Origin of the sequence: Veillonella sp. CAG:933 (assembly GCF_000431435.1) — a bacterium.
GTDB lineage: Bacteria > Bacillota > Negativicutes > Veillonellales > Veillonellaceae > Veillonella_A.
Genome location: NZ_HF986188.1, coordinates 61,630 through 108,627 on the forward strand (window position 1 = coordinate 61,630; position 46,998 = coordinate 108,627).

Annotated in this window: 51 protein-coding genes (1 of these 51 only partly in view); 48 read left to right on the plus strand and 3 right to left on the minus strand. The window is 43.5% G+C overall.

The genetic code is table 11. The features are described from left to right. From msbA to QZL64_RS05095, 33 genes are all read left to right on the plus strand, one after another. Positions 1 to 92, plus strand: partial view of a lipid A export permease/ATP-binding protein MsbA gene (msbA, locus tag QZL64_RS04935; protein ID WP_021840889.1) — the final stretch only. Its footprint begins 1,639 nt before the window's first position; the window shows 92 of its 1,731 coding nt (coding positions 1,640–1,731); its start codon lies beyond the left edge, outside the window; it ends in the stop codon at positions 90 to 92. Between the two features lie 2 nt (positions 93 to 94). Beyond that, on the plus strand, positions 95 to 1,399 hold the full coding sequence (locus QZL64_RS04940) for a 3-deoxy-D-manno-octulosonic acid transferase (protein ID WP_021840890.1): 1,305 nt from the start codon (positions 95 to 97) through the stop codon (positions 1,397 to 1,399). Positions 1,400 to 1,442: 43 nt separating this feature from the next. Continuing rightward, the gene (gene lpxK, locus QZL64_RS04945) at positions 1,443 to 2,573 is read left to right on the plus strand and encodes a tetraacyldisaccharide 4'-kinase (RefSeq protein ID WP_021840891.1); all 1,131 of its coding nucleotides are present in this window, start codon (positions 1,443 to 1,445) and stop codon (positions 2,571 to 2,573) included. Next, positions 2,570 to 3,301 (plus strand): 3-deoxy-manno-octulosonate cytidylyltransferase, encoded by a 732-nt coding sequence (gene kdsB / locus QZL64_RS04950; RefSeq protein ID WP_021840892.1) that lies wholly within the window; start codon positions 2,570 to 2,572, stop codon positions 3,299 to 3,301. The genes lpxK and kdsB overlap by 4 nt, the downstream gene beginning before the upstream one ends. Positions 3,302 to 3,366: 65 nt before the next feature. Then, positions 3,367 to 4,185: a 3-deoxy-8-phosphooctulonate synthase gene (gene kdsA / locus QZL64_RS04955; RefSeq protein ID WP_021840893.1), complete on the plus strand. Its 819-nt coding sequence runs from the start codon at positions 3,367 to 3,369 to the stop codon at positions 4,183 to 4,185. 33 nt (positions 4,186 to 4,218) lie between these two features. Continuing rightward, positions 4,219 to 5,190 carry a KpsF/GutQ family sugar-phosphate isomerase gene (locus QZL64_RS04960; RefSeq protein WP_021840894.1) on the plus strand — a complete coding sequence of 324 codons (972 nt, stop codon included), beginning with the start codon at positions 4,219 to 4,221 and terminating at the stop codon, positions 5,188 to 5,190. Beyond that, positions 5,190 to 5,711, plus strand: coding sequence for a KdsC family phosphatase (locus QZL64_RS04965; protein WP_021840895.1), 522 nt, complete (start codon positions 5,190 to 5,192; stop codon positions 5,709 to 5,711). Before QZL64_RS04960 ends, QZL64_RS04965 begins: the two co-directional genes overlap by 1 nt. Positions 5,712 to 5,731: 20 nt before the next feature. Next, positions 5,732 to 6,667: a lysophospholipid acyltransferase family protein gene (locus tag QZL64_RS04970; protein ID WP_021840896.1), complete on the plus strand. Its 936-nt coding sequence runs from the start codon at positions 5,732 to 5,734 to the stop codon at positions 6,665 to 6,667. Then, positions 6,654 to 7,193, plus strand: coding sequence for an LPS export ABC transporter periplasmic protein LptC (lptC, locus tag QZL64_RS04975; RefSeq protein WP_021840897.1), 540 nt, complete (start codon positions 6,654 to 6,656; stop codon positions 7,191 to 7,193). The genes QZL64_RS04970 and lptC overlap by 14 nt, the downstream gene beginning before the upstream one ends. A gap of 16 nt (positions 7,194 to 7,209) precedes the next feature. After that, complete coding sequence (locus tag QZL64_RS04980) at positions 7,210 to 7,923, plus strand: LptA/OstA family protein (protein ID WP_021840898.1); 714 nt, start codon at positions 7,210 to 7,212, stop codon at positions 7,921 to 7,923. 12 nt (positions 7,924 to 7,935) lie between these two features. After that, on the plus strand, positions 7,936 to 8,655 hold the full coding sequence (gene lptB / locus QZL64_RS04985) for an LPS export ABC transporter ATP-binding protein (RefSeq protein ID WP_021840899.1): 720 nt from the start codon (positions 7,936 to 7,938) through the stop codon (positions 8,653 to 8,655). A 19-nt stretch (positions 8,656 to 8,674) separates the two neighbouring features. Further along, positions 8,675 to 9,766: an LptF/LptG family permease gene (locus tag QZL64_RS04990; protein ID WP_021840900.1), complete on the plus strand. Its 1,092-nt coding sequence runs from the start codon at positions 8,675 to 8,677 to the stop codon at positions 9,764 to 9,766. Between the two features lie 313 nt (positions 9,767 to 10,079). Next, complete coding sequence (locus QZL64_RS04995) at positions 10,080 to 11,276, plus strand: DUF3084 domain-containing protein (protein WP_021840901.1); 1,197 nt, start codon at positions 10,080 to 10,082, stop codon at positions 11,274 to 11,276. A gap of 398 nt (positions 11,277 to 11,674) precedes the next feature. Next, on the plus strand, positions 11,675 to 12,148 hold the full coding sequence (locus tag QZL64_RS05000) for a hypothetical protein (protein WP_021840902.1): 474 nt from the start codon (positions 11,675 to 11,677) through the stop codon (positions 12,146 to 12,148). Between the two features lie 3 nt (positions 12,149 to 12,151). Next, the gene (locus QZL64_RS05005) at positions 12,152 to 13,024 is read left to right on the plus strand and encodes a YitT family protein (protein ID WP_021840903.1); all 873 of its coding nucleotides are present in this window, start codon (positions 12,152 to 12,154) and stop codon (positions 13,022 to 13,024) included. 142 nt (positions 13,025 to 13,166) lie between these two features. Continuing rightward, complete coding sequence (lepB, locus tag QZL64_RS05010; protein WP_021840904.1) at positions 13,167 to 13,763, plus strand: signal peptidase I; 597 nt, start codon at positions 13,167 to 13,169, stop codon at positions 13,761 to 13,763. Between the two features lie 167 nt (positions 13,764 to 13,930). Beyond that, positions 13,931 to 14,905 carry a glycosyltransferase family 2 protein gene (locus QZL64_RS05015; RefSeq protein ID WP_021840905.1) on the plus strand — a complete coding sequence of 325 codons (975 nt, stop codon included), beginning with the start codon at positions 13,931 to 13,933 and terminating at the stop codon, positions 14,903 to 14,905. 203 nt (positions 14,906 to 15,108) lie between these two features. Continuing rightward, positions 15,109 to 16,050: a C40 family peptidase gene (locus QZL64_RS05020; RefSeq protein ID WP_021840906.1), complete on the plus strand. Its 942-nt coding sequence runs from the start codon at positions 15,109 to 15,111 to the stop codon at positions 16,048 to 16,050. 111 nt (positions 16,051 to 16,161) lie between these two features. After that, the gene (locus QZL64_RS05025) at positions 16,162 to 16,872 is read left to right on the plus strand and encodes a metal ABC transporter ATP-binding protein (protein WP_021840907.1); all 711 of its coding nucleotides are present in this window, start codon (positions 16,162 to 16,164) and stop codon (positions 16,870 to 16,872) included. A gap of 1 nt (position 16,873) precedes the next feature. Then, entirely contained in the window at positions 16,874 to 17,680 is an 807-nt protein-coding gene (locus QZL64_RS05030; protein ID WP_021840908.1) for a metal ABC transporter permease, read from the plus strand. An 80-nt stretch (positions 17,681 to 17,760) separates the two neighbouring features. Continuing rightward, entirely contained in the window at positions 17,761 to 20,370 is a 2,610-nt protein-coding gene (gene alaS, locus QZL64_RS05035) for an alanine--tRNA ligase (RefSeq protein WP_021840909.1), read from the plus strand. Positions 20,371 to 20,450: 80 nt separating this feature from the next. Continuing rightward, positions 20,451 to 20,708, plus strand: coding sequence for an IreB family regulatory phosphoprotein (locus QZL64_RS05040; RefSeq protein WP_021840910.1), 258 nt, complete (start codon positions 20,451 to 20,453; stop codon positions 20,706 to 20,708). After that, complete coding sequence (gene ruvX, locus QZL64_RS05045; RefSeq protein ID WP_021840911.1) at positions 20,708 to 21,130, plus strand: Holliday junction resolvase RuvX; 423 nt, start codon at positions 20,708 to 20,710, stop codon at positions 21,128 to 21,130. Before QZL64_RS05040 ends, ruvX begins: the two co-directional genes overlap by 1 nt. 10 nt (positions 21,131 to 21,140) lie before the next feature. Beyond that, positions 21,141 to 21,434 carry a DUF1292 domain-containing protein gene (locus QZL64_RS05050; RefSeq protein WP_021840912.1) on the plus strand — a complete coding sequence of 98 codons (294 nt, stop codon included), beginning with the start codon at positions 21,141 to 21,143 and terminating at the stop codon, positions 21,432 to 21,434. Positions 21,435 to 21,529: 95 nt separating this feature from the next. After that, positions 21,530 to 22,537, plus strand: coding sequence for an endolytic transglycosylase MltG (gene mltG / locus QZL64_RS05055; protein WP_021840913.1), 1,008 nt, complete (start codon positions 21,530 to 21,532; stop codon positions 22,535 to 22,537). 11 nt (positions 22,538 to 22,548) lie between these two features. Then, positions 22,549 to 23,151: an O-methyltransferase gene (locus QZL64_RS05060; RefSeq protein WP_021840914.1), complete on the plus strand. Its 603-nt coding sequence runs from the start codon at positions 22,549 to 22,551 to the stop codon at positions 23,149 to 23,151. A 3-nt stretch (positions 23,152 to 23,154) separates the two neighbouring features. After that, positions 23,155 to 24,387: a peptidase U32 family protein gene (locus QZL64_RS05065; RefSeq protein ID WP_021840915.1), complete on the plus strand. Its 1,233-nt coding sequence runs from the start codon at positions 23,155 to 23,157 to the stop codon at positions 24,385 to 24,387. After that, positions 24,387 to 24,599: a DUF4911 domain-containing protein gene (locus QZL64_RS05070; protein WP_021840916.1), complete on the plus strand. Its 213-nt coding sequence runs from the start codon at positions 24,387 to 24,389 to the stop codon at positions 24,597 to 24,599. Before QZL64_RS05065 ends, QZL64_RS05070 begins: the two co-directional genes overlap by 1 nt. 523 nt (positions 24,600 to 25,122) lie before the next feature. Continuing rightward, complete coding sequence (gene thrS, locus QZL64_RS05075) at positions 25,123 to 27,033, plus strand: threonine--tRNA ligase (protein ID WP_021840917.1); 1,911 nt, start codon at positions 25,123 to 25,125, stop codon at positions 27,031 to 27,033. A 739-nt stretch (positions 27,034 to 27,772) separates the two neighbouring features. Next, positions 27,773 to 28,315: a hypothetical protein gene (locus QZL64_RS05080; protein ID WP_021840919.1), complete on the plus strand. Its 543-nt coding sequence runs from the start codon at positions 27,773 to 27,775 to the stop codon at positions 28,313 to 28,315. A gap of 107 nt (positions 28,316 to 28,422) precedes the next feature. Then, complete coding sequence (locus QZL64_RS05085) at positions 28,423 to 29,403, plus strand: DUF805 domain-containing protein (protein WP_021840920.1); 981 nt, start codon at positions 28,423 to 28,425, stop codon at positions 29,401 to 29,403. 141 nt (positions 29,404 to 29,544) lie between these two features. Next, a complete protein-coding gene (locus tag QZL64_RS05090) occupies positions 29,545 to 30,171 on the plus strand; it encodes a hypothetical protein (protein WP_021840921.1) in 627 nt (208 codons plus the stop codon). 322 nt (positions 30,172 to 30,493) lie between these two features. Then, positions 30,494 to 31,843, plus strand: coding sequence for an amino acid permease (locus QZL64_RS05095; RefSeq protein ID WP_021840922.1), 1,350 nt, complete (start codon positions 30,494 to 30,496; stop codon positions 31,841 to 31,843). 177 nt (positions 31,844 to 32,020) lie between these two features. Here QZL64_RS05095 and QZL64_RS05100 read toward each other — a convergent pair whose 3' ends face one another. The 3 genes from QZL64_RS05100 to QZL64_RS05110 all read right to left on the minus strand — a co-directional run bounded on the left by QZL64_RS05100 (position 32,021) and on the right by QZL64_RS05110 (position 34,165). Continuing rightward, positions 32,021 to 32,296: a thioredoxin gene (locus QZL64_RS05100; RefSeq protein ID WP_021840923.1), complete on the minus strand. Its 276-nt coding sequence runs from the start codon at positions 32,294 to 32,296 to the stop codon at positions 32,021 to 32,023. 208 nt (positions 32,297 to 32,504) lie between these two features. Continuing rightward, positions 32,505 to 33,395, minus strand: coding sequence for a LysR family transcriptional regulator (locus tag QZL64_RS05105; RefSeq protein WP_021840924.1), 891 nt, complete (start codon positions 33,393 to 33,395; stop codon positions 32,505 to 32,507). Positions 33,396 to 33,532: 137 nt separating this feature from the next. Continuing rightward, positions 33,533 to 34,165 carry a YigZ family protein gene (locus QZL64_RS05110; protein ID WP_021840925.1) on the minus strand — a complete coding sequence of 211 codons (633 nt, stop codon included), beginning with the start codon at positions 34,163 to 34,165 and terminating at the stop codon, positions 33,533 to 33,535. A 312-nt stretch (positions 34,166 to 34,477) separates the two neighbouring features. Here QZL64_RS05110 and QZL64_RS05115 point away from each other — a divergent pair, with 312 nt between their 5' ends. The 15 genes from QZL64_RS05115 to QZL64_RS05185 all read left to right on the plus strand — a co-directional run. Continuing rightward, positions 34,478 to 34,747 (plus strand): metal-sensitive transcriptional regulator, encoded by a 270-nt coding sequence (locus QZL64_RS05115; RefSeq protein ID WP_021840926.1) that lies wholly within the window; start codon positions 34,478 to 34,480, stop codon positions 34,745 to 34,747. A 118-nt stretch (positions 34,748 to 34,865) separates the two neighbouring features. Beyond that, entirely contained in the window at positions 34,866 to 37,034 is a 2,169-nt protein-coding gene (locus QZL64_RS05120; protein WP_021840927.1) for a heavy metal translocating P-type ATPase, read from the plus strand. 567 nt (positions 37,035 to 37,601) lie between these two features. Then, the gene (locus tag QZL64_RS05125) at positions 37,602 to 37,952 is read left to right on the plus strand and encodes a putative DNA-binding protein (protein ID WP_021840928.1); all 351 of its coding nucleotides are present in this window, start codon (positions 37,602 to 37,604) and stop codon (positions 37,950 to 37,952) included. 1 nt (position 37,953) lies between these two features. After that, positions 37,954 to 39,312: a signal recognition particle protein gene (ffh, locus tag QZL64_RS05130; RefSeq protein ID WP_021840929.1), complete on the plus strand. Its 1,359-nt coding sequence runs from the start codon at positions 37,954 to 37,956 to the stop codon at positions 39,310 to 39,312. A 36-nt stretch (positions 39,313 to 39,348) separates the two neighbouring features. Continuing rightward, positions 39,349 to 39,612: a 30S ribosomal protein S16 gene (gene rpsP / locus QZL64_RS05135; RefSeq protein WP_021840930.1), complete on the plus strand. Its 264-nt coding sequence runs from the start codon at positions 39,349 to 39,351 to the stop codon at positions 39,610 to 39,612. Between the two features lie 21 nt (positions 39,613 to 39,633). Then, positions 39,634 to 39,861: a KH domain-containing protein gene (locus QZL64_RS05140; protein WP_006556455.1), complete on the plus strand. Its 228-nt coding sequence runs from the start codon at positions 39,634 to 39,636 to the stop codon at positions 39,859 to 39,861. 13 nt (positions 39,862 to 39,874) lie between these two features. Then, positions 39,875 to 40,282: a YlqD family protein gene (locus QZL64_RS05145; protein ID WP_021840931.1), complete on the plus strand. Its 408-nt coding sequence runs from the start codon at positions 39,875 to 39,877 to the stop codon at positions 40,280 to 40,282. Continuing rightward, positions 40,282 to 40,779: a ribosome maturation factor RimM gene (gene rimM / locus QZL64_RS05150; RefSeq protein ID WP_021840932.1), complete on the plus strand. Its 498-nt coding sequence runs from the start codon at positions 40,282 to 40,284 to the stop codon at positions 40,777 to 40,779. Before QZL64_RS05145 ends, rimM begins: the two co-directional genes overlap by 1 nt. A 57-nt stretch (positions 40,780 to 40,836) precedes the next feature. After that, complete coding sequence (gene trmD, locus QZL64_RS05155; RefSeq protein ID WP_021840933.1) at positions 40,837 to 41,631, plus strand: tRNA (guanosine(37)-N1)-methyltransferase TrmD; 795 nt, start codon at positions 40,837 to 40,839, stop codon at positions 41,629 to 41,631. Positions 41,632 to 41,775: 144 nt separating this feature from the next. Continuing rightward, positions 41,776 to 42,501 carry a gamma-glutamyl-gamma-aminobutyrate hydrolase family protein gene (locus tag QZL64_RS05160; RefSeq protein WP_021840934.1) on the plus strand — a complete coding sequence of 242 codons (726 nt, stop codon included), beginning with the start codon at positions 41,776 to 41,778 and terminating at the stop codon, positions 42,499 to 42,501. Positions 42,502 to 42,665: 164 nt separating this feature from the next. Next, positions 42,666 to 43,166, plus strand: coding sequence for a crossover junction endodeoxyribonuclease RuvC (ruvC, locus tag QZL64_RS05165; protein WP_021840935.1), 501 nt, complete (start codon positions 42,666 to 42,668; stop codon positions 43,164 to 43,166). Between the two features lie 22 nt (positions 43,167 to 43,188). After that, complete coding sequence (gene ruvA / locus QZL64_RS05170) at positions 43,189 to 43,797, plus strand: Holliday junction branch migration protein RuvA (RefSeq protein WP_021840936.1); 609 nt, start codon at positions 43,189 to 43,191, stop codon at positions 43,795 to 43,797. Between the two features lie 2 nt (positions 43,798 to 43,799). Further along, entirely contained in the window at positions 43,800 to 44,849 is a 1,050-nt protein-coding gene (gene ruvB, locus QZL64_RS05175; RefSeq protein ID WP_021840937.1) for a Holliday junction branch migration DNA helicase RuvB, read from the plus strand. Further along, on the plus strand, positions 44,846 to 46,369 hold the full coding sequence (locus tag QZL64_RS05180) for a SpoIID/LytB domain-containing protein (protein WP_021840938.1): 1,524 nt from the start codon (positions 44,846 to 44,848) through the stop codon (positions 46,367 to 46,369). The genes ruvB and QZL64_RS05180 overlap by 4 nt, the downstream gene beginning before the upstream one ends. 100 nt (positions 46,370 to 46,469) lie before the next feature. After that, the coding region (locus QZL64_RS05185) for an S-adenosylmethionine:tRNA ribosyltransferase-isomerase (protein WP_296309333.1) at positions 46,470 to 46,998 on the plus strand (529 nt) is incomplete at its 3' end.

Consider the following 46,998-nt stretch of genomic DNA (forward strand, 5'->3'; position numbering starts at 1 on the left):
TTGAAGAAGTGGGAACCCATGAAGAGCTCCTCGCTCAAAATGGTCTCTATCAACATTTATATTCCGTGCAATTTGCAAGTAAAGGACATTAAGGATGTATTGGGTATACAACGTATTACTAATTATATATTGGATTGGTTTGATACCGGTCATCCTCTATCGACTGGCGTTTGAAGAAGGTTTCTATGAGCGTATTCGGCAGAGTGCCGGTTTTATGCCCGATTCATTGATGCGCAAAATCGAAGGCCGTCGTGCTATTTGGGTGCATGCCGCATCGGTAGGTGAAATTGTGGCAACCAGTCCCATTGTAAAAGATATTAAAAAGAAATTTCCGGAAGCAGTCGTAGTCGTATCGGTGGTTACCGCCACCGGCCATGCTATGGCACATCGCATCATTCCGGAAGCGGAAGGGATTATTTTCTTTCCGCTGGATTTGCCGTTTTTGACGCGTCGTATTTTGGATATCATTAAACCGATTACGATTTTACTCGTAGAAACGGAAATCTGGCCGAACTTCTTGCGCATTGCGGAAGATGAAAAAATTCCGGTTATGATGGTAAACGGTCGCATCAGCGATCGCAGTATGAAGCGGTACTGGATGATTCGTTCCTTTACGAAAGAAATGCTGGCGTCCATTCAATACTTCTGCATGCAGTCTAAATTGGATGCGGAATATATCGAATATCTCGGCGCCGCCAAAGATCGCATTACCGTAACCGGTAATACGAAGTACGACCAGACATATGCTCAGGTGACAGACGAAGAGAAAAAGAACCTCCAAGATGAATTCGGCTTTGGCCGTAACCATCCGATTATCGTAGCCGGCAGTACGCATCGCGGTGAGGAAGATGCTGTTTTGACGGCCTTTAATGAGATTTTAAAGGTATATCCGGAAGCTCGTTTACTCATTGCGCCTCGTGAAATTATGCGCGGCAATGACGTCAAAAGTTTAGCTGAAAAGTATGGTCTCAAGGCGATGTGTCGCAGTGTCATGACCGGACCGGTTCATGAGAAAACGCCGGTGGTGGTACTCGATACAATCGGTGAATTGGGCAGGCTTTACAGCTTAGGTGATATTATATTTGTAGGCGGTTCCTTAGTTCGCACCGGGGGTCATAACATTTTAGAACCGGCGGCTCACGGCAAACCGATTTTGGTAGGGCCGCATATGTTTAACTTTAAAGAAATTTACTCACTCTTAAGCTCAAGAGATGCATGTCTTATGGTTAAAGATGGCAAAGAATTGACCGATACGATGCTCGAACTTTGCCGCCATAAGGAACGTCGCGAAGCGATGGGGCGGAACTGTTTGGAGATTGTTTATGAAAACCGCGGTGCCACCCAGCGCAATACGGAAGAGTTACGTAAATTATTTGAAAACTATCACATCATTCCGTAACTTGGACTAAATTGTAAAGTTACGGCAAAGGAGGTAAGAGCTCATGAAAGGGGAACAACTGTTTAAAAAGTTGGTGAGCGGTCGGGCAAAAGGGCCGTTGGCAGACGTTGCCAGAGGCGGCCTCGGTTTGTTAAGTATGGTATATGCGCAAGGGGCGACCTATCGCAATCAGAAATTTGATAAGCTCCAAGGCGTTACCAGGGCTAGCGTGCCGGTAATCAGCGTTGGCAATATTACGGCCGGCGGTACCGGTAAGACACCGATGGTGCGCTATATTTGCCAATATTTAGAATCGCTTAATATGGCACCGGCTGTACTGAGTCGAGGCTATCGGGCCGAGGATAATCAGGATACAATCATTGTATCGCGCTGCGGTCGCTTGGAAGTTACCCCTGCCGTGAGTGGTGATGAAGCTTGGCTCTTAGGTAAAGGGCTGGGACATACCAGTGTGGTTATCGGTCGTGAGCGTGCAGCGTCTGCCCAAGTAGCGACAGCAACGCTCGGTAGTGATATACTTGTATTAGATGATGGTTTTCAGCATCGCAAGTTGGCTCGTGATTTAGATATCGTGCTCATTGATGCGGCTAATCCGTTCGGCTATGACCACGTATTACCGCGCGGTCTTTTACGGGAACCGTTGGACGGTTTGCGTCGTGCCGATGTATTCGTTTTGACTAAGACGGATCAGGTACCGGCAGATATTCTATTCGGTATTAAACATCGCCTCGGGCAGTTGGCACCGAACATTCCGATTGTTGAAACCATTCATAAGCCGTTGGGCATGCAAACTTTGGATTCTTGGGAGCGCAATGAAGAAGCGCAAGCTTCACTCGTAGTGTCTCACAAGTTTTTAACGGTGAGCGGTATCGGTCGGCCCGAATCATTTCAGCACACTGTAAACAGTCTTGGCTATGAAGTCATTGACAGTTTGGAATTTGGCGATCATCATGAATATACTACCGATGATGTGGTTAAAATGTGGTGTACCGCTTTTGCCAAAGGTGCTACAGCCATTGTGACGACCGAAAAAGATGCGGTTAAATTAAGTCAAATGCAAGCCGTACATGATTTGAAGATACCTGTATATGTAATCCCTATCGGTATTGAATTTATCAAAGGGGAAGAAGAGTTTAAGGCCTGTATTAAAGGCGTAGGAAAGAAGGATACTTTATGAAAATAGCTTGTGTCATTCCCGCACGATATGCGTCGACCCGTTTACCCGGTAAGCCATTGGCGGATATTGCGGGCAAACCGATGATTCAGCGCGTCTATGAGCAAGTATCGAAGGCTGCAGTGCCTGATGAAGTCATTGTGGCTACGGACGATCAGCGTGTATTTGATGCTGTTGCGGGCTTTGGCGGCACGGCTATTATGACGAAGGCCAATCATTTGACCGGTACCGATCGCTTGGCGGAAGTGGCTGAAGCGAGACCCGATATTGATGTAATTATCAATGTTCAGGGCGATGAACCTTTGATTGCGCCGGATTTAATCGATAGTTTGGGAGATTTATTCCGTCATGACGGTGAGCTTAAAATGGCGACCGTAGGCGCTCCTTTAGGGGAAGCAGAATATAATGAGCCGTCAGCCGTAAAGGTTATTTGTAATTTAAAAGGCCAGGCTATGTATTTTTCCCGCTCGTTGATTCCTTACCCGCGCAATGCGTTTGTGAATGCACCGTTAAAGCATATCGGCATTTATGCGTATACCCGAGATTTTCTCCTGGAATTCGCGAAGATGGAGCCAACGCCTGCAGAACTTACAGAGTCATTGGAGCAACTGCGTGCTTTAGAAAATGGCATTGCTATTCAAGTTATAAAAACCGAGGCTCGTTTTATCGGTGTCGATACGCCGGAAGATTTGGCTGCTGTTAATGAAATTTTTAAAAAACAGGGCTTGTAAGAGCAAATATATCGGTTTTTCCATAAAAATTTTAAATTTGAAGTGTATTATATAAGGAGATATTCATGAAAGAAGTTAAAGTAGGCAACTTAACCCTTGGTGGTGGTAAAGGTCTTTTCCTAATGGCCGGTCCTTGTGTAATTGAAGATCCGGAACGCACGCTCAATATTGGTCGTCGTGCCAAAGAAATCTGTGAACGCGTAGGCATTCCTTATATCTTTAAGGCTTCCTTCGATAAAGCCAATCGTTCCAGCTTTAATTCTTTCCGCGGACCCGGTCTTGTAGAAGGTCTTAAAATTTTAGCTCATATTAAAAAAGAATTACAGGTTCCGGTTATCAGCGATATCCATTCCATTGAACAGATTGAACCGGCCGCTGAAGTACTCGACGTATTGCAGATTCCGGCGTTCTTATGCCGTCAGACCGATCTCGTATACGGCGCTGCCAAAACCGGCAAAGCAATCAGCATTAAAAAAGGTCAGTTCTTGGCGCCTAAGGATATGAGCAATGTTGTTAAAAAAGTAGAAGAAGCAGGTAATCCTAACTTGTTCTTAACGGAACGCGGTGCCAGCTTTGGTTACAATAACTTGGTAGTGGATATGCGCTCCTTCCCAATCATGCGCAGCTTCGGTTATCCGGTAGTTTTCGATGCTACGCACAGCGTGCAGTTACCGGGCGGTGCGGGCACCAGTTCCTCCGGTCAGCGTGAGTTCGTGCCTAACTTGGCGAGAGCCGCTGCCGGCGCCGGCGTTGACGGTTTCTTCATGGAAGTTCATGATAATCCGGAAGAGGCTTTGTCCGATGGCCCTAACATGGTTCGTTTGGACGATTTGGAAGCAATGTTACGTGATTTAGTAGCCATTGACAAAATTGTTAAAGGCTAATTGAAGAATACGAATAGAGGGGATGGAACATCCATGAACGTTTTGGAGCAAGCGGCTCAAGTGCTTCATGAAGAAGCTCAAGCCATTGAAAAATTAATCACAACTTTAGACGGTAATTTCATCGATGCGGTGAATATGATTTTAAATTCCCATGGTCGCGTGGTTTGTACGGGTATGGGTAAATCCGGTCACATTGCCCGTAAAGTAGCGGCTACTTTGGCCTCTACGGGCACGCCGGCGTTATTCTTACATCCCGGTGAAGGTGTGCACGGAGACCTTGGTATGGTTACGTCGGAAGACATCGTGCTGGCCTTTTCCAATAGCGGTGAAACCGGTGAAGTGATTAGTTTATTGCCTTCATTACGTCGTATCGGGGCGAAGTTAATCAGTGTAGTAGGGAAACATAATTCGACCTTAGCCAAGAATTCGGATATCGTATTGTTGGTTGAAGTAGAAAAAGAAGCTTGCCCTTTGGGGTTGGCACCGACTACCAGTACGACGGTAGCCCTCGCTTTAGGCGACGCCTTGGCGGTATGTTTGTTGGATCGTCATAAATTTACACCGGAAAACTTTGCCATTTTCCATCCGGGCGGATCTTTGGGACGCAAATTACTCTTAACGGTTGAAAATATTATGCACAGCGGTGAAGATAATCCGGTGGTTCATAAAGGGGCCAGTGTGCGCGATGCTTTATTCGTAATGACGGAAAAAGGTCTTGGCGCTACCAATGTGGTCGATGAAGAAGGTCACTTAATCGGTCTCGTTACGGACGGCGACATTCGACGTGGTCTCGATGCGGGCAGTAATTTCTTGGAATGGCCCGTAGAAGACATGATGACGGCCATGCCGCGCACGATTACGAAAGATAAACTGGCTGCCGAAGCACTCCATTTGATGGAAAAAAATCAACCGCGCCCAATCACGGTGTTGCCGGTAGTTAATGATAAGAAAGAATGTTTGGGAATTGTACATATTACAGACTTATTGCGTCGAGGTATTGTATAATGAAAGTGCGCTGTTTGATCTTAGATGTGGACGGCGTCATGACCGAAGGCGGTATCATTTATACCGCCACCGGTGATGAAATAAAAGTGTTCAATGCACAGGACGGACTGGGCCTTGCCTTAGCCCGTCGCGGCGGCTTGAAGTTGGCCGTTATTACGGGGCGCTACTCCAAGATGGTAGAGCGCCGCACTGAAGAATTAAAGTTCGATTTTGTTCGTATGGCCTGCCATAATAAGACGGCGGCCATTAAAGAACTGGCCGAAGGGTTAGGTATCTCTACGGCTGAAATGGCCTATATGGGCGATGATTTAAATGATTTGGGAGCTCTTACCACGGTAGGGTATCCCATGGCACCGGCTAACGGTGTAGCGGAAGTAAAAGCGATTGCTAAGTTTACGGCTTCTAAAGCGGGCGGTCATGGGGCCATTCGTGAAGCCATTGAGCATATTTTTAAAGAATCAGGTCGTTGGGACGAATTGGTTGAAGATTATAAGAATGAAATATATAGTCAAGGTCAATAGCGAAAGGAGGTACGTACGGTATGTCAAATGAATGGCAATATAAACTGTTAAAAGGCTTAAGCGCATTGACTTGTAAGTTGTCGTATCGCACGATACTTCGTATAGGGGCAGGCTTAGGCCCTTTATACTCGCTGTTTGCTAAAAAACAAATTAAACGTGGCATTTATAATGTCATGAAGGGCATGAATGTTTCAGAAAAAGAAGCGGAACAAATTCTCTGTGAATTATTTAAGAATTTGGGCCGTTCCGCACTGGAAATTTTATATATGCCAAACTTAACGAAGGAATTTATTGCCGAGCATGTAGAAATGCACGGTATGGAATATTTAGATAAAGCATTGGCCGAGAAACGAGGCGTTGTTATTTTGACGGCCCATGTAGGCAACTGGGAATGGATGGGCGCAGCGTTGGCTGCCAGCGGTTATCCGTCCACAACCATTGTTAAGAAACAGCCAAATGCACAAGTTACACGATTGCTTAATGAATATCGTGAAATGGTAGGGCTTGAAGTATTTGCTCGCGGCGGTTCCGAAATGATTCGTGCCGTAAAAGCGATGAAACAAAAGAAACTCTTAGGTTTCTTGGCGGACCAGGATGGTTATATTCAGGGATTACCGGTTGAATTTTTGGGACAGGAATCATCGGCTGTAACAGGTCCGGCAACCTTTGCCCAGAAATTTAAAGCCCCCGTAGTACCTGTATTTACGCACCGTAAGCCGGATGGGGTAGGCCATGTAGTGGAAATACTGCCGCCGCTTTACTATGAAGATACGGGGAATGAAGAAGAAGATATTTACCGCTTGACGGAAGCCACCGTACGGGTTACGGAAGATTTTATCAGACAGCATCCTACCGAATGGTTATGGTTCCAGCATCGTTGGAATACTAAACTAAATGAAATAGTGGATATTGAGGCAAAACTGAAGGTGAGGGACGCAGTTCATGCTAAAAAATAAGAAGACGATTTTAGTCATAGCCATCGTACTTGCACTGGTAGGGGTGTTTATCTGGATATTACTAAGCGGTGAGGCGGAAACGAAAACGGATCCGACGCAACCGACGGGGAATCTAGTGACATTTGACGGATCGACCATCACAGAAGAACAAAACGGTAAAACTGCTTGGTCCGTTTCGGCGGAACAGATTAAAGTGAATCCGAAGACTAAGGAGATTTACCTGACAAATATGAAGGGAACATTTTATGATGGTGATAAAACACTCGTTGTAACGGCACCGCGCGGTTACATGTCGGGGGACCATAATAAAATGCAATTGGCCGGTGGTGTAAAGGGTACTAATGGTGCCGATGTGGAACTTACTACCGAATCTATTTCCTTTGATAATAAAACGAAGAAATTGACTTCTGAAACACCGTTTACATTCTCTAACAGCGATGCTGTAGTGACCGGTGATCAATTGGAAGCCGATACGGTATTGAATAAAGTCATGGCCAAGGGTCATGCTAAATTAGTTAAGAAGTGATGGGAGGATTTGACAGATGAAATTGTCAAAAATAATGGCGGTTACTGCACTTGTGGCAGGCCTTGCGGTACCGGTTTGGGCGGCTCAGTCCAATTTGTCCATTACCGCCGATACCTTGGAATATGACGGTAACAGCGGTATTGCCAGAGCCAATGGCAATGTGGTAATTATCAATGAAGACAAGACGATGACCGGTAAAACCGGCTGGTATAATACAAAAACACAGGAAGCTGATTTGTCCGGCGGTGTCAGCATGATTGGTTCGGATACATCCTTATCCGCGCAGACGCTTCACAGTACCAATAATGAACAGCTTCAGGCAACCGGTAATGTTCGTTTGCAAAAAGAAAATAAACAAGTTTTCGGTGATACCGTAACATACAATACTAAAACGGAATACGGTACATCCCGCGGCAATGCTAAACTCGTTATGGATGATGCCGTATTGACCGGTGATTATGTACAAGGATGGCTCAATGAAATTCGTGCCACTGCACAAGGAAATGTAACCTTGCACAGTGCTAAGCACAATTTGGATGCCAGTGCAGATAATGCCGTGTACACCCAGACGCCCGGTCAGGATGATGGGGTAGCGTATTTAACCGGTAATGCTCACGCCGTACAAAACGGTAATGTGCTTAATGCGCCGGAATTAAAATTAGAAATGAAAGATAATTCGGTACAAACTGTAGGTGGACGTAGTACGTTGATCATCACGCCGCAGCAGTAAGGAGTAACTTGAATGTTTATTGAAACCCGAGATTTAGTAAAAACATATAAAGGGCGCAATGTTGTAGATGGTGTCAGTGTTCGTGTCGAAGAAGGCGAAGTGGTGGGCTTATTGGGGCCTAACGGGGCCGGTAAGACAACCACCTTCTACATGATTGTTGGCATTGAAAAACCAAATAGCGGTACAATTACTATCGGTGAGAAAGACATTACCAGAATGCCTATGTATAAAAGAGCCGATCAGGGCATCGGTTACTTGCCGCAGGAAGCTTCTGTATTTCGGTCACTCTCCGTGGAAGACAATATCCGCGCCATGTTGGAAACAACGACTAAATCGAAGGCGGAGATTGAGGAAACGGTAGAAGCGTTATTGCAGGAATTCCATATTGAACATGTGCGCCAACGCACGGGGATGCAATTATCCGGGGGTGAACGACGCCGTGTGGAAATTGCCCGTTGTATCGCCTTGGCACCGCGGTTTATTTTGTTGGATGAACCGTTTGCCGGGGTCGATCCTATTGCCGTAGCCGACATTCAATCTATCATTCGCCATCTAAAAGCACGCGGTATCGGCGTCTTAATTACGGACCATAATGTGCGTGAAACTTTAGGTATCGTTGACCGTGCTTATATTTTGAGCAATGGTAAAATCCTCTTGGAAGGTTCCGCTGATGAAGTGGCCAACAGTCCGGTGGCTCGTAAGCATTATTTAGGCGATAGTTTTAATATGTAGGGGCTGGTGATATACAAACATGCGAATATTAGATAAATATATTTTAAAAAGTTTTATAGGCCCCTTTCTTTTCGGTATTTTTGCCTTTACCAGTATTTTCGTAGGGACCGGTACTTTATTCCGTATCGCTCAATATATTACGGAATACGGGGCGTCCTTATGGTCGGTAACCAGGGCCTTTATTTTAGCCTTGCCGAGCATTGTGGTACTTACATTCCCGATGGCCGTACTTTTGGCATCGCTGTTGGCTTTTGGCCGTTTGAGCGGTACCAGTGAGATTATCGTAATGCGTGTCGGCGGCATGAGTTTCTTGCGCTTGGCCATGCCGGTGTATATTGCGGCATTCTTCATTTCTATCGGCGCTATTGCGTTCAATGAATATGTAGTACCGGCCGCTAACCATGCGTATCAAAACATTATTCGTAATGAAATTAAGAAGCAGGCGGAGCCGCCGGCTCAGGAGCATATTGTTTTGAAAACTATGGAAGGGGACAATATCAGTACCCTCATGTATGCGAAGCGTTATGATTCGACAACCAAACTCATTAACGGTGTTACGGCTCAGCTTTTTACCAATGGCGAAGTAACCCAGATTGAACATGCCGATACGGCAACCTGGAACGGTACGTATTGGGTAATGCACAACGGTGTTATCTATGACTTGGCGGCCGACGGCAATGGTGTAGAACGTACGATGCGATTTAAAGACCAGATATTGCCAATCGCTAAAGATCCGGACCAGATTTCACAGGAACAACGCGATCCTGACGAAATGACGATTAAAGAACTGCGTCAACAAATTAAGGCCTTAAATGCGAGCTATGTAACGGCTACCAAGTGGGAAATGGAAATGTATCAACGTTTTACCATTCCTATTGCCAGCTTCGTATTTGCCTTGGTAGGGGCGCCGTTGGGCCTTCAAAAACAGCGTTCCAGCTCGTCCATCGGGTTTGGTCTCAGCGTCATCATTATCTTCGTGTATTACGGGGTAATGACCTTTACCGGTGCGCTTGGTAAAGGGGGAGCGCTGCCACCGCTTGTAGCGGCTGCTATCCCTGATACTTTGGGGATTATCGCCGGTTTGTGGTTGAACTGGAAAGTATCTAAATAAAAGAAAAACGAAAACAGAAGGCATCTATTACAATAGATTCAGAAAGTTTTCCAATAAAATGTTGGATATAGATATAATGACCTTGGTATTTGTTTTGCCAAGGTCATTTTTTTCATGAAGTTTACTTTTTCTTTTCTTGAAAATAGAGTACAATAGAAACGGAAACTATATATTTCAGTTTTCAATTAGCAGAGTTAATAAGACGATAAAAAACCTCGCGCCTTGGCATAAAGGTTTATTATAAGTCTCTCGCATAAATGTTTTAGTGATAAATTGGTAAATTTGATTATAAGAGGAAAGGAGTGCGCTCGACATGTTGGTCGGTTTAAATATTATTTTAATTATTGCTATCATGGGCGGCGCCATTGCTTTCATTGGCGATAAATTAGGTACTAAAATCGGTAAGCGACGTATGTCCATTTTTGGCCTCAGGCCTAAACATACATCCATTATTATGACAATTGTTACGGGGATTTTAATTTCCGCCTTTACCTTAGGGGTGCTGGCCATTGCGTCGGAAAATGTTCGTATCGCTCTTTTTGGTATGGAGCAGTTGCGAGCTGAAATGGATCAGTTGAATAGCGATGTAGCGGCTAAGAATCAAGAGTTGGAAGCGGGCAAAAAAGAATTAAGCGAAAAGACTGTCGCTTTAAATACGATGCGTAAAGATGTGCAAGCAACACAGGAGGAATTGGAGGAAGCTCGCGCTGCTCGTAATGCTATGAGTGAAGAGCTTGTTTCCGTTCAAGAAGCGTACCGTCAGGCTGATGCACGCTTGGCTCAATCGGCCAAAGATATTCAAACATTGGAAAATACCAGAACCGAATTGGAACAACATATTGAAGATTTACGGGTAACTACGAAACGGTTGGAAGAAGGGATTACCCATGTTCGTGAAGGCACCGTGCTTTTCCGTGTCGGTGAAGTATTAAGTGGGGCCTTGGTTCGTCCGGGCTTAACCGAAGATGAAAGCACCAAGGCGATTACGAGCATTTTGAATGACACCAACGGTTTGATTTTACGCCGTCTCGGAATTGATGAAAACCGTGCCGCTATTTATGTAAGTCGCAACAATTTGGAAGAAGTAGCCAAACAGGTGGCCAGCGCTACGGAACCGATGACGATTCGCGTGACCGCAGCGGCCAATATTATTTACGGCGAAGCCGCTTTGGCTGAAATTCATGCGTATCCGTATCAGAAAATATACGATAAGGGCGATGTAATTTGGTCCGCTGAAGTTGAAGGGGGCGACAATGCGCAGTTTGCCGTATTATCTTTCTTAAAAGACGTGAATGCCCAGGCAAAGTCTAAAGGCATTTTGCCGGATCCGATTTCCGGCGACGTAGGCTCTTTACCGGGTGATGAATTATTTGATACCATTCGTCAATTGAGCCGCTTGAGTGGTCCTGTTCGCATCAGAGCTATTGTAAATGAAGATACTTATACGACCGGTCCGGTTCAGATTGAATTGCGCCTTGATCCGGTGCGCACCAATACTTCTGGATCGTAAGTTTTAGCGTGATGATTTAATATCGATGAAATAGTCATGACGATTAAATTGCGGTAATTTGAGATTCAATGATTTTAATTATGTGAAAAAAGCATAGGTTATATAAGATTTAGTAACTAAGCCTTGTTACTTATATGGTATAATAAAACATATCGAAAAGATTCGTTTGAAAAGCAAATTGTAAATTCACCTGTTGCAGCTATGTTTGTAGGGCATGTAGGCTGAGTATTGCTTATAAACTGAGGTATCGATTTGATTACTATGCCGGAACAGATAGAATGCTGCCGATAGCTTAGCTACCGACAGCATTTTTTGTGAAAATTTTTAGGTAATAGGGTAGGGATATGTTCGATGGTTGTGCCGAATAGTTGGCACGAGTATAGTAAAGGAGGCTGGGGATGCAATTAGACACAGATGCTTTGTATAAAGCGGCTAATGTAGACGCCAAGGCGCCTTTACTGTTGGCGGTGGATCCGGGACGCGAGAAAAGTGGCGTTGCGGTCATGACGAAAGCAACCGCTACATTGGTATATAAAGCAATTGTTCCGACTGCGGAGCTTGAAACATCACTCACATCCGTTCTTACACAGTTTAAAGCGATTAATGAATTAATTTGCGGTAATGGGACGAATCATAAATTTGTATTTCACATATTGGAAACCTTAGGCAAAACACAAGATTTACCGGTAGCACTCGCTGAAGAAGCACATACTACGGAAGTGGCGCGTAAACGTTATTTTGAGTTTCATCCGCCTACCGGTTTGAAACGATTGGTGCCGAAAGGCATGCTGTATCCACCGGTGTCGGTTGATGATTTTACGGCGTGGATAATCGGTGAACAATATATTTTGGGCAAGAAAGAAAGGGGATAGACAATGGCAGCAGCTAAACGTTCACAAAAATTAACATGGAAGGATCATGCAATTCGTTACTTTTGGATGATTGTAGGGTCTTTGATTTATACCTTCGGTTTGGATGTATTTCTCGTACCGAACAGCATCATCGACGGTGGTGTAGTCGGTATTTCTTTGATGGCAACGGAACTTACGGGCATATCTTTCAGTGTTTTCGTAGTTATTCTTAATTTACCGTTCCTCTATATAGGCTATCGCCTTATCGGGCGCAGTTTTACCATTGCCACCTTATTCTCGGTAATGTGCATTTCTGTTTTTTCCGTATTCATGCATGATGTACCACCGGTGACCATCGACCCGTTCCTGGCTTCGATTTTTGGCGGGATTATCCTTGGTCTGGGTGTTGGCATGATTATTCGTAACGGCGGTTCTTTGGATGGCAGTGAAATTGTGGCTATTATTTTTGACAAAAAGAGCAGCTTCTCCGTTGGCGAAATCGTTATGTTTTTAAACTTATTCATTTTGGGGGCAGCAGGCTTCGTATATAGCTGGAACAGTGCTATGTATTCCCTTATTGCGTACTTTATTGCGTATAAGATGATTGATATTACCATCACCGGTCTTGAAGAATCCAAGGGCGTTATGATTATTACGGATTATCCGGATGAAATCAGTGAAGTGCTTACGAAACGACTCGGTCGTGGCGTAACCGTTCTTTTTGGTGAAGGTGGCTATTCAAAACAACCGAAAAAAGTGCTATACTCAGTAGTGACGCGTTTGGAAATCACCAAGTTGAAAGACGTGGTATATGAAAATGACGAAAATGCGTTTATTACTATTTCTGACGTGCATGATGTATTTGGCGGTCAGTTCGGGAAGAAGACGATTCACTAAATAGCAGCACGGTTCTTTGAAGAAAGGAGTCCGGTTTTAGCAACAATGGTTGAGTCTTGGTAAGAAACTTTCAACATAGAGGTTGACAGTTTTAAGCAATATGGCTTGACAGTAGGGTGTTGTAACGAAGCCGGAAGGTTGTATGGCAGAAGAAAAGTCAATTGGAAAACAGATTATACATGAAATCGGTGAGTGGTTATATGCGATTATTATTGCCCTCGCTATTGCGATTGTAGTTCATTTGTTCTTGGGGCAGATTACTCGTGTATCCGGTGAATCCATGGAAGATACACTGCATAACGGTGATTTTCTGGTTGTATCTAAATTAGATCATATTCAAGGCAATATGGCGCAATACGGCGATATTGTTATCATCGACAGCCGTGTTAATCGTGATCGTACCTGGAAAGATGATGTGGCTGATGTTGTATCGAACTACGTTTCTATTTTCAGTAAAGATGCGGAACGCCATGATGCTTGGGTAAAACGTGTGATTGGCTTGCCGGGCGATACGTTAGAGTTTAAAGATGGCCATGTATGGCGCAATGGCAAGGAATTGGAAGAACCATATACGAAAGAACCGACTATGCAATATAGCCAAACGGCACCGGTCGTTGTACCGGAAGGTCATGTCTTCGTAATGGGGGATAATCGCAATCATTCCAGCGACAGCCGCTTTATCGGCCCTGTGCCTATTAAAAATGTAATCGGTCATGTGGTATATGATTTAAGCTTTTAATTTGAATTGAAAGTTTAACGTGGAGTCGATTACATAACAGATTTTGCAGAAAGTCAGTTGAACTCTGCTTCGGCGGGGTTCAACTTTTTATTTTAAACTTTGTTTATTTGCCAAGGGCCTTGAAATTTAGTAAAATAAAGTCGCAATTAAGGAAACGGAGGCGGCCTATGTTATTGTCAGTAGTAGTGCCCGTATATAATGAAGAGGCAAATATAAAAAAATTCTACAGCTCGGTCAAAAAAGTGCTGAACACGCTACCTTACGACCAGGAAATTATCTTCGTCGATGATGGTTCGTCCGATGATTCGGCGACTATGCTCAGCCATATTGCGGCTGAGGATAAAGATGTTAAGGTGTTGTTGTTGGCCCGTAATTTCGGCCATCAATTGGCGCTGACCTGCGGACTTGATTATTCCACCGGTGATGCGGTCATTACTATGGATGGTGATATGCAGCATCCGCCGGAATTGATTCCGGAATTAGTTCGACTTTGGGAAGAAGGCCACGATGTAGTGCGCACCATTCGTGATTCCACGGAAGATGCGGGCTGGGCTAAATCTTTCACATCAAAATATTATTACAAATTAATGAACATAATGGCCAATGTGCCAATCGTAGAAGGGGGCTCCGATTTCCGTTTGATGAATCGTCGCGCCTTGGATACCTTGCTGCGTTTCCGTGAGCACGGTCGCTTTTTGCGTGGCATCGTTGGTGCTATCGGTTATAATCAAGCGGAAATCCACTTTGTGGCGCCACCGCGTTTTGCCGGCAAATCCAAGTTCAGTGTGCGCAAAATGTTGCACTTTGCCTTGGACGGCATTGCGGCTTTCTCAAAAGTACCGCTAAGGGCCGCTTTTTATATCGGTCTGATTTGCGGCTTATTGAGCTTGCTCATGATTTTGCATATTCTATATGTGCATTTCTTCACCGACTCCGCTGTGAGCGGCTGGGCTACTTTGGGCGTTGCTATTTTCTTCTTAGGTGGTGTGCAACTCGTCGGTATCGGTATTATCGGTGAATATGTGGGACGTGTGTTTGAAGAAGTTAAGCACCGACCGTTATATTGGATACGCGGCGGTTATAATATTGACGAAGCCAATCAATCGCAAGGGCATAATAATGCACCAAAACGAGGTTTATAATACAGTAAGTGGAAGCGTATAATACAGTAAAATGAAGCTGATAATACGCCTAAGCGAAGTGTAATGAGTAAATAATATAGCTGTCTAAGGCTAGTTAATAGTCATCTGCAAACTATTTGTGGTATAATTATAAGAAGACAGTTTTGACGTAAGGAGAACCTGTTGAAGTATGGGTACTCAGAGACTAGTTTGAGGATAGTACTATGAAATCAATTAAAAGAAAAGTCGCCATCACAGCGGCAGTAATGTTAATGGTCAGCACGCAATTTGTCAGTGCGGCCGGGTATACGTATGGCGCTAAAGGCGGCGACATTTCGGCTATTCAGAAGAAGTTGATTGCAGCCGGATATAATGCACGACTCAATGGCGAGTATGATGCCAATACCAAATGGGCAGTACGCCTATATCAAAAAGATAACAATTTACCGGTGAACGGTGTTTTAGATGCTGTTACTTATAAGAAATTAATGGGTAAAGAGCTTGATGAACATGTGGTAGCCGGTTTGGGCCGTATGTCTGATGATAAGATTGCCGCTGAAATGGCGGCCGGTCGTAAAGCTACGGTTCAGAAAAAGACTGCAGCAGCAACCGATACAACGGCTGCCAAAACGACTAAAAAGACTAAGGTAAAAAATAACAAGTCAAATAAAAACGGCGATGCGAAAGTACAAGCGGTAGCCAAGAAAAATACCGCTACGATAAAGTCAAAGACACCGACAAACGGTATTCTCGATCCAATCGCTCCGGACTTTATTTTTACTAAAACCGGTAAAGTATCAAAGTCTATCAGTGAAATTATTACTGAAGCGGAACGTTATCGCGGTGTGCCGTATGTATTCGGCGGCGCTACCCCGCAGGGCTTTGACTGCTCCGGCTATGTGCGCTATGTATTTGCCAAATCAGGGATTGATTTGCCGCGCAGTGCGGATGAACAATATTTGGTAGGCCAGAAAATCGGGAAGCATAATTTGCAGCCCGGTGATTTAGTGTTTTTCCAAACCTATGAAGAGGGCGTATCCCATTCGGGGATTTATATCGGCGACGGTAAATTTATCAGTGCCACTTCCAGTAGTGGCGTAGCCATAGCCAGTGTTAATGACAGTTATTGGGGCGAGCGTTATATCGGTGCCAAACGCGTAATGTAAATGAACAACATTACATTATGTGAATGCGAAATATTGCATTATGTCAAATTAAGATATTTTGAAGAGGAGGCCCATGCCTCCTCTTTTAGCCTATAAAGTGAGGTTTTGCGGATGGGAGAAATTACTGTCGCTAAGGTACAGTTTAATTATGAGCAGGACACAGTAATCAGTGAAGTGTCGCTGACGATTCCGGAAGGGGATTTTACGGTTATCGTAGGTCCTAACGGGGCGGGGAAGACAACCTTTTTACGCCTCATTGCGGGGCTTTTAAAACCGGCAAGCGGTCAAATTACGATTGACGGTTATTCGGTAAGCGAGGCACAACAAAAAGGTCTCCTTCATTTGGTGCCGCAGATTTATAACAAAAATGCCGCTCAGTTTCCGGCTACTTGCGGTGAAATTGTGGAGTTGGGTTTACGTATTCGCGGTATGGGCCGCGCGGAACGGAAGGCCAAAGCTCATGAAGCCTTGGCTCAAGTGGGGATGGCTGAATTTACCCATCGCCGCATCGGTGATTTGAGCGGTGGCCAACAGCAGCGCGTCATGATTGCTCAGGCCTTGGCGCGAAATCCGAAATACTTGCTTTTGGATGAACCGACCAGCGGTATTGATTTTCAAGTGAGTGCTCATATTTTTCAGCTCTTGCGCAGTTTATGTGACAAGGGTATGACGATTATTATGGTTACCCATGATATTGAGGATGCCTGTAAGGAAGCTGACCAGGTAATTTGTATCGACCGTCACGTTTGTTATAACGGCGACAGCCAAGGATTTTTGAAAAGCCATAAGAATACGCCGCTCGCATGGCATATAGGAGGTTAACGTGGATATATTTACCTATGAATTTATGCAACGAGCCTTTATGGCCGGTTTAATTGTAGCCTTAATGTGTCCTTTAATCGGCACCTTTATCGTTATTAAACGACAATCGCTCTTAAGTGAAGGGCTCGGCCACGTAGCCTTTGCGGGCGTTACAGGGGCTTCGTTATTATCCATTTATCCGCCTTTGGGCGCCGCTATATTAACAGTGCTTACGGCTATCGGTATTGAGTTGGTGCGCCGTCGTCAGAACCAATATACCGACATGATTTTGGCCTTATTCTTTTACACCGGCTTGGCCTTGGCCGTAATCTTTGCGACTATGACTAAAATGCCGAGTACGGGCCTTTTGAACTTTCTGTTCGGCAGTATTTTGACCGTAACGGATACGGATATTATGACAATTGCCGGGGTGGCCGTCGTTGTGGCTCTGACCGTATATTTTATGTATTCGAAATTATTATTTACCGCTTTTGACGAACAGATTGCCGTGACTGCGGGGATTGCCGTTGGGCGCATCAATATGCTCTTCGCTATTTTGACCGCCTTAGTAGTGGTTATGGGGATGACCATTGTCGGGATTTTGCTTATCGGGGCACTCATGATTGTACCGGTAGCGGCTGCCCATTTATGGCGTCGTGGTTTTGGCCAAACGCTCATAATCAGTGAAATTTATTCATTAGCCAGCGTCAGCCTTGGACTTTTGGGGGCTTTTGAATATGATTTGGCACCGGGCGGGACCATCGTGCTGGTGGCAATTCTGGGCTACGTCTTAACTTTTGCCGTTACGGTGGCGCGCGACCGAAAATAGGCATAACTAAAAAATAGACAAACATAGACAATAAGGCTTATAATAAAGAGAATTCATATTTATTTAGGAGGCTGAAACTCATGAAGGGTAATGAGCTGCGTCAGGTTTATTTAAAATTTTTTGAAAGCAAACAACATTTAATCTTAGACAGTTTTTCCTTAATTCCGGAAAACGATCCTTCGTTGTTATTAATCGGCGCCGGCATGGCACCGTTAAAACCGTTCTTTACGGGTAAATTGGTACCGCCTCGTACGCGTGTCACCACATGCCAGAAATGTATTCGTACCGGCGATATTGAAAACGTAGGCCGCACGGCGCGTCATCATACTTTTTTTGAAATGCTCGGCAACTTCTCGTTTGGCGATTATTTCAAAAAAGACGCCATTCATTGGGCTTGGGAATTTTTGACCGAAGTTATTAAACTCGACAAAAATCGTTTATATGTAACCGTATATCCTGATGATCAGGAAGCTTACGATATTTGGCATAAAGAAGTAGGTATGCCGGAAGACCACATTACCCGCTTGGAAGATAACTTCTGGGAAATCGGGGAAGGTCCTTGCGGTCCGGACAGCGAAATTTTCTACGACCTCGGCGAATCTCGCGGTTGCGGTGAACCGGATTGTGCACCGGGCTGTGATTGCGATCGTTATCTTGAAATTTGGAACCTCGTGTTCACTCAATTTAACCGTACCGCTGACGGTGAATATGTACCGCTTGAAAAGAAAAATATTGATACCGGTGCCGGTCTCGAACGTTTGGCATCCGTATTACAGAATAAAGAAAGCAACTTTGAAACGGATTTAATTTTCCCAATCATTGAAAAAGCGGCTGAAATGGCTAAGGTAACCTATCACACCGACGCCAATACGGACGTATCCCTCAAAGTTATCGGCGACCATGCGCGCGCCATTACCGTACTCATCAGCGACGGCGTTTTACCGTCCAATGAAGGTCGCGGTTATGTATTGCGCCGTATTTTGCGCCGTGCCGTACGTCACGGTCGTTTACTCGGTATCGAAGGTCGTTTCTTGACCGATTTGGTGGACGTGGTTATCGACATTTTAGGCTCCGGCGTACCGGGTCTTATTGAAAAACACGACTTCATCAAACGCGTTGTAGCCAATGAAGAAGATCGTTTCAACCAGACTTTGGCACAAGGCCTCGATATGCTCGGTGCTTTGATTAACGAATTAAAAGAAGCTAAAGCTACGGAAGTTCCCGGTGCCGAAGTATTCAAATTATATGACACGTACGGATTCCCTTGGGAACTTACGGAAGAAATTGCCGGCGAAGCAGGCCTTACCATCGATATGGCCGGTTTTGAAAGTGCTATGGCGGAACAGCGTGCTCGTGCCCGTGCGGCTCGTGAAGACGTAGATGCCAAAGTGGCTACTCCGGACATTACCTTCCTTCGCGATGAAAAGTTGACCGATGATGAATCCGCTACTTCCTCTGAAGTCCTTATGCTTGGTGAAGGCGCTACTCGCCTTGACAGTGCGTCGGACGGCATGGAAGTCACTCTCATCGTACGCACTACGCCGTTCCACGCTGAAGGGGGCGGTCAGTTAGGCGATACAGGCTTTATCGTAGGCCCTATGGGTAAAATGGAAGTTCATACGACCAAGAAATTACCGGAAGGCACAACCTACCATGTAGGTACCATTGTGGAAGGTAATTTGCAGGTAGGCGATACGGTTCAGTTCGAAGTGGACACCACTCGTCGCCTTGCCATGGCTCGTAACCACACGGCTACCCATTTATTGCATGCCGCTTTGAAACAAGTATTGGGCAATCACGTAAATCAGGCCGGTTCCTTAGTTATGCCGGATCGTTTGCGCTTTGACTTTACTCATTTCTCTCCGGTAACAGCTGAAGAATTGCAACAAATTACTGATTTGGTAAACGGTGAAATCTTAAAAGCCGTGAGCTTGAACATCCAAGAAATGTCCATGGACGAAGCTAAAAAATTAGGCGCTATGGCACTCTTCGGTGAAAAATATGGTGACCGCGTACGCGTAGTTACCGTACCTGATTTCAGTATCGAACTCTGCGGTGGTTCCCATGTTGTGAACACCGCTGTAATCGGCACATTCCGTATCTTGTCGGAAGGCGGTATCGGCTCCGGTGTACGTCGTATCGAAGCGGTAACCGGCGAAGCAGCGTTGCAGTTAGCTCAAAAAGAACAGGCTGAACTTCGCGAAGTGGCAACGCTTCTTAAAACGAAACCGGAAGATATCGTAGCCCGTGCACAGCAGCTCGTGGAAGAAACGAAGCAATTGGAACACGAATTGGCAGCAGCTCGTAAAGAATTGATGTCCGGCGGTCTTGATGCGGTATTGAACACCGCTTTTGATGCCGGTGAATTCAAAGCCGTAGTAGCCGATGTAAAAGCAGCCGATATGGATGAACTTCGCAGCACGGCCGATATGGTTCGCGATAAAATCGGTTCCGGTATCGTTTTATTGGGGATGGCTGGTGACGACAAAGTTAACTTTGTCTGCATGGCTACCAAAGATGCCGTTAAAGCCGGGTTCCACGCCGGTAACATCGTTAAAGCAACGGCTCAGGCAGCCGGCGGTAACGGCGGCGGACGCCCTGATATGGCACAAGCGGGCGGTAAAAATCCAAGTGCCTTACAAAATGCTTTAGAAAAAGGTAAAGAAACTATCCTTTCTATGGTAAAATAGAAGTATGCCAGATTAATAGTCTGTCGGTGAGGGCTTAGCCAATCGGTTAAGCCGAATCACTCTATAAAGGAGGCTTTAGCATGAGTGTATCAGATGAAACTATGATGTTTCAGAAAGTAAATGATGTTCCTTCCGCCAGTGAAGTGTTACGTGATGTATATCACGCTTTGCAGGAAAAGGGATATAACCCGGTGGAACAAATAGTAGGTTTTCTTATCTCCGGCGAGCCTACCTACATTACCAGCTACAACAATGCGCGCAGCATGATTCGTCGCTTGGATCGTGATGAGCTCATCGAAGAATTGGTTAATGAGTATGTAAAGGCTAAGAAACTATAATGCGAATTATGTCGTTGGATGTGGGCAGTCGTACTATCGGCGTCGCGTGTAGTGACGCTTTGTACATGACGGCTCAAGGTATCGAAACAATACGGCGCACTTCCTTAGAACGGGATTTCTCGCGATTACAGGAACTGATTACGGAGTATGAAGTAGAAGAAATCGTGGTGGGCATGCCCAAGAATATGAACGGCACTAAGGGCGATCGTGCGCTAAAAACGGAAGAGTTTGTCGCTAAAATGCAGGAAGTCATCGATGTACCTGTTAAGTTTTGGGATGAACGACTCTCTACCGTTATGGCCGAACGTTCCTTGATTGCGGCCGATGTGAGTCGTAAGAAACGCAAGGATGTTATTGATAAAATGGCGGCGGTTGTTATTTTACAAGGTTATTTAGACTGTCGTAGTAATTTAATCAAATAAGGAGGATACCATGGCAGATTTAGATTATGAAGGCGAAGTGACGGTTGTTACATTTACAGACGATGAAGGGCATGAAACGCATTACGAAGAAGATATGGTCATCAACTATGACGGTAAACGTTTTGCCGTATTAGTTTCATTGCCACCGGAAGACTGTGAACCGGGGTGCAAATGCCACGAAGAACCGGAAGCTATCATTTCCCGTATCGATACGGAAGATGGTGAAGACGTCTATGTAGATCCGACCGAAGAAGAATTCGAAGCGGTTCTTGCTATTTATGAAGACGATTTTGTTGAAGAATAATCGGGTATAGGTTAAAAGGGAAAGAGGGGCCACGCCCCTCTTTCGTATGTTTATAATCATTTTTGACAGCATGTTTCATAAGGAGTTTTTAATGTATGGATAGACGTGTGAAGTGGATTGGAATTGGCGTCATCGGCGTTGTTCTGATTCTTTGCATCGCCATGATTACTATGTATTTAAAACCGAATTCTGTGGCCGGTACGCCGCAGGATGTAGTATTTACTGTTGATAAAGATCAAACGGGCGCCGAAATCGGTGATATGCTTTATGAGAAAGGTATCATCAGTTCGCCAACTACCTTTCGTTTGGCACTTAGGTTGACCGGTTCTATGGATAAATTGCAGCAAGGGTACTATCAGATTCCTCAAAACGCCAGCTTGCGTCAGGTAATCGCCTTATTGCAAAAGGGTAAATTGCAAGAAATTAAAGTCATCATTCCGGAAGGCTATACGATTCAGCAAATTGCCGATGAATTAGAAAAAGACGGCCTGGGCCCGAAAGAAGCTTTTTTAGAAAAAGCCAAGACCTATGTACCGTATCAATATATGTACGGACCGGCGAAAGTCGACTACCGTGTTGAAGGCTTCTTATTCCCAAGTACCTATGAAATTCCCGTAGGCAACACGCCGGAAGAAATTTTAAAACGCATGGCCGGCGAAATGAATAAGCAATTGACGCCGGAAATTCGTGCTCAAATTGAAGCTAAGCATATGACGATTTTTGAATTCATCACCTTGGCCTCTTTGGTAGAAAAAGAAGCACTCTTTGATGAAGAACGTCCGATTATTGCGGCCGTATTCCTTAAACGTTTGCAAATCGGTATGCCCCTGCAATCCTGTGCCAGCATTCAGTATATTTTAGGTTACCCTAAGCCTCATATATCGATTGAAGATACAAAGTTACCGAGTCCGTATAATACGTACATGCACGTAGGCTTACCGCCGGGACCGATTGCCAATCCGGGCATGAAATCCATGGAAGCGGTACTCAATGCGTCAAGTACGGATTATCTCTTCTTTGTAGCGGATAAAGAAGGTCATCACCACTTTACTAAAACATACGAAGAACATATGAAAGTGGTAGAATCAATTTATGGGGAATAGTGGTGTGAGCTATGCAATTAAAGGAAATTTTGAATGAGCAACGCATTTATGCGATACTCAATAAAGTGCCGATTTTACGCGAATCGGAAGTCCATTTATTTGAAGAATTAATCGGTTTGTACGAGCCGTCGCGGGTTCTCGAAGTGGGGACCGCCATCGGTTATTCGACACTTCTTTTGGCAAAACATGCGGCTAAAGATGCGGAGATTGTGTCCATTGAATTGGACGAACAACGACATAATATGGCTAAGCAATATATCGGTCAGTCCGAGTACAAGGATAACATCACTTTGCATTTGGGAGATGCCAACGAAGTACTGACTAAGCTGGAAGGCACGTTTGACTTGGTATTTCTGGATGGGCCGAAAGGTCAATACGGTAAGCAACTGGAGCTCATAGAGTCTCATTTGGCGCCGGGGGCCGTTGTTTTGGCGGATAATGTCCTCTTCAGAGGCTATGTGCGGGGCGATAAGGAAGCACCGCACCGTTATAAAACGATTGTTAAACGATTACGTGAATATTTGGACATGGTTGAAGATAAATCGAAATTTAATACTACCATTTATCCTTTAGGTGATGGTATGAGCGTTAGTATATGGAAAGGTAATAAGTAATACATGAACAGACATATTGAAGTATTGTCGCCGGCCGGCAATATGGATAAATTAAAAATGGCCATTCGTTATGGCGCGGATGCTGTGTATTGTGCGGGCCAATCTTTTGGTTTGCGTGCCAGCAGCTCCAACTTCAGCAATGAAGAATTAAAAGAAGCAGTGGAATTTGTTCATAGTCATGGTAAAAAAATCTATGTAACTTGTAACATTATTCCCCACAATGAAGACTTGGTAGGCCTTGAAGACTACTTGAAATTCTTGGAATCCATCAAAGTAGATGCCATTATCGTAGCCGATTTGGGTATTTTCTTATTGGCAAAACGGGTGGCTCCTAATTTGGAACGCCATGTAAGTACACAGGCCAATACGACGAACTATTTGACTACCGAGTTTTGGAAAGAACAGGGCGCTACTCGTGTTGTGGTGGCTCGTGAAGTAAGTATTGCGGACATCAAGACTATGAAAGAAGCCGCTGACATTGAAATCGAAGCGTTCGTTCACGGTGCTATGTGTATTTCGTACTCCGGTCGTTGCCTCTTGAGTAACTATTTTACAACTCGCGATGCTAACCGCGGACAGTGTACGCAGGCTTGCCGTTGGAAATACTCCTTGGTGGAAGAAAACCGTCCCGGCGAATACTATCCGATTGAAGAAGACCAGCACGGTACTTATATTTTCAACTCCAAAGACCTTTGCTTATTGAAATATATCCCTGATTTGGTAGAAGCGGGCGTTGACAGTCTTAAAATCGAAGGCCGCATGAAGAGCGTTCACTATGCGGCGACGGTAACTAAAGTATATCGTGAAGCGGTGGATAGCTACTTGGCAGATCCTGAGCACTACGAAGTGAAACCGGAATGGATTGAAGAATTGGAAAAAATCTCTCACCGTCCGTATACGGAAGGTTTCTCCGTGGAAAAACCGGATGAAACGGCTCAGAACTACGGCCAGTCCAGCAATACGCAGACTCATGACTTCATCGGTCTTGTAGAAGGCTACAATGTGGAAGAAGGTTATGCATACTTAGAACAACGCAATAACTTCAAAGTGGGCGACGAAGTGGAATTTTGCCAACCTCATGGTGAACTCGTACATCATGTGATTACGAAGATGACCGATGAAGAGGGGAACGAAATCACCGTAGCGCCGCATCCGCAGATGAAAGTGCGTCTTTATATCGATACGCCGCTGGAAGAATATGCCATGATGCGTCGTCGCTGTAAGGTGAAAGCATAATGGAAGATTCCTATGTATATTTCAAAATTTCACCGAACCACACCAATTATGTAAATCGCATTTTGGAAGGCTATGAGTATTTGGGCGTCATGACGACCGTTAATCGCGCAGAAGGTCTTTGTATGGTACGAAGCACACCTGATACGGCACCGTTGGTGCGTGAAATTTTGAGCAGTTTACCTATTGAATTAGCTTTAGTAGATGCTATTTAAGCTTACCACTACTATAAAGTTTGTAGGTTCTATCGAGTCATATGACTAAAGTTATACAGTGAAAACTATAAAAGCTCCTATGGCCAACGGCTGTAGGGGCTTTTTAGAAGTATAAGCAATCAGAAAAATTTAATGGTGTAAAATTAAATTTTTGAAAATTATTATAAATTGTACACAATTAGTATTGACATTAACCCGGATATGGTGTAAAGTTAATACATCAAATGAAACAGGTAGAGCGAAGGATATGATATTTAATCCACTGTGTTCCAGAGAGAGACGGCTAGGCTGTGACCGTCTTACACAAGATCATCTATTACCCCCTTCAAACCGATTGGCTGAACTAAGTAAGCTAATCCGCGAGTATGCGTTATCGACAATAAAGTGAGTTATCCGAGTGGATGACTAACTAGGGTGGAACCACGAGACCTTCGTCCCTTGTCGGGATAGAGGTCTCTTTTTTATTATGCGTGCAGCTGTAGCGTGTCCCGCCGGTATAGCTGATTTCTTAGGAGGAATAACCATGAGTGAAGTAAAAATTATTTTACCTGACAACAGTGAACGCGCTTATGCAGCGGGCACTACTTTAGGCGAAGCTGTTAAACAACTGTCCAATAGCTTGGCTAAAAAAGTTTTGGCAGCCGACGTAGACGGTGAATTAACCGATTTGCGTGAAGAAGTAAAGGACGGCTCCAAAGTAAGCTTCTTGACTTTTAACGAACAGGGCGGTAAAGACACTTTGCGTCACAGCGCCTCTCATATTATGGCTCAGGCTATCAAACGCCTTTGGCCGGATGCTCAATTAGCCATCGGACCGGCTATTGAAAACGGTTTCTATTACGATATCGACATGGAACATGTATTGGTTCCTGAAGATTTGGCTAAAATCGAAGCGGAAATGCATAAAATCGTAAAAGCAAACTTCCCAATCGAAAAAGAAGTTCTTTCTCGCGATGAAGCGCTTAAATTCTTTAAAGAAAAACATGAAAACTATAAAGTGGAATTGATTGAAGATTTACCGGCTGACGCTGAGATTTCCACTTACCGTCAAGGCGAATTCGTTGACCTTTGTGCCGGTCCGCACGTAGCTTCTACCGGCAAAGTAAAAGCTTTCAAATTGCAGAGCTTGGCCGGTGCTTACTGGCGCGGCGACGAAAAGAACAAAATGCTCCAACGTATTTACGGTACTGCTTTTGAAAAGAAAGAAGAACTCGACGAATACTTACATCTTCTTGAAGAAGCAGCTCGTCGCGATCACCGTAAATTGGGCAAAGAATTGGGCTTATTCGTACTCAAAGAACAGGGCCCCGGCTTCCCATTCTTCTTACCGAAAGGTATGGCTCTTCGCAACGAATTGGAAAACTTCTGGCGTGAAGTTCACCATGATTTCGACTACGAAGAAATTCGTACCCCAATCATCTTGAACCGCCAACTTTGGGAACAATCCGGTCACTGGTTCCATTATCGTGAAAACATGTACACTACTGTAATTGATGATGAAGATTATGCAATCAAACCAATGAACTGCCCGGGCAGCATCTTGGTATATCAGAACGATTTGCATTCCTACCGTGATTTCCCAATGCGTATGGCTGAACTCGGTCTCGTTCATCGTCATGAATTATCCGGTGCGTTACACGGCTTGTTCCGCGTTCGCAGCTTTACTCAGGATGATGCCCATGTATTCATGTTGCCATCTCAGATTAAAGCTGAATTAATTAAAGTTATTGAATTGTTCGACCGCATTTACAGCCAATTCGGTTTAACTTATCGCGTAGAATTGAGTACTAAACCTGATAACGCAATGGGTGATGATGCTATTTGGGAATCTGCAACTAATGCACTTCGCGAAGCTATCGAAGAAAAACAAATCCCTTACCAGATTAACGAAGGTGACGGTGCGTTCTACGGTCCTAAATTAGACTTCCATATTCGCGACTCCATCGGTCGTACTTGGCAGTGCGGTACTATCCAGTTGGATATGAACTTGCCTGAACGTTTCCATATGGAATATGTCGGTGAAGACGGTCAGAAACATCAGCCTATCATGATTCACCGTGCTTGCTTCGGCTCCATGGAACGTTTCATCGGTATCCTCATCGAACACTATGCCGGTGCATTCCCAACTTGGTTGGCTCCGGTACAGGTTAAGATTTTACCTATCAGTGAAAAACACGTTGAATATGCTGAAAAATTACGTAAAGCCTTCAAGAAAGCTTATGTTCGTGTTGAACTTGATGATCGTAACGAAAAAATCGGTTACAAGATTCGTCAGGCTCAGATGGAAAAAGTACCTTACATGCTCGTAGTAGGGGATAAAGAAGAACAAGAAGGCACTGTAGCAGTTCGTAGCCGTGTTGAAGGTGAAAAAGGTTCCGTTAAATGGGAAGACTTCTTGGCTGATATCTTAGAAGAAGTAAAAGAACGTAAATAAGAGTTCTTTGATTAAGCGTTCCTAAAACGGCCGCACTAAAGTATGGTGCGATTTAATATTGTAGCATAACTGTGGCTAATCAAGTTTAAAATTTAAATAAAGAGCTTGCTCAACAATTAGTTAGCGATTAATAATTTCTTAGAAATGTATTCAATCGAAACCTTTTGGAGAGCAAGCTCTTTTTATATTTGTATTGCATATTTACAAATTGATTTCCTTCCGATATAATCATTTTAATAAATGATGAAACAAATGTGAACTGCATGCTGTTTTTTTAGTATGACTATATTCTTAAATCAATTAAGGAGTATTTGTATGAAACATGCTTATGTTATATTGACAGCAATGAACGAAAATAAATTGAAAGAGTATAGAATGAAGGTATTCTTACGTCTATTGCATAAGTTTATGTAGTGGACCGAGGAGGGCCTTCTTTTTTTGTTGCCCATACGATTTTTATGATTAAGAGCTTATTTGCTTTCAAATTATGGACTTAACCATAAACGCTATCGCGGCTGTGATAGCTCCATATCTATCCATAGTTAAAGAAGGAATCAATGTTGTGATTGTGAAAATTTTAATGAGCTGGGAGTAATTATGGAAAAGCTGATGTAGGTATTGCCGTAAGGAATGCAGTATTAAGGTCGATAGAGGTGAAGGTATTTATATAGATAGGGGTTAAATATGAAGCAATTCCAATTAATGAGGAGAATAACGAATAAGAGCGTGATAAGAAAAAATGAAAATAATAAAAGACTGGATTGAAAAAAATGCTCAAAAAGAGGCACCATCTATTAGAATTCTTTTTGCTTGTATCTGCTTTATAGTTGGTGGAGTCTTTTTTATAGTGTATTGCCTTATAGATATTTTATTTCGGGAAAATAGATATCCTGATAGAGATGAAATTATTGTAATTTCTGCTCTTAGTGTATCAGTAATAATTTGCTATATAGTGGTAAAAGTGCATATTCGAGTTTACAAGCAAATTGCTAATGAGACGATAGGACAATATGGACTTATAGAGTTGCCAAGATGGCGACAGTATATTGAATTTGTTCGTCGGGCTATGGATATACATCAAGAACCTCCAAATAGAGAAATGTACCCGAAGGAATATATAACTTTTATGTGGAAACGATGGCTAGCTCGCTGCATTTATGGTGTTTTTTCAGTTGGTACGATATCATTACTGGTATATCATTGGGAAGATATTGATGCAGAAATTATTAGTACAATTATTGGCTTAATTATGTGGGCTATTGCACTTAGACGGTGGTTGTAATTTACGGGCGATATAGTTTTATTGCTAGCGGCTAAAGATATACAATTATTGGTAGGTACTAATTCAGGGAAAACTGAAAAAATATTATGAAAGAGCGAAGGTTTAATATGATAAATTACCAACCTATAGACTGGGGCAATGAGTGGAAATTATTTGTCTATAATTTTAAAGTATTTTGGTCAGGGCTTAGGCGACCTTTATTAGGACAACGAATTAATAAGGATACTTATAGATTTTTAGTATTTTTTTCTTTTCTGTTATTACCATCGAGTATTATTTTTTTTATTCCCTTTACATATTTTGAAATATTAGCTAGAGGTGACAGTATTTATTGTATATATATTATACATATGATAGTTCGTGTATTTTTTCAGCCTCTACTGTTAGGTAGAAGATTACAAGATTGGGGTATACCTAAATCTATAGTCTTGCTAATTTTAAGTGGCTGTATCTGGGGAACCTATGAGATGGGATATACTATGACCTTTGATATCAATCATCCTTTTATTGATCTGTCCAGCACGAAAGAAACAATTCTTGACCTACCTCAATACGTGGATTGGATGAGTTGTTTAGTTTTAGTAGCTATTTTTATACCAGATAATAAAAAGTTCAATCGATTTGGAGACTTTCCTAAGCAAGGAGTTATATTTTTTAGGTGGCGATTCAATGAATGGAAAACGGTTATTTATATAAGTCCTTTAAAATTCATTCAAAGTGGATTACTATTTTTAAAAAAATCGTTGAATTTTAGTGGCCGCACTTCTGCTGAGGAATTAGGTGGATTTGGTGGCTTTATAATAGCAATTCAGTGGTTTGTATCTGCAATGTGGTATGGTGGACAGTATGCAAATACTAATACTTTCGTAACAGTTTGTGAATGGTTACACATAATTTTTTTTATTCCCTCGGTTAGCTTATTTACACGACGGCTACACGATTGTTACTGTAGTGCGTTTTGGATTCCCTTTATGTATATTCCCATTACCAATCTTTTTGTATATGCTGTTCTAATATTTGGGAAATCATGGAAAATAGAGGATTTTGAGCTTAACGAGAATACGCTTGTGGGAAATATGAAAAATTAGGATGGATTGTAAATTAAAAAATAGCGGCTTTATGATATTTAGACCAATTAGTCATTTCGATTCTAGTCTTGTAAAAGATATAAATACAACATCTTTTTTATCTCAAAAAATTCACTTTATTAGATAAAAGGAGTATTTTGAATGATATTTACATTTAAAGATATACTAACGCCTGATGAGATATTAAGGTTAAGGTTCCTTAATAAGAAAATTTTAGATAGAATCTATTATTTTGATTATGTAAAGATGATAAATGATGACAGAGTTTTTGCAAGATCTTTATTTTTAGAATGTGATAAAAATATAATTATTATAGGAGCAGAGGAAAGTTGGAGAGCCGACGGTGAGGATTTTCAACGATTAAGAGTTGATAATATTAGTGATATTGATAATGTAAAAGAATATGTAAAAACTTTTTTTCCGAATACCGTTTCTAGAAAAAAAGAATTAGCTTTAAAATGTATAGAAATGGAAGTTAGAATTGATCGTGTTATTTGGAATAGAGAGCACTTCAAATATAGAAATCAAGATAATTATTGGAAAAGAGAATGGGATAATATGATTGTACTTTTTCTTGAGAATAATAAACAAATAATATTAGAATGTGTAACTGATTGTTTAGCGCCATGCATAGTTCTTTACAATTATTCCGATTTAAATTCTTACTTAAAAAAATATAATGAGCTGGATAGGCTAATCGGTAATTGGAATCCGGAAGATACTTATACTGCTGATATATTAGAATATAATCGATGTTTGTTAGAATAATGTGGTCTTAAATAGTAATATGAACCGGAATCTTTATGGGATACAAATAGATACTATAATTTATTAGGAGGTAAGCATGAGGAAAACTTATTTTAATAATAGTATCTATATTAGGGTTATGTATAGCTACTCTTATTTTTGTATATTCAATAGTTTGGCTAGCATTTGATGAATTTTTTGAAAGACCTGACAATATTAGATATACTGCAGTGGCATCACAAACTTCATGTATATTGTATTTTTCATAATTCTCTATAGAAATGAAAGTTTTTTATTGATATAATATGAAAATATAAAATTTATAGGTAGAGGAGTGAGTCACTTGGAGAAAGAGCAAACCCTCAATAGGGGGCTTAAGAACCGCCATGTGCAGTTAATTGCCATCGGAGGTGCTATCGGGACGGGCCTGTTTTTAGGATCGGGTCATTCCATAGCCTTGACGGGGCCGGCTATTTTATTTGCCTACATCATTACCGGTATCATTTGTTTTTTGATGATGCGAGCCCTTGGAGAGTTACTCTTATCAAACACGGAGTATCATACTTTTATTGAATTCGTGCAAGACTATATGGGTGAAAAAACCGCCTTTGTTACCGGTTGGACGTATTGGTTCTGTTGGATCTCCGTAGCCATGGCCGATATTACGGCCGTAGGGATTTACGTTAAGTATTGGTTTCCGTCCATTGAAGCATGGATACCAAGTCTCGTAACGCTGATTATTTTACTGCTTATGAATCTTGTGACGGTAAAATTATTCGGTGAAATGGAGTTCTGGTTTGCCTGTATTAAAGTAGTAGCTATTATAGCGCTGATTGTGCTGGGGCTGTATTTTATTCTTACGGGTCAGCCTACTTCAGCCGGTGTTGCCAGCTTCAGTAATTTATGGAGTCACGGAGGCTGGTTTCCGAAAGGGATGGACGGGTTTATCCAATCCTTCCAAATGGTTGTGTTTGCCTTTGCCGGTATTGAGCTCGTAGGTCTAACGGCCGGTGAAACGGAAAATCCGGAGAAGGTTATTCCGAAATCTATTAACAGCATTCCGGTGCGCATCATTTTATTCTATGTAGGTGCGCTCGGTGTTATTATGAGTATTTTCCCGTGGGATTCCGTAAATCCCGATCGCAGCCCGTTTGTTGAGGTTTTCCTGGCCGTCGGTATCGTCGGGGCTGCATCCATGGTTAACTTTGTAGTACTCACATCGGCAGCATCGGCCTGCAATAGTGGCGTGTTCAGTACGAGTCGCTTGCTCTATTCGTTGGCCAAACGCAATCATGCACCGGGGATTCTTGAAATTTTGACGAGTAAACAGGTGCCGGCTAACGCTTTGTTTTTATCGGTACTCGTAATTTGCCTCGTTGTGGCCTTGCAATATGTGGTGGCGGAAGGGGTATTCGTTATTATTTCCAGTGTGTCCACGTTCTGTTTCCTCTATATTTGGGGGATTATCACTATTTGTCACATGAAGTTTATTCGCAAGCGTCCTGATTTGGCGGCGAAAAGCGTATTTAAAATGCCGTTATTCCCATTCTTGAACTACTTGGTATTGGCGTTCTTTGCCTTCGTTATTGTTACCTTGGCCTTTAATCCGGCCACGAGAGTTGCACTCTTTGTAACGCCGGTATGGTTCATCATGTTGCTTTTGATTTATCAGTTGAAAAAGGAAATTGCATAATATCTGAGCAAAGATGAATTGCGAAAACGAACTGGTGATATATAGCAGAGAAAATATAATCCGGAAAATATAATACGTTAAGATACTCTATAGGGGTATAAAAAAGAGTTCATTAGGTCATATGACCCGATGAACTCTTTAGGTTGCTTGCGTTATGCTGTTAGTTGCTTTTTAGAATTATAAAGCTTTGTCAAAAACAGCTTTAATTAAGCGTTTAGTTTCGTCGTAAGATTCGCCCGGTTGAGCTTCATACTGTTTATCCAAGTCGAACCAAAGATTTGGATAGTATTCGTACGGATGAGTTTTGAATAATTCGTGAGCATCCTGATCTTCTACCCAATTAATTTTAATATCTTTGTATTGTGGATTTTCAGCTTTTAATTCGTCGATGGCTTTGAATGCGTTTTTGCAATAAGGGCAACCATTTAAATGGAATCCTAAAATTTCTTTCATAGTTATCTGTCCTTTTCGTATTAATAATAGAAACAAAAAAGGGAGTGGTTATCGTACCACTACCCTTAGTGTATCACAAAATCATACAATATTCAATTTTATAAATATAGAAATATCAAGAATTATAGGATTTACAATTACATAATCTCTTGATAGAAATCTATAATTACATTATCCCTAAATAGTATCTTTTAATAGAGTCCTACGATTACATCGTTCCTTGGTAGAATTCCAAGAATTGCTTGCTTACCAAAGAAGGCGTATGGCCTTTGACTACGATAAAGCTCTTGTGAAAACCGGTGGACAACTCGGGTAACCGAATGCGCGACATTTTGCGACCATGTACTTTTTCTTGTGAATCCATGGGAATAATGGCGACCGATCGGCCAAGCTGCGCCCATTCGATGGCGGAGCTCTTGGTAGTCGTTACAGAGACAACGTTTAAGTTGTTAAAGAGGCGACTCGCACTTTGCATAAGCATGCGCACCGATCCGCCGGATAGGCTGAGGGGGCAACGGGCGATTTCCTCCCACGTGAGGCTGTCTTTTTCCTGACTGCTCCAGAATACGTCATTCCGAAATACGGCATAGAGTGACTCCGGCTGGGTAAAAAGAATATCGAAGCGGCTGGTGTCCACCATTTGGGAATTGCAAAGACCGATTTCGGTGCGTCCGTTTAATAATGATTCCGTAACATCGCTCATGAGACCTTCGTATATTTCGTAGTGCACGGAAGGATATTTTTGTGAAAAAGCATGTAAATATTGCTGTATCAGCCCCGTTGAGCGCGAGGCGGATGAGCTGATGCGGAGTGTCCCTTCCACCGCAGAGTTTAAGCGTTTTACATCTTCGTAGGTCGCCTCTTCAATCGCACATAATTGTTGGGCTTTTTCATAGAAAATGCGACCTGCTTCGGTGAGACGAAAATTAGCCCCTCGTTGACCGCGTTTTATATGCAGGAGGGGCGTACCGAATTCGGCTTCCAAATATTTAAGCTGTTTGCTCAGGGCCGGTTGTGTGATGTGTAAGATGTTGGCTGCCTGAGTCATATTGCCTGTTTGTACCAAGATAATGAAGTTGTAATAATATGATGTGTCCATGAGAATCCTCCCTTTGTTTTAGTCGGATTGTCATGACATGTAGTTTTGGGCGTACTACTTTACTATATGTTTACTTTATATTGTACTATGGTACGAGAGTTTTGTCAGTACCCCATGGGGTATAAACGAATCGCAGATTAATCGTTGTAGGGGAGGGCTACCATTTTTTCTTCCAACGGCTCCCACGTCTGTTGACCGTTAGTTAGGTTAGTCATGGTAGTTGCCAACGTATTTATATCAGCCGGATCCACATAGATTAAAAGGCGTACCTGTTCGGCAAATTCTGACTCGTAGTGATAGCCCTGCTCTTGTAAAAACCGTTCGATAGCGCCGTAATAGCTGTAATCGATGGTAAGGGCTACAATTTGGCGCGGTGCGTAGAGTGTTTTCGGTGCATCGTGAATGACTTCCGCCGCACTGTGGGAATAGGCTCTGATGAGTCCGCCGGCGCCCAGTTTGATACCGCCGAAATAGCGGGTGACTACAATTAAGGTATTGGTGATGCCCGTCTTTTTCAAAACTTCCAGCATCGGTTTACCCGCCGTGCCGGACGGTTCACCATTATCTGAGGAGCGTTGTTGTTCTTGGCCGGGGCCTAAGGCGTAAGCCGTACAATTATGCGTGGCGTCCCAAAACTCCTTGTTGATGCGGGCGATACCGGCCTGCGCTTCTTCTTCCGTTTCGCAGGGAATCGCGGTGGCGATAAAGCGGGATTTTTCTACAATATATTCAATACGATGCTCTTTGGCAACCGTAATATAGGATTTCATATATACCCCCCTGTAAAAATGTTTTTAATTTTGGATGATAGTATTTATCAAATCGGAAATTTTAAATGCGAATAATGGCCTAAAGACCATGTATAAAGCTAAGTATAGCTACTGTGTTTTATGTATTTTATGATACGTAATTTTTTACAATTGCACAATACCCCCTTGTTGACCTTTTGGGGGTGAAGGTATAACATAATATACAGATGAGATACCCCATAGGGGTATCGAGAAGGAGATGAAAATCCCCGATGCTTTTCGTTTTTACAGCAGTTTTAAGCTGTTGTTAAGATAGAGTAAGGAGGAAGTAAGATGCTTACAGATATGGAAACAGAGAAATTAACTCGTCGCCTGCGCCGTATCAAAGGTCAGGTAGAAGGCATCGAAAAGATGATTGACGATCATCGTTATTGTGTAGAAGTGTTACAGCAAATAGGTGCCGTAAGAGCGGCTTTATATCAAGTTGGCCTTCTAATGTTAGAAAGTCATTCTCGCTCATGCGTAGTGGATGCCATTAAAAGCGGCAAGGAAGATGATGCCATTACGGAATTGATGGGTGTTTATAAATCACTCCATAAGTAATAAATTCATTAATTGACACTAAGTTGTGTATCATTTATTGAAATAAACAATGCGTTATGATTCGTTTGAATTAGCGAAATTAATTGCAATACAGTAGAGTTAAAAGGATGTGTTATATATGAGTCAAAAAAGTAATGAATTCGACATCACCGGCATGCACTGTGCCGCCTGTGTCGGTCGTGTTGAAAAAGTCGTCAGTCGCATGGATGGCGTAGCTGATGTAAAGGTTAACCTCTTAACCCGTAAAGGCAGTGTTACCTATACGGATGACAGCAAGGTAACCCCTGATGACGTAATTAAAGCTATTACGGGTATCGGTTTTGGTGCTACCCTCGCTGAAGAAGGGGTTCAGAAACTTGAAAAAGTTAATTACAAACCTCAATTATATCGTATGATTATTGCTGCCGTTATGGCTATTCCGATGATGGTCAGCATGATGGGTAACCATTTATTCGGCTGGCCTATGTTGCCTCATTGGGTAGAATTGGTATTGGCTACGGTTGCTCAGTTCGGTCCGGGCCTCGTGTTCTACCAAGGTGCTTGGAGCGCTATTAAGAGCGGTTCCTTGACCATGGATGTATTGGTTGCGTTAGGTACTTCGGTAGCTTACTTATTTAGTATTTACAATATGTATGTAGGCAGCCACGACATGTATTTTGAAACGTCCGCATGGCTCATTACCTTCATCTTATTAGGTAAGGTCCTTGAAGAAGTAGCCAAAGGTCGTACGTCCGAAGCGCTTGAAAAATTGATGGGCTTAACACCAAGTATTTCTCACGTGCAGCGTGACGGTCAGTGGGTAGATATTCCAACTGCCGAAGTTCAGGTTGGCGATATTCTTCAAGTTCGTGCCGGTGAAAAAGTTCCGGTTGACGGTGTTGTGATTGAAGGTCAATCGGCGGTTAACGAATCCATGTTGACCGGGGAAAGTTTGCCGGTTGAAAAATCCGTAGACAGCAAGGTTATCGGTGCTACCGTTAACGAAACCGGTGTTTTCACCATGCGCGCCGAAAAAATCGGTTCCGACACTATGTTGTCGCAGATTATTAAAGTTGTAGAAGCTGCGCAAACCTCCAAAGCGTCCATTCAGCGTGTAGCCGATGTGGTTGCTGCTTATTTCGTACCGACCGTTATTGCCCTAGCCGTATTAACATCTCTCGTATGGTATTTCGGTTTTGATTCAACTTGGGGCGTAGCTCTCATGCACGGTACGGCCGTATTGGTTATCGCCTGTCCTTGTGCCTTAGGTTTAGCGACCCCAACCTCTATCATGGTAGGCTCCGGTTTGGGTGCTGAACACGGTATTTTGATTAAGAGTGCCGAATTCCTTGAACGAGCCGGCAAATTAAATGCCATCGTATTGGATAAAACCGGTACTATCACTAAAGGTACCTTGATGGTAAGTAAAACTGTTAACTTCGCCGGTGATGAAAAAGTAAACACCGGTATTATGACCGCTATCGAAAGTTTGACAACTCACCCAATCGCCAAAGCTATGGCAGCGTATGGTACTACTGAATTGGGTAACGGTGTATTACCGAATGTTACCGGTTTTAAAGAAGTGCCCGGTCATGGTCTTGAAGCTGTCGTAGCTAATCAGATGGTTCAATTAGGTCACAGCCGCTGGATGCAGTCCTTAGGGTATATGAATGAAACGATTGAAAAAGCCGTTCTCGCCGAAGAAGAACGAGGCGCTTCCGTATCGCTCTTAGCCGTTGGCGGTGAAATCAGAGCTTTATGGGCTGTAGAAGATGAAGTTCGTCCGGAAGTACCGGAAGTGATTAAGACATTACAGAACCGCGGCATTGAAGTTTGGATGCTTACCGGTGATAATCGTCGTACCGCTCAATACATAGCCGACAAAGTGGGGATTACCCATGTTATGGCGGAAGTGTTGCCTCAGGATAAAGCCGGTAAGATTGATGAATTGCGTAAATCCGGTAAAGTTGTGGGCATGGTTGGTGACGGTATCAATGACGCACCGGCCTTGACTTTGGCTGATATCGGTTTTGCCATCGGTAACGGTACGGATATTGCCGTTGAAGCGGCCGACATCGTACTTGTTCGTAATGATTTGAACACCTTGGTTCAGGCCGTAACCTTAAGCCGTAAGACAATGACGAATATTCGTCAGAACCTCTTCTGGGCGCTTATTTTTAACAGTCTAGGTATTCCATTGGCTGCCATCGGTATGTTAACACCAATCGTAGCCGGTACGGCCATGGCTTTCAGTTCCGTTACGGTTGTTACGAATGCGCTTCGCTTGAAACGAGCTAAACTTGACTGATAATCGGTAGCACTGATTTAGGCGGTTCAAAGTAAGGCGCAGTAAAAAGCAAAATTAAATAAGACAAGTTAAAGTGAATTCCGTAAATCGAGGTTAATCTTAATTAACCTCGATTTTTCATTATTGGTTAACTTTGTATTTTTGTATTCAGTTAACATAAAAGAAGATAACAAGTCTGAAACAACGGCATTTATCAATATAGATTAAGGTTCTACTTAATTAAAGACTTTATTACTTTTCGTAATAACAGATATAAAAAGAGGCAATTTTACTAAATGGAGAGGGAGGTATATACTATCTGTAGAGAACGAAGCTGGGGGACTGAAGCGAGCAGTTTTTCAGTCGATTTTCTAATCTCCGTATTAGCGAGCGCTGCAAACTGTACGCTAATAGAGATAAAAATTCAATATTCACTACCGAGAAAGAAAAGCACCACGATGAAGCGAGCATCGTGGTGTTTTTCTGTTTATTTCACTTGTTAAGGAAAAAACCTTGACAGGGCATATTAACTCTGTTAGAATAACGTGTAAAGTTTTTTAGCTTGACACCGTGAAGGAGTGAGTTGACATGGAAGAAAGAGTTTTGATTAGCTTGCTGTTAGACTTCTATGGCGCTCTTTTGACGGAGCGTCAGCGCCAATGTTTGGTTCTGCATCATGAAGATGACATGTCTTTGGCGGAGATTGCCGAGGAAATGGGCGTATCGCGCCAGGCTGTATATGACAATATGCAAAGGGCCAGACAATTATTGGAAATGTATGAAAGCAAGTTGCACTTGGTGGCTCAGTATGAAGAGCGAGAACGTTTGATGAGCGCCATGCGTAGTGAATTAGACAGATTGAAAGCAAGTGTGGGCCGGGATGAGTTCCGCACTTCCACCAATATATTATATCAATTAGTTGCACAGATGGAGGGGTAGGATGGCTTTTGAGAATTTAACCCAAAAACTGGAAGAGGCTTTGAAATCCCTAAAAGGTAAAGGCAAAATTGAAGAAGATGATCTGAAGCAAGCCCTGCGTCAAGTGCGCTTAGCCATGATTGAAGCGGACGTAAACTTAGGCGTTGTTAAAGATTTTATCAATAACATTAAAGAAAAAGCCATCGGCCAGGAAATCTACGGGAACTTGAATCCGGTACAGACGGTTATTAAAATCGTTAAAGACGAATTAACCGACCTGTTGGGTGGCGTACAGAGTGGGATTACCATTTCCTCCAAACCGCCGACAGTAATTATGCTGGTTGGTTTGCAAGGGGCCGGTAAAACGACAACGGCCGGTAAATTAGCCGTTTACTTACGTAAGAAAGGTAAGCATCCAATGTTGGTAGCTGCCGACGTATATCGTCCGGCCGCTATTAAGCAGTTGCAGGTGGTTGGTAAACAGATAGATATTCCCGTGTTTGCCGATGAAACGCCGGGTGCCAATCCTGTAAATATTGCTCGTGACGCCATCGCGGCGAGCACATCCATGCTTAAAGATGTAGTAATCATCGATACGGCCGGTCGTTTGGCCATTGACGAAGTCCTCATGACGGAATTAGTCAACATCAAACAGTCCGTACGACCTCATGAAATTCTCCTCGTTGTGGATGCCATGATCGGTCAGGATGCGGTACAGACGGCGAAGACGTTTAACGAGCGCCTCGGTATCGATGGCGTAGTTATGACTAAGCTTGATGGTGACGCCAAAGGCGGGGCCGCCTTATCCATTAAATCCGTAACCGGTCGCCCTATTAAATTTATGGGTACCAGTGAAAAGATGGATGGTCTCGAAGAATTCAGGCCGGAAGGCATGGCTTCTCGAATCCTCGACCTCGGTGACTTGGGGGCTTTGATTGATAGAACCAAGGAACTGGTAAATGAGGAAGAAGCGAAAGAATTGGCCGATAAAATGCGGCGTAACGAATTCACGCTTGATGATTTCTTGAAGCAAATGAACCAAGTTCGCAAAATGGGTAAATTCCAAGATTTATTGGGATTGATTCCCGGCATGGGCAAAGTTAAAGATCAATTAAAAGATATAGATTTAGATAGTAAAGAAATTCGTCGTATTGAAGCGATTATCCAATCGATGACGCCTCAAGAAAAGACGAATCCTAAAATATTGAACGGCTCTCGCCGTAAACGCATCGCTATGGGCTCCGGCACTCGTGTGCAGGATGTAAACCGTTTAATCAAGCAGTTTGAAGAAGCTCAGAAGATGATGAAAAAAATGGGATCTATGCGTAAAGGTAAAAAAGGTATGTTACCTAAACTGCCAAACTTACCGTTTATGGGTTGATCATAGAAGATATTCTTACAAGGAGGTGAAATATACATGTTAAAAATTCGTTTAACTCGCTTGGGCGCTAAAAAAGCTCCATTCTATCGTATCGTTGTAGCCGATTCCCGTGCTCCTCGTGAAGGTCGTCCGGTAGACACTATCGGTCAGTACGACGCTACTAAGTCCCCGGCTGTTATCAACATTGATGAAGAAAAAGCTTTGACTTGGTTAGGTAATGGTGCACAACCAACCGACACTGTTCGTTCCCTTTTCAAACAGCACGGTGTTATGCAGAAATTTGCTGATGCTAAGAAGTAATTCATAGAGAGGCATACTGTGATGAAAGAATTAATTACATTAATTGCGAAGTCATTGGTTAAGCAGCCTGAAGCCGTTTCTGTTACCGTGACCGTAAAAGGTGATGTGGAAGTCTATGAAGTTCACGTGGCACCGGAAGACATGGGTAAGGTTATTGGAAAGCAGGGCAGAATTGCTAAAGCAATCCGAGCTGTCGCAAAAGCAGCAGCTATTAAAGAAAACAAAAAAATATCCGTTGATATTGTCTAAAGGGTGAGAAAACATGGAAGAAATGACAGTACGTGTTCCTGTAGCTATCAAATCGAAAGTTACAGAAGGGCTCAAAGCTAAGCTTATTGCCGATCTTCAGCAGCGTTTGGATCTTGTTGAACAGGACTTACAGCAAATCGAATTCCAAGCTAAACGTTTACTCAGTGAACAAGCTAAAATCGATGCGCAAGGTCTTATTCAATTACGTCAGCAGATTGAAGAAGAAAAGCAAAAACGTTTAAACTTTAAGGCGGACGTAGCAGCCAAATTAAAGGATGCGGAAAAGCTTGAACTTGGTTCTGAAATTAGTCAGGGCACTATGGAACAGACCATTACGGTTAAAGTTGGGGATGACCTCGACGCTTTAATGGGTTCTGAAATTTTGCTCGAAGACGGCAAAATTGTCGCTTTCCGTAAATAATGGATCGGAATGAGCTGATTACCATAGGCGTTATTGTTGCCCCGCACGGTGTGCGGGGTGATCTTCGTATAATGCCGCAGACCGATTTTCCCGATCGGTTTTTGACGATGGATGCCTGCTACATTGATGGTAAAGAATACCACATCACATCCGCTCGTTATCATAAACAATTTATTTTGGCGACTTTTAAAGAAGTGCCGGATCGTAATGCTGCCGAATTGATGGCTCGCAAGGAAATTCAAGTTCCTCGCGACCAGTTGGTGGAATTGCCGGAAGGCCGTTACTACATTTTTGATATCATCGGTTTAACCGTGGAAGATACAAAGGGCCATGTACTGGGTACCGTGTCTGATGTATTGCAACCGGGCGCCAATGATGTGTATGTAGTCAAACAGGAAGGTCAGCCTGATTTATTATTACCTGTGTTGGAACATGTAATTTTAGATATTGATGTTGAAGGCGGTAAGATTATTGCCGATCCGCCGGAATGGATTTAATAGAGCAGCCGAGACTTAGGTGAAAGGCCTTTAGGCCGGAAAGGATAATGTGATACTATGAGAATTGACATTATTTCTTTATTCCCTGAGTTCTTTGCTGCTTTTTTTGACCATTCTATTATTAAGCGAGCTATGACTGCCGAGCGCCTTACTATGGAAGTAACGAATCCCCGTGATTTTGCTCACAATAAGCATAATCAAGTGGATGATACACCCTATGGGGGCGGGGCCGGGATGCTCATGATGGCGCCACCCATTTTTGAAGCTGTGGAGCATGTATTGGCAAAAACAGCGGAACAGGTTGATGCACCAGAATCAGCTGAAGCGAACGAACCTGCTCCAGAGCTGCGAAAACGGGTCATTTTCTTAGGTCCTACGGGCAGTACTTTTAATCAGGCCAAGGCACGAGAATTGGCGACTTACGACCAGTTGGTGCTTATTTGCGGTCATTATGAAGGCGTCGATTATCGCGTGGAAGAGCATTTAATCGATGAAACGATTTCCATCGGTGACTTTGTGCTTACCGGCGGTGAACTGCCGGCCATGGTTGTGGCTGATGCGGTTGCGCGCATGATTCCGGGCGTTCTGGGGGCTGCTTCGGGGGCGATTGAAGATTCCTTCTACAGGCCTATTTTGGAAGGGCCGCAGTACACCAAACCACCGGTTTTTCGAGACTGGGAGGTTCCGGAAGTATTGCGCAGCGGTCATCACAAAAACATAGCCACATGGCGCTTACAGCAGGCCTTATTGCGTACTCGCCGTTTGCGTCCGGATTTATTGGAACGCGAACTTACAGATGATGAAAAACGGGCCATTAAAGAATTGGAAAAACAAGGTCTATGGAAACCATAAACAGGTGGAAATTTCATAGGCCTTTTTTGTATAATGTATGTAATGATAGTTTGACGGACGGCAGGCTTTAAAGGCGCTTACAGCTAAGCCGACTTGATTTACCTGTTTGCCCGAAGTTTACGTTTTTAGAAATGAGGGACTGCTATGAAACCACGCATTGCAATTACGGCCGATACTTATATGGATGCTACGAACAGCACCAATTTACAACGAGCACCGTATGTATCTCGTGAGCTGGTAGAAGTGCTCAGTGCATTGGGATGTATTCCGTTTATTTTACCGGATGTACCGAATGCCATCGGCGAAGACTATTTTGAATTATATGATGGTCTTATTGTTCATGGCGGCCCCGATGTAGATCCTCATTTATTCGGTGAAGAACCGCGTCGTGAAATCGGTATGGTGAATTATAAACGGGATGTGTTTGAGCGTGAATTGATTCAGGCTACCGTTAAGGTGCGTAAACCTATCTTGGGTATCTGTAAAGGGGCACAAATCATCAACGTAGCATTAGGCGGTGATTTGTATCAGGACATCAAAACGCAGTGCCCGAATTCGTATATTAAGCATTCCCAAAAAGCGCCCGGCGGCTATCCTACTCACAGTATAACCGTGGCCAAGGACAGCTTTTTACATGCTGTGTTAGGGTTAAATACTTTGGTCAATTCCCGCCATCATCAGGCGATTCGTGAGGTTGCTCCTTCATTGAAAGTAACGGCTACCAGTCTCGACGGCATTGTGGAAGGCATTGAAAACAATGATGCGTCCGTAGTGGGCGTACAGTGGCATCCTGAAAATATGTGGCGTGAACACGAAGATATGTATGCTCTTTTTGAAGCGTTTGTGTCAAAAGTTAAGGAACGCATGTAATACAGGAAAACTTACTTCTAATCATAACGGACTTATTTTAATAATAGCGGGCTTGAACGATAGTGAAGATGACTCATAGACTGTGATTAATTCGCTAATCTGTTTGGTCTATAGTTCTATAGATGCTATAATAAAAAGATAAATAGTTTTAGAAGGAGATTATTATGCGAATTATAGGTATAGACCCGGGCACCGCTATTTGCGGTTATGGCATTATCGACGTGGACGGCAGTCGGTTGCAACCCGTTGCTTACGGCTGTATTACAACCACGCCGCAGGACACGGATGCCATGCGGCTTGAAATATTATTCAATGATTTAAGTGATATTTTGGAAGAATACCGGCCCGATAAATTTGGCGTAGAACAATTGTTTTTTAATCGCAATGTAACGACTGCCATTGCCGTAGGACAGGCGAGGGGCGTCATTTTGTTGGCCGCCAGCCAACGGCGCATCCCTATTTATGAGTATACGCCGCTACAGGTTAAGCAGGCCGTAGTAGGCTATGGTCGTGCAACTAAAGAGCAGGTTATTTATATGACTATGAATATGCTCGGAATTCGTGAGAAAATTAAGCCCGATGATACGGCCGATGCCTTGGCCATTGCCATTTGTACTGCTCACAGCTCCCATGGCGATGACTTACGGCGCCGTTTGCAGTTATAGATTTTGTAGGAGGCAGTAGTTCATGATAGGTTTTCTTCGTGGTATCATTAATCAGATTTTTCAAGGCTCCTGTTTTATTGATGTGCATGGTGTAGGTTATCGCGTATATATTTCCGGAACCACCCGCGATGCGTTAATAGAAGGACAAGAAGCATTATTATATACCCATATGAGTGTTCGCGAAGATGCGATTCAGCTCTATGGATTTGCTACACAAGACGAATATGATCTTTTTACTTTGCTGATTTCCGTATCCGGTATCGGGCCAAAAGTGGGGCTCGGTATTTTGTCCGGGCTGTCCGTGGATGGTATCAAAGTGGCCATTATGAATGGCGAATTGGGAACACTTACGAAGCTTCCCGGTATCGGTAAAAAATCGGCCGAGCGTTTGGTGCTCGAATTAAAAGATAAAATCGGTAAATTTACGACGGCACCGGCCCCTCAGGCGGCTCTTGATACGGCGGTACATGTTGCGCAAACCGGCATTGCCGGTGAGGCGGCGGACGCATTAATGGCCTTGGGCTATCGGGAATCGGAATTTGTTGATATACTCACTCAATTGGATAATGGTGAGCGAGATGTGGCGACATTGATACGCGACGTATTATCTGAATTGGGAAAGGGTAGGTAGTCATGAAAGAAGAAATACGTGTGGTTGACAGTCAAAGCCGCGTGGTGGGTAAAGAAGAACAAAGTGGCGACACTTGGCAGTTCTCTTTGCGACCGCGCTATTTGCACGAATACATCGGCCAAACGGATGTAAAAAATAATTTAAAAGTATATATTCAAGCGGCGAAAGAACGTAAAGAAGCGCTTGACCATGTTTTGCTATACGGACCGCCGGGGCTTGGAAAAACTACCTTGGCCGGCATTATTGCTAATGAAATGGGCGTAAACTTCCGCATTACATCCGGACCGGCCATTGAACGTTCCGGCGATTTGGCGGCGCTCCTCAGTAATTTACAGGACCATGATGTATTATTCATCGATGAAATACATCGTTTATCCCGTACGGTAGAAGAAGTGTTGTATTCTGCTATGGAAGATTATTCTTTGGATATTATAGTCGGGAAGGGACCGAGCGCTCGTTCGGTGCGCATCGATTTAAGACCGTTTACCTTAGTCGGCGCTACCACTAAGGCTGGTGCTCTTTCGGGACCGTTACGTGATCGTTTCGGTATTATCAATCATTTGGAATATTACAAGCAGGATGAGTTGGAATTCATCGTAAAACGGGCGGCGGAAGTATTGAATACAAAGATTACCGATACCGGAGCCGCTGAAATTGCCCGTCGTTCCCGGGGAACCCCGCGTATTGCGAACCGCTTGTTGAAGCGCGTCCGCGATGTGGCGCAAGTACTGGGTGACGGTGAAATTACCAATATCATTGCCGATGATGCCTTGCAGCGTTTAGACATTGACCAATTGGGACTCGATCGGGTAGACCGGGTAATTTTAAAAACAATTATTGAGAAATTTAACGGTGGCCCTGTCGGCATCGATACGATTGCGGCGGCTACCAGTGAAGAGCGCGATACCATCGAAGATGTGTATGAACCGTATTTGATGCAATTGGGCTTTTTGATTCGCACTAGTCGTGGGCGTATGGCGACGCAGTTGGCTTACGACCATTTGGGTATTACGAATCCGAATGTTAATGCATCTAGTCAGGGGGATTTATGAGATTGAGAGCAGTAAATCGTGTAATTTTGGCAGCCGTTTTAAGCTGTTTGATGACATCGGTTGTGCCCGTTTGGGGGGCCAGTGTGACGGTCACTAAAGAAGGGTCTGAGTCGACAACGACGACTACGACGATTAAAACACCGGTAAAAGAAACTAAATCGACGACAACGGTGGTAACGAAGGCGAATAAAGATACCCATACGGTAACTACGACGAAAACTACCACGATTACTACGAAGTCGGAAAGTAAGAGTGCTGCAAAAGCTACTGATACAAAAAACAGTGCTACCGCTTCAAACTCTAAGTTTACGAAAGTGCCGGCCTTTAATACGCCACAGCAAGCTAATATTCCGGCCATTCGCGTTTTATTGGCGATGCGCAGCAGTACTTGGCCCGTAGCCGGTAGCGGCCAGTTGGCAGTGTATACGAGTAATAAATCACCATTTGCCAAGTTTGCCGCTACGGACACAGTAACAATCGGCGTTAAAAATAATAAAGTGACGGTAAACGGCAAAACTGTAGACGGTTCTGCCTATATTAAATCGTGGCAAGGCAATGTAGAAGGCACTATTTTGCTGGATAGTAAACCGTATCGCGGCGCCATTAAAATTGTGCCCACTTCGTCAGGCGGCATGATGCTCATTAATGAAGTTTCTATTGAAGAGTATTTGTATGGCGTGGTACCGGCAGAAGTATCGCCAAGCTGGCCTCAAGAAGCTTTGAAAGCACAGGCCGTCGCAGCGCGCACCTATGCTTTATACAATATGAAACAAAGTGCTGCCAAAGCTTACGATGTGCAGCCGACCACGAATCATCAGGTCTATAACGGTCAGGCAGCGGAATTTAACAGCACTACGAAAGCCGTGGATGATACCAAAGGCATGGTGGTGCAGTATAAAGGACAGCCTATTGAAGCCTTGTTCCACTCCAATGCGGGTGGTTACACGGAAAACAGTGAAAACGTGTGGGGCAGTAATGTGCCGTATTTGCGCGGCGTTAAGGATTATGCCGATTACAAGCAAAGCGGCGACAGCTTTGCCTGGACCGTTAAACTTACGCGGGCCGAAATGGAAGCGAAGTTGCGTGTAGCCGGTAAAGATGTGGGCACCCTTAAAGAAATTAAACTCAGTACCTTGCGCCAGCGTCCTATGAAGTTTAAAGATCGCGGCGTGTCCGGTCGAGTTATGACGGCGGATTTTGTAGGTAATAAAAAGACGCTTACTTTGACGGGCGAGACGATTATGAAAATATTCGGCTTGAAATCCACCTTGTTTGATTTCTACGTAAACGTGAAAGTGCCGTCTACGGCGGATAGTTTTAAAAATCCAAAAGCTTATCACACGTTTAAAAAGGCAACTGATACCGTTTCGATTCGCGGTTATGGCTGGGGCCATGGTTTAGGCCTGTCCCAGTGGGGGGCAGCGGCTATGGCGGCGAAAGCACCTACGTCGGCTAAGGATTATTACAAAACGATTTTAACGCACTATTATACGGGTGTGACCATAGATAAAGCGTATTAATTTATCTCGCATAGGTATGCATAGCTAAGCCTGATAGATGGGAAATATGCGTAATCTCAAAAAACGTATTAACTACAGTTTGAAAGAAGGAAGTTTTACCATGAAGGTAACAGATTTTGATTATGAATTGCAGGAAGAACTGATTGCTCAGCATCCGGTGGAACCGCGTGATACATCGCGTCTTATGCTCCTTGATAAGGTGACCGGTGAAGTGGCTCACAAGGATCATTTTTATGACATCATTGATGAATTATCCGACAATGATGTGTTGGTCTTTAACGATACGAAGGTAATTCCCGCTCGTTTATACGGTCATCGCCGGGGCAGTGGCGGCAAAGTAGAAGTATTGCTCCTCACGCCTTGTGGTGAAAATAAATGGGAATGCTTGGTCAAACCGGGTAAAAAATGCCCGATTGGTCAGGAATTGGTATTCGATGACCGCTTGACCGGTAAAGTATTGGATAAAACAAGCTTTGGCGGTCGTATCATTGAATTTACGGCACAGGGTGTTTTCGACGATATCATTCAGGAAATCGGCGAAATGCCGTTGCCGCCATATATCCACGAAAAATTAGAAGATAAAGACCGTTATCAGACGGTGTATGCTCGTGAAAAAGGGTCGGCCGCCG

What these genes read in the sequence shown, in the direction of transcription:
- QZL64_RS05160 (WP_021840934.1), top strand. Translation starts at nt 41,776, where the DNA reads ATGAAACCACGCATTGCAATTACGGCCGATACTTATATGGATGCTACG.
- QZL64_RS05025 (WP_021840907.1), top strand. Translation starts at nt 16,162, where the DNA reads ATGGGAGAAATTACTGTCGCTAAGGTACAGTTTAATTATGAGCAGGAC.
- QZL64_RS05125 (WP_021840928.1), top strand. Translation starts at nt 37,602, where the DNA reads ATGGAAGAAAGAGTTTTGATTAGCTTGCTGTTAGACTTCTATGGCGCT.
- rimM (WP_021840932.1), top strand. Translation starts at nt 40,282, where the DNA reads ATGGATCGGAATGAGCTGATTACCATAGGCGTTATTGTTGCCCCGCAC.
- QZL64_RS05000 (WP_021840902.1), top strand. Translation starts at nt 11,675, where the DNA reads ATGCAATTAGACACAGATGCTTTGTATAAAGCGGCTAATGTAGACGCC.
- rpsP (WP_021840930.1), top strand. Translation starts at nt 39,349, where the DNA reads ATGTTAAAAATTCGTTTAACTCGCTTGGGCGCTAAAAAAGCTCCATTC.
- QZL64_RS04960 (WP_021840894.1), top strand. Translation starts at nt 4,219, where the DNA reads ATGAACGTTTTGGAGCAAGCGGCTCAAGTGCTTCATGAAGAAGCTCAA.
- QZL64_RS05080 (WP_021840919.1), top strand. Translation starts at nt 27,773, where the DNA reads ATGAAAATAATAAAAGACTGGATTGAAAAAAATGCTCAAAAAGAGGCA.
- QZL64_RS05085 (WP_021840920.1), top strand. Translation starts at nt 28,423, where the DNA reads ATGATAAATTACCAACCTATAGACTGGGGCAATGAGTGGAAATTATTT.
- QZL64_RS04980 (WP_021840898.1), top strand. Translation starts at nt 7,210, where the DNA reads ATGAAATTGTCAAAAATAATGGCGGTTACTGCACTTGTGGCAGGCCTT.
- alaS (WP_021840909.1), top strand. Translation starts at nt 17,761, where the DNA reads ATGAAGGGTAATGAGCTGCGTCAGGTTTATTTAAAATTTTTTGAAAGC.
- QZL64_RS05180 (WP_021840938.1), top strand. Translation starts at nt 44,846, where the DNA reads ATGAGATTGAGAGCAGTAAATCGTGTAATTTTGGCAGCCGTTTTAAGC.
- QZL64_RS04990 (WP_021840900.1), top strand. Translation starts at nt 8,675, where the DNA reads ATGCGAATATTAGATAAATATATTTTAAAAAGTTTTATAGGCCCCTTT.
- QZL64_RS04970 (WP_021840896.1), top strand. Translation starts at nt 5,732, where the DNA reads ATGTCAAATGAATGGCAATATAAACTGTTAAAAGGCTTAAGCGCATTG.
- trmD (WP_021840933.1), top strand. Translation starts at nt 40,837, where the DNA reads ATGAGAATTGACATTATTTCTTTATTCCCTGAGTTCTTTGCTGCTTTT.
- thrS (WP_021840917.1), top strand. Translation starts at nt 25,123, where the DNA reads ATGAGTGAAGTAAAAATTATTTTACCTGACAACAGTGAACGCGCTTAT.
- ruvX (WP_021840911.1), top strand. Translation starts at nt 20,708, where the DNA reads ATGCGAATTATGTCGTTGGATGTGGGCAGTCGTACTATCGGCGTCGCG.
- ffh (WP_021840929.1), top strand. Translation starts at nt 37,954, where the DNA reads ATGGCTTTTGAGAATTTAACCCAAAAACTGGAAGAGGCTTTGAAATCC.
- QZL64_RS05005 (WP_021840903.1), top strand. Translation starts at nt 12,152, where the DNA reads ATGGCAGCAGCTAAACGTTCACAAAAATTAACATGGAAGGATCATGCA.
- QZL64_RS04940 (WP_021840890.1), top strand. Translation starts at nt 95, where the DNA reads ATGTATTGGGTATACAACGTATTACTAATTATATATTGGATTGGTTTG.
- kdsB (WP_021840892.1), top strand. Translation starts at nt 2,570, where the DNA reads ATGAAAATAGCTTGTGTCATTCCCGCACGATATGCGTCGACCCGTTTA.
- ruvB (WP_021840937.1), top strand. Translation starts at nt 43,800, where the DNA reads ATGAAAGAAGAAATACGTGTGGTTGACAGTCAAAGCCGCGTGGTGGGT.
- QZL64_RS05145 (WP_021840931.1), top strand. Translation starts at nt 39,875, where the DNA reads ATGGAAGAAATGACAGTACGTGTTCCTGTAGCTATCAAATCGAAAGTT.
- QZL64_RS05115 (WP_021840926.1), top strand. Translation starts at nt 34,478, where the DNA reads ATGCTTACAGATATGGAAACAGAGAAATTAACTCGTCGCCTGCGCCGT.
- lpxK (WP_021840891.1), top strand. Translation starts at nt 1,443, where the DNA reads ATGAAAGGGGAACAACTGTTTAAAAAGTTGGTGAGCGGTCGGGCAAAA.
- QZL64_RS05065 (WP_021840915.1), top strand. Translation starts at nt 23,155, where the DNA reads ATGAACAGACATATTGAAGTATTGTCGCCGGCCGGCAATATGGATAAA.
- QZL64_RS04965 (WP_021840895.1), top strand. Translation starts at nt 5,190, where the DNA reads ATGAAAGTGCGCTGTTTGATCTTAGATGTGGACGGCGTCATGACCGAA.
- QZL64_RS05040 (WP_021840910.1), top strand. Translation starts at nt 20,451, where the DNA reads ATGAGTGTATCAGATGAAACTATGATGTTTCAGAAAGTAAATGATGTT.
- QZL64_RS05050 (WP_021840912.1), top strand. Translation starts at nt 21,141, where the DNA reads ATGGCAGATTTAGATTATGAAGGCGAAGTGACGGTTGTTACATTTACA.
- QZL64_RS05060 (WP_021840914.1), top strand. Translation starts at nt 22,549, where the DNA reads ATGCAATTAAAGGAAATTTTGAATGAGCAACGCATTTATGCGATACTC.
- QZL64_RS05110 (WP_021840925.1), bottom strand. Translation starts at nt 34,165, where the DNA reads ATGAAATCCTATATTACGGTTGCCAAAGAGCATCGTATTGAATATATT.
- kdsA (WP_021840893.1), top strand. Translation starts at nt 3,367, where the DNA reads ATGAAAGAAGTTAAAGTAGGCAACTTAACCCTTGGTGGTGGTAAAGGT.
- QZL64_RS05140 (WP_006556455.1), top strand. Translation starts at nt 39,634, where the DNA reads ATGAAAGAATTAATTACATTAATTGCGAAGTCATTGGTTAAGCAGCCT.
- ruvA (WP_021840936.1), top strand. Translation starts at nt 43,189, where the DNA reads ATGATAGGTTTTCTTCGTGGTATCATTAATCAGATTTTTCAAGGCTCC.
- QZL64_RS05105 (WP_021840924.1), bottom strand. Translation starts at nt 33,395, where the DNA reads ATGGACACATCATATTATTACAACTTCATTATCTTGGTACAAACAGGC.
- QZL64_RS05090 (WP_021840921.1), top strand. Translation starts at nt 29,545, where the DNA reads ATGATATTTACATTTAAAGATATACTAACGCCTGATGAGATATTAAGG.
- ruvC (WP_021840935.1), top strand. Translation starts at nt 42,666, where the DNA reads ATGCGAATTATAGGTATAGACCCGGGCACCGCTATTTGCGGTTATGGC.
- QZL64_RS05070 (WP_021840916.1), top strand. Translation starts at nt 24,387, where the DNA reads ATGGAAGATTCCTATGTATATTTCAAAATTTCACCGAACCACACCAAT.
- QZL64_RS04995 (WP_021840901.1), top strand. Translation starts at nt 10,080, where the DNA reads ATGTTGGTCGGTTTAAATATTATTTTAATTATTGCTATCATGGGCGGC.
- lepB (WP_021840904.1), top strand. Translation starts at nt 13,167, where the DNA reads ATGGCAGAAGAAAAGTCAATTGGAAAACAGATTATACATGAAATCGGT.
- mltG (WP_021840913.1), top strand. Translation starts at nt 21,530, where the DNA reads ATGGATAGACGTGTGAAGTGGATTGGAATTGGCGTCATCGGCGTTGTT.
- QZL64_RS05100 (WP_021840923.1), bottom strand. Translation starts at nt 32,296, where the DNA reads ATGAAAGAAATTTTAGGATTCCATTTAAATGGTTGCCCTTATTGCAAA.
- QZL64_RS05020 (WP_021840906.1), top strand. Translation starts at nt 15,109, where the DNA reads ATGAAATCAATTAAAAGAAAAGTCGCCATCACAGCGGCAGTAATGTTA.
- QZL64_RS05120 (WP_021840927.1), top strand. Translation starts at nt 34,866, where the DNA reads ATGAGTCAAAAAAGTAATGAATTCGACATCACCGGCATGCACTGTGCC.
- lptB (WP_021840899.1), top strand. Translation starts at nt 7,936, where the DNA reads ATGTTTATTGAAACCCGAGATTTAGTAAAAACATATAAAGGGCGCAAT.
- lptC (WP_021840897.1), top strand. Translation starts at nt 6,654, where the DNA reads ATGCTAAAAAATAAGAAGACGATTTTAGTCATAGCCATCGTACTTGCA.
- QZL64_RS05015 (WP_021840905.1), top strand. Translation starts at nt 13,931, where the DNA reads ATGTTATTGTCAGTAGTAGTGCCCGTATATAATGAAGAGGCAAATATA.